Source organism: Microbacterium sp. 4-7, from assembly GCF_014332665.1.
Classification (GTDB): domain Bacteria; phylum Actinomycetota; class Actinomycetes; order Actinomycetales; family Microbacteriaceae; genus Microbacterium.
In genome coordinates this window covers 222,666-276,723 of record NZ_MCRH01000007.1, presented here as the reverse complement: position 1 = coordinate 276,723, position 54,058 = coordinate 222,666, and the positions used below count along the sequence as shown (strand labels likewise).

The 54,058-nt window shown below is 69.0% G+C and carries 60 protein-coding genes, 2 tRNA genes and 1 riboswitch (2 of these 63 only partly in view); of the genes, 35 read left to right on the top strand and 27 right to left on the bottom strand.

Annotated elements, in window-relative coordinates; all coding sequences use genetic code 11:
• Together BEP68_RS15945 and BEP68_RS15940 are read left to right on the top strand one after the other, a co-directional pair.
• Window positions 1-166, top strand: the final stretch of a protein-coding gene (locus tag BEP68_RS15945) for an HNH endonuclease (protein WP_053099198.1). Its footprint begins 332 nt before the window's first position; the window shows 166 of its 498 coding nt (coding positions 333-498); the start codon falls outside the window, past its left edge; the stop codon is at window positions 164-166.
• A 41-nt stretch (window positions 167-207) separates the two neighbouring features.
• Window positions 208-281: transfer RNA gene (locus BEP68_RS15940), tRNA-Arg, on the top strand.
• Window positions 282-285: 4 nt separating this feature from the next.
• Here the strand turns inward: BEP68_RS15940 and BEP68_RS15935 are convergent.
• Genes BEP68_RS15935 through idi form a run of 8 tightly spaced genes read right to left on the bottom strand, consistent with a single transcriptional unit; the run spans window position 286 to window position 8,191 of the window.
• Window positions 286-2,472, bottom strand: coding sequence for an MMPL family transporter (locus BEP68_RS15935; protein WP_053097235.1), 2,187 nt, complete (start codon window positions 2,470-2,472; stop codon window positions 286-288).
• Window positions 2,473-2,509: 37 nt separating this feature from the next.
• Entirely contained in the window at window positions 2,510-3,397 is an 888-nt protein-coding gene (locus BEP68_RS15930) for a prenyltransferase (protein WP_056279918.1), read from the bottom strand.
• Entirely contained in the window at window positions 3,394-3,738 is a 345-nt protein-coding gene (locus BEP68_RS15925) for a lycopene cyclase domain-containing protein (protein WP_053097231.1), read from the bottom strand. Before BEP68_RS15925 ends, BEP68_RS15930 begins: the two co-directional genes overlap by 4 nt.
• Entirely contained in the window at window positions 3,735-4,076 is a 342-nt protein-coding gene (locus BEP68_RS15920; protein WP_222839460.1) for a lycopene cyclase domain-containing protein, read from the bottom strand. Before BEP68_RS15920 ends, BEP68_RS15925 begins: the two co-directional genes overlap by 4 nt.
• On the bottom strand, window positions 4,076-5,677 hold the full coding sequence (crtI, locus tag BEP68_RS15915; protein WP_187250552.1) for a phytoene desaturase family protein: 1,602 nt from the start codon (window positions 5,675-5,677) through the stop codon (window positions 4,076-4,078). Before crtI ends, BEP68_RS15920 begins: the two co-directional genes overlap by 1 nt.
• Window positions 5,674-6,579, bottom strand: coding sequence for a phytoene/squalene synthase family protein (locus BEP68_RS15910; protein WP_187250551.1), 906 nt, complete (start codon window positions 6,577-6,579; stop codon window positions 5,674-5,676). Before BEP68_RS15910 ends, crtI begins: the two co-directional genes overlap by 4 nt.
• A complete protein-coding gene (locus tag BEP68_RS15905) occupies window positions 6,576-7,667 on the bottom strand; it encodes a polyprenyl synthetase family protein (protein ID WP_187250550.1) in 1,092 nt (363 codons plus the stop codon). The genes BEP68_RS15910 and BEP68_RS15905 overlap by 4 nt, the downstream gene beginning before the upstream one ends.
• Before the next feature lie 2 nt (window positions 7,668-7,669).
• A complete protein-coding gene (gene idi / locus BEP68_RS15900) occupies window positions 7,670-8,191 on the bottom strand; it encodes an isopentenyl-diphosphate Delta-isomerase (RefSeq protein ID WP_056279923.1) in 522 nt (173 codons plus the stop codon).
• Between the two features lie 76 nt (window positions 8,192-8,267).
• On the opposite strand from idi, the gene BEP68_RS15895 reads away from it, so the two are divergent.
• The gene (locus tag BEP68_RS15895; RefSeq protein WP_082297860.1) at window positions 8,268-8,912 is read left to right on the top strand and encodes a MarR family winged helix-turn-helix transcriptional regulator; all 645 of its coding nucleotides are present in this window, start codon (window positions 8,268-8,270) and stop codon (window positions 8,910-8,912) included.
• Window position 8,913: 1 nt separating this feature from the next.
• On the opposite strand, the gene BEP68_RS15890 is transcribed toward BEP68_RS15895, so the two are convergent.
• From BEP68_RS15890 to BEP68_RS15880, 3 genes are all read right to left on the bottom strand, one after another.
• Window positions 8,914-9,258, bottom strand: a complete 345-nt coding sequence (locus BEP68_RS15890; protein ID WP_187250549.1) for a histone-like nucleoid-structuring protein Lsr2 — start codon at window positions 9,256-9,258, stop codon at window positions 8,914-8,916.
• Window positions 9,259-9,295: 37 nt separating this feature from the next.
• A complete protein-coding gene (locus tag BEP68_RS15885) occupies window positions 9,296-9,622 on the bottom strand; it encodes a DMT family transporter (protein WP_053097219.1) in 327 nt (108 codons plus the stop codon).
• 10 nt (window positions 9,623-9,632) lie between these two features.
• Window positions 9,633-9,700, bottom strand: a riboswitch (guanidine-III (ykkC-III) riboswitch).
• A 66-nt stretch (window positions 9,701-9,766) separates the two neighbouring features.
• Window positions 9,767-10,624, bottom strand: a complete 858-nt coding sequence (locus BEP68_RS15880) for a LuxR C-terminal-related transcriptional regulator (protein ID WP_053097217.1) — start codon at window positions 10,622-10,624, stop codon at window positions 9,767-9,769.
• Between the two features lie 110 nt (window positions 10,625-10,734).
• Between BEP68_RS15880 and BEP68_RS15875 the strand changes: the two genes are divergently transcribed.
• Together BEP68_RS15875 and BEP68_RS15870 are read left to right on the top strand one after the other, a co-directional pair.
• Window positions 10,735-11,082 (top strand): DUF485 domain-containing protein, encoded by a 348-nt coding sequence (locus BEP68_RS15875; protein WP_053097216.1) that lies wholly within the window; start codon window positions 10,735-10,737, stop codon window positions 11,080-11,082.
• Window positions 11,079-12,716, top strand: coding sequence for a cation acetate symporter (locus BEP68_RS15870; protein ID WP_056279927.1), 1,638 nt, complete (start codon window positions 11,079-11,081; stop codon window positions 12,714-12,716). The genes BEP68_RS15875 and BEP68_RS15870 overlap by 4 nt, the downstream gene beginning before the upstream one ends.
• A 58-nt stretch (window positions 12,717-12,774) precedes the next feature.
• Here the strand turns inward: BEP68_RS15870 and BEP68_RS15865 are convergent, their stop codons facing one another.
• Window positions 12,775-13,290 (bottom strand): methylated-DNA--[protein]-cysteine S-methyltransferase, encoded by a 516-nt coding sequence (locus BEP68_RS15865; protein WP_053097213.1) that lies wholly within the window; start codon window positions 13,288-13,290, stop codon window positions 12,775-12,777.
• A gap of 190 nt (window positions 13,291-13,480) precedes the next feature.
• Here BEP68_RS15865 and BEP68_RS15860 point away from each other — a divergent pair, with 190 nt between their 5' ends.
• Together BEP68_RS15860 and BEP68_RS15855 are read left to right on the top strand one after the other, a co-directional pair.
• Window positions 13,481-17,200, top strand: a complete 3,720-nt coding sequence (locus BEP68_RS15860; RefSeq protein WP_187250548.1) for an ATP-binding protein — start codon at window positions 13,481-13,483, stop codon at window positions 17,198-17,200.
• Window positions 17,193-17,387, top strand: coding sequence for a hypothetical protein (locus tag BEP68_RS15855; RefSeq protein ID WP_053097209.1), 195 nt, complete (start codon window positions 17,193-17,195; stop codon window positions 17,385-17,387). The genes BEP68_RS15860 and BEP68_RS15855 overlap by 8 nt, the downstream gene beginning before the upstream one ends.
• Before the next feature lie 83 nt (window positions 17,388-17,470).
• Here BEP68_RS15855 and mscL read toward each other — a convergent pair whose 3' ends face one another.
• From mscL to BEP68_RS15840, 3 genes are read right to left on the bottom strand one after another with little or no spacing between them, the layout of a single operon-like run.
• Complete coding sequence (gene mscL, locus BEP68_RS15850; protein WP_053097207.1) at window positions 17,471-17,896, bottom strand: large conductance mechanosensitive channel protein MscL; 426 nt, start codon at window positions 17,894-17,896, stop codon at window positions 17,471-17,473.
• A gap of 26 nt (window positions 17,897-17,922) precedes the next feature.
• On the bottom strand, window positions 17,923-18,198 hold the full coding sequence (locus BEP68_RS15845; RefSeq protein ID WP_053097205.1) for an FmdB family zinc ribbon protein: 276 nt from the start codon (window positions 18,196-18,198) through the stop codon (window positions 17,923-17,925).
• A gap of 15 nt (window positions 18,199-18,213) precedes the next feature.
• Window positions 18,214-18,810, bottom strand: coding sequence for a 5-formyltetrahydrofolate cyclo-ligase (locus BEP68_RS15840; RefSeq protein ID WP_053097203.1), 597 nt, complete (start codon window positions 18,808-18,810; stop codon window positions 18,214-18,216).
• A gap of 40 nt (window positions 18,811-18,850) precedes the next feature.
• On the opposite strand from BEP68_RS15840, the gene galU reads away from it, so the two are divergent.
• From galU to BEP68_RS15820, 4 genes are all read left to right on the top strand, one after another.
• Complete coding sequence (gene galU / locus BEP68_RS15835; protein WP_187250547.1) at window positions 18,851-19,738, top strand: UTP--glucose-1-phosphate uridylyltransferase GalU; 888 nt, start codon at window positions 18,851-18,853, stop codon at window positions 19,736-19,738.
• Between the two features lie 46 nt (window positions 19,739-19,784).
• On the top strand, window positions 19,785-20,396 hold the full coding sequence (locus BEP68_RS15830) for a GNAT family N-acetyltransferase (protein ID WP_053099195.1): 612 nt from the start codon (window positions 19,785-19,787) through the stop codon (window positions 20,394-20,396).
• Window positions 20,397-20,478: 82 nt separating this feature from the next.
• Window positions 20,479-21,336, top strand: coding sequence for a hypothetical protein (locus BEP68_RS15825; protein WP_187250546.1), 858 nt, complete (start codon window positions 20,479-20,481; stop codon window positions 21,334-21,336).
• A 49-nt stretch (window positions 21,337-21,385) separates the two neighbouring features.
• Window positions 21,386-21,458: transfer RNA gene (locus BEP68_RS15820), tRNA-Ala, on the top strand.
• Between the two features lie 46 nt (window positions 21,459-21,504).
• On the opposite strand, the gene BEP68_RS15815 is transcribed toward BEP68_RS15820, so the two are convergent.
• The gene (locus BEP68_RS15815) at window positions 21,505-21,921 is read right to left on the bottom strand and encodes a DUF2809 domain-containing protein (protein WP_187250545.1); all 417 of its coding nucleotides are present in this window, start codon (window positions 21,919-21,921) and stop codon (window positions 21,505-21,507) included.
• A gap of 21 nt (window positions 21,922-21,942) precedes the next feature.
• Window positions 21,943-23,622 carry a glucose-6-phosphate isomerase gene (pgi, locus tag BEP68_RS15810; RefSeq protein ID WP_187250544.1) on the bottom strand — a complete coding sequence of 560 codons (1,680 nt, stop codon included), beginning with the start codon at window positions 23,620-23,622 and terminating at the stop codon, window positions 21,943-21,945.
• A gap of 72 nt (window positions 23,623-23,694) precedes the next feature.
• On the opposite strand from pgi, the gene BEP68_RS15805 reads away from it, so the two are divergent.
• Window positions 23,695-24,738 carry a hypothetical protein gene (locus BEP68_RS15805; RefSeq protein ID WP_187250543.1) on the top strand — a complete coding sequence of 348 codons (1,044 nt, stop codon included), beginning with the start codon at window positions 23,695-23,697 and terminating at the stop codon, window positions 24,736-24,738.
• Between the two features lie 27 nt (window positions 24,739-24,765).
• A complete protein-coding gene (locus tag BEP68_RS15800; protein ID WP_053097194.1) occupies window positions 24,766-25,098 on the top strand; it encodes a hypothetical protein in 333 nt (110 codons plus the stop codon).
• Between the two features lies 1 nt (window position 25,099).
• On the opposite strand, the gene BEP68_RS15795 is transcribed toward BEP68_RS15800, so the two are convergent.
• Complete coding sequence (locus BEP68_RS15795) at window positions 25,100-25,711, bottom strand: flavodoxin family protein (protein WP_187250542.1); 612 nt, start codon at window positions 25,709-25,711, stop codon at window positions 25,100-25,102.
• Window positions 25,712-25,816: 105 nt separating this feature from the next.
• On the opposite strand from BEP68_RS15795, the gene BEP68_RS15790 reads away from it, so the two are divergent.
• On the top strand, window positions 25,817-26,020 hold the full coding sequence (locus tag BEP68_RS15790; RefSeq protein WP_053097189.1) for a hypothetical protein: 204 nt from the start codon (window positions 25,817-25,819) through the stop codon (window positions 26,018-26,020).
• Here BEP68_RS15790 and BEP68_RS15785 read toward each other — a convergent pair whose 3' ends face one another.
• From BEP68_RS15785 to BEP68_RS15775, 3 genes are read right to left on the bottom strand one after another with little or no spacing between them, the layout of a single operon-like run.
• Window positions 26,021-26,623 carry a GNAT family N-acetyltransferase gene (locus BEP68_RS15785; protein ID WP_053097187.1) on the bottom strand — a complete coding sequence of 201 codons (603 nt, stop codon included), beginning with the start codon at window positions 26,621-26,623 and terminating at the stop codon, window positions 26,021-26,023.
• 34 nt (window positions 26,624-26,657) lie between these two features.
• Window positions 26,658-27,098 (bottom strand): ImmA/IrrE family metallo-endopeptidase, encoded by a 441-nt coding sequence (locus BEP68_RS15780; protein WP_072591589.1) that lies wholly within the window; start codon window positions 27,096-27,098, stop codon window positions 26,658-26,660.
• Between the two features lie 22 nt (window positions 27,099-27,120).
• Entirely contained in the window at window positions 27,121-27,498 is a 378-nt protein-coding gene (locus tag BEP68_RS15775; RefSeq protein ID WP_232224461.1) for a helix-turn-helix domain-containing protein, read from the bottom strand.
• 94 nt (window positions 27,499-27,592) lie between these two features.
• On the opposite strand from BEP68_RS15775, the gene BEP68_RS15770 reads away from it, so the two are divergent.
• From BEP68_RS15770 to BEP68_RS15760, 3 genes are read left to right on the top strand one after another with little or no spacing between them, the layout of a single operon-like run.
• Window positions 27,593-27,802, top strand: a complete 210-nt coding sequence (locus BEP68_RS15770) for a helix-turn-helix domain-containing protein (RefSeq protein ID WP_053097185.1) — start codon at window positions 27,593-27,595, stop codon at window positions 27,800-27,802.
• Between the two features lie 18 nt (window positions 27,803-27,820).
• Window positions 27,821-28,750, top strand: a complete 930-nt coding sequence (locus BEP68_RS15765; RefSeq protein WP_187250541.1) for an aldo/keto reductase family oxidoreductase — start codon at window positions 27,821-27,823, stop codon at window positions 28,748-28,750.
• A 38-nt stretch (window positions 28,751-28,788) separates the two neighbouring features.
• Entirely contained in the window at window positions 28,789-29,187 is a 399-nt protein-coding gene (locus BEP68_RS15760) for a PLDc N-terminal domain-containing protein (RefSeq protein WP_053097181.1), read from the top strand.
• Here BEP68_RS15760 and BEP68_RS15755 read toward each other — a convergent pair.
• From BEP68_RS15755 to BEP68_RS15745, 3 genes are read right to left on the bottom strand one after another with little or no spacing between them, the layout of a single operon-like run.
• A complete protein-coding gene (locus BEP68_RS15755) occupies window positions 29,184-30,158 on the bottom strand; it encodes an epimerase (RefSeq protein WP_053099193.1) in 975 nt (324 codons plus the stop codon). The two genes, BEP68_RS15760 and BEP68_RS15755, sit on opposite strands and share 4 nt — an antisense overlap.
• An 8-nt stretch (window positions 30,159-30,166) precedes the next feature.
• Window positions 30,167-30,796, bottom strand: a complete 630-nt coding sequence (locus tag BEP68_RS15750; RefSeq protein ID WP_187250540.1) for a DUF4166 domain-containing protein — start codon at window positions 30,794-30,796, stop codon at window positions 30,167-30,169.
• Window positions 30,797-30,805: 9 nt separating this feature from the next.
• Window positions 30,806-31,417, bottom strand: coding sequence for a TetR/AcrR family transcriptional regulator (locus BEP68_RS15745; protein ID WP_056279948.1), 612 nt, complete (start codon window positions 31,415-31,417; stop codon window positions 30,806-30,808).
• 109 nt (window positions 31,418-31,526) lie between these two features.
• Between BEP68_RS15745 and BEP68_RS15740 the strand changes: the two genes are divergently transcribed.
• On the top strand, window positions 31,527-32,333 hold the full coding sequence (locus tag BEP68_RS15740; RefSeq protein WP_187250539.1) for a sugar phosphate isomerase/epimerase family protein: 807 nt from the start codon (window positions 31,527-31,529) through the stop codon (window positions 32,331-32,333).
• Entirely contained in the window at window positions 32,333-33,472 is a 1,140-nt protein-coding gene (locus BEP68_RS15735) for a Gfo/Idh/MocA family protein (protein WP_053097175.1), read from the top strand. The genes BEP68_RS15740 and BEP68_RS15735 overlap by 1 nt, the downstream gene beginning before the upstream one ends.
• A 29-nt stretch (window positions 33,473-33,501) precedes the next feature.
• On the opposite strand, the gene BEP68_RS15730 is transcribed toward BEP68_RS15735, so the two are convergent.
• On the bottom strand, window positions 33,502-34,698 hold the full coding sequence (locus BEP68_RS15730; RefSeq protein ID WP_187250538.1) for an ROK family transcriptional regulator: 1,197 nt from the start codon (window positions 34,696-34,698) through the stop codon (window positions 33,502-33,504).
• A gap of 112 nt (window positions 34,699-34,810) precedes the next feature.
• Here BEP68_RS15730 and BEP68_RS15725 point away from each other — a divergent pair, with 112 nt between their 5' ends.
• The 8 genes from BEP68_RS15725 to BEP68_RS15690 all read left to right on the top strand — a co-directional run bounded on the left by BEP68_RS15725 (window position 34,811) and on the right by BEP68_RS15690 (window position 43,039).
• Window positions 34,811-35,920, top strand: a complete 1,110-nt coding sequence (locus BEP68_RS15725; RefSeq protein ID WP_187250537.1) for a Gfo/Idh/MocA family protein — start codon at window positions 34,811-34,813, stop codon at window positions 35,918-35,920.
• The gene (locus tag BEP68_RS15720) at window positions 35,917-37,425 is read left to right on the top strand and encodes a sugar ABC transporter ATP-binding protein (RefSeq protein ID WP_187250536.1); all 1,509 of its coding nucleotides are present in this window, start codon (window positions 35,917-35,919) and stop codon (window positions 37,423-37,425) included. Before BEP68_RS15725 ends, BEP68_RS15720 begins: the two co-directional genes overlap by 4 nt.
• Window positions 37,422-38,504, top strand: a complete 1,083-nt coding sequence (locus BEP68_RS15715) for an ABC transporter permease (RefSeq protein WP_187250535.1) — start codon at window positions 37,422-37,424, stop codon at window positions 38,502-38,504. The genes BEP68_RS15720 and BEP68_RS15715 overlap by 4 nt, the downstream gene beginning before the upstream one ends.
• Complete coding sequence (locus tag BEP68_RS15710; protein ID WP_056279958.1) at window positions 38,501-39,550, top strand: ABC transporter permease; 1,050 nt, start codon at window positions 38,501-38,503, stop codon at window positions 39,548-39,550. Before BEP68_RS15715 ends, BEP68_RS15710 begins: the two co-directional genes overlap by 4 nt.
• Before the next feature lie 14 nt (window positions 39,551-39,564).
• Window positions 39,565-40,761 (top strand): substrate-binding domain-containing protein, encoded by a 1,197-nt coding sequence (locus tag BEP68_RS15705; RefSeq protein ID WP_372984213.1) that lies wholly within the window; start codon window positions 39,565-39,567, stop codon window positions 40,759-40,761.
• 83 nt (window positions 40,762-40,844) lie between these two features.
• Window positions 40,845-41,696: a sugar phosphate isomerase/epimerase family protein gene (locus BEP68_RS15700; RefSeq protein WP_187250534.1), complete on the top strand. Its 852-nt coding sequence runs from the start codon at window positions 40,845-40,847 to the stop codon at window positions 41,694-41,696.
• A 27-nt stretch (window positions 41,697-41,723) separates the two neighbouring features.
• Window positions 41,724-42,749 (top strand): sugar phosphate isomerase/epimerase family protein, encoded by a 1,026-nt coding sequence (locus BEP68_RS15695; RefSeq protein ID WP_187250533.1) that lies wholly within the window; start codon window positions 41,724-41,726, stop codon window positions 42,747-42,749.
• Window positions 42,746-43,039: a Dabb family protein gene (locus tag BEP68_RS15690; protein WP_053097158.1), complete on the top strand. Its 294-nt coding sequence runs from the start codon at window positions 42,746-42,748 to the stop codon at window positions 43,037-43,039. The genes BEP68_RS15695 and BEP68_RS15690 overlap by 4 nt, the downstream gene beginning before the upstream one ends.
• Window positions 43,040-43,060: 21 nt before the next feature.
• Here BEP68_RS15690 and BEP68_RS15685 read toward each other — a convergent pair whose 3' ends face one another.
• Both BEP68_RS15685 and BEP68_RS15680 read right to left on the bottom strand, forming a co-directional pair.
• Complete coding sequence (locus tag BEP68_RS15685; protein WP_053097157.1) at window positions 43,061-44,071, bottom strand: NYN domain-containing protein; 1,011 nt, start codon at window positions 44,069-44,071, stop codon at window positions 43,061-43,063.
• Window positions 44,064-45,059, bottom strand: a complete 996-nt coding sequence (locus BEP68_RS15680) for a Gfo/Idh/MocA family protein (protein ID WP_056279965.1) — start codon at window positions 45,057-45,059, stop codon at window positions 44,064-44,066. Before BEP68_RS15680 ends, BEP68_RS15685 begins: the two co-directional genes overlap by 8 nt.
• 340 nt (window positions 45,060-45,399) lie before the next feature.
• Here BEP68_RS15680 and BEP68_RS15675 point away from each other — a divergent pair, with 340 nt between their 5' ends.
• The 8 genes from BEP68_RS15675 to BEP68_RS15640 form a co-directional block, all read left to right on the top strand.
• Window positions 45,400-46,824 carry an NtaA/DmoA family FMN-dependent monooxygenase gene (locus tag BEP68_RS15675; protein WP_187250532.1) on the top strand — a complete coding sequence of 475 codons (1,425 nt, stop codon included), beginning with the start codon at window positions 45,400-45,402 and terminating at the stop codon, window positions 46,822-46,824.
• A gap of 164 nt (window positions 46,825-46,988) precedes the next feature.
• Complete coding sequence (locus BEP68_RS15670; protein WP_187250531.1) at window positions 46,989-48,623, top strand: TIGR04028 family ABC transporter substrate-binding protein; 1,635 nt, start codon at window positions 46,989-46,991, stop codon at window positions 48,621-48,623.
• A gap of 22 nt (window positions 48,624-48,645) precedes the next feature.
• Entirely contained in the window at window positions 48,646-49,593 is a 948-nt protein-coding gene (locus BEP68_RS15665) for an ABC transporter permease (RefSeq protein ID WP_053097150.1), read from the top strand.
• Window positions 49,590-50,486: an ABC transporter permease gene (locus tag BEP68_RS15660; RefSeq protein WP_187250530.1), complete on the top strand. Its 897-nt coding sequence runs from the start codon at window positions 49,590-49,592 to the stop codon at window positions 50,484-50,486. The genes BEP68_RS15665 and BEP68_RS15660 overlap by 4 nt, the downstream gene beginning before the upstream one ends.
• Complete coding sequence (locus BEP68_RS15655; protein WP_187250529.1) at window positions 50,483-52,111, top strand: dipeptide ABC transporter ATP-binding protein; 1,629 nt, start codon at window positions 50,483-50,485, stop codon at window positions 52,109-52,111. The genes BEP68_RS15660 and BEP68_RS15655 overlap by 4 nt, the downstream gene beginning before the upstream one ends.
• Window positions 52,108-53,127, top strand: a complete 1,020-nt coding sequence (locus BEP68_RS15650) for a putative FMN-dependent luciferase-like monooxygenase (protein ID WP_187250528.1) — start codon at window positions 52,108-52,110, stop codon at window positions 53,125-53,127. The genes BEP68_RS15655 and BEP68_RS15650 overlap by 4 nt, the downstream gene beginning before the upstream one ends.
• On the top strand, window positions 53,124-53,744 hold the full coding sequence (locus tag BEP68_RS15645; RefSeq protein ID WP_187250527.1) for a CMD domain protein: 621 nt from the start codon (window positions 53,124-53,126) through the stop codon (window positions 53,742-53,744). Before BEP68_RS15650 ends, BEP68_RS15645 begins: the two co-directional genes overlap by 4 nt.
• Window positions 53,741-54,058, top strand: the 5' portion of a protein-coding gene (locus tag BEP68_RS15640) for an alkylhydroperoxidase domain protein (RefSeq protein ID WP_072591572.1). It continues 279 nt past the right edge of the window; only the first 318 of its 597 coding nucleotides appear in the window; it begins with the start codon at window positions 53,741-53,743; its stop codon lies beyond the right edge, outside the window. Before BEP68_RS15645 ends, BEP68_RS15640 begins: the two co-directional genes overlap by 4 nt.

Here is a 54,058-nt window from a genome sequence, read left to right as displayed (position 1 = left end):
CGCGTGCTGCCTGCGCTGCAACAACACCAAGAGCGACCGCACGCCGCAGGAGATGCGCTGGGAACTGAGGTTCGCACCGCGTCCTCCGCACGGGACGGCGTGGACGGTCCGCGGCACGGAGCGGAGCGACCCGCGATGGGAGCCGTACCTGGCACTCGCCGCGTGAACGGAAGGCGGGGGCGGGGCTTCCTCTAGAATGGAATCCTCGCCCCCGTAGCTCAGCAGGATAGAGCAGCCCTCTCCTAAAGGGCAGGTCGCTGGTTCGAATCCAGTCGAGGGCACATCTCAGTCACGGCCGTTGCGCCACAGCTTCGATGGCCACCAGATCACTCGACCCAGGTCGTAGGCGAGTGCCGGCACGAGCAGCGAGCGCACCACGAAGGTGTCGAGCAGCACTCCGAACGCGACGATGAACGCGAGCTGCGCGAGGAACAGGATCGGGATCACCGACAGGGCGGCGAAGGTCGCTGCGAGTACGAGACCCGCGGACGTGATCACGCCGCCGGTGATCGAGAGTCCGCGAAGCACGCCTTCGCGCGTGCCGTGCTCGAGCGACTCCTCGCGCACCCTCGTCATCAGGAAGATGTTGTAGTCGATGCCGAGTGCCACGAGGAACACGAATCCGTAGAGCGGAACCGCAGGATCGGCACCGGGGAAGTCGAACACTCCGTTGAAGACCAGTGCCGAGACGCCCATCGCCGTGCCGAACGACAGCACCGTGGTGATGATGAGCAGCACCGGCGCGAGGATCGACCGCAGCAGCAGCATCAGGATCAGCATGATCACGACCAGGACGACCGGGATGATCAGGTTGCGGTCGTGGATCGAGGCGTCGTTCGTGTCGATCGCGGTCGCCGTCACTCCGCCGACCAGAGCATCGAGCTCGTCCAGCTGGGTGCGCAGGTCCCGCACCGTCGCGGCAGCCGCGTCAGAGTCGGCCGCGTCGGTCAGAGTGCCCTGAAGAAGAACGTCTCCGTCGACGACGGTGGGCTCGGGCACCGGGGTCCCGGGAGGGCCGACGGCGACCAGGCCGTCTTCCGTGACCGGCGCCGAACCGCTCGGCGAGTCAGCGGCCGTGACAGAGACCCCGTCGATTCCATCGTCGGCCAGCAGCACGTCGGCGGCATCCTGCAGCTCGTCCTCCGCGACGACCACGTACACGGGACTGCCGGAGCCGCCGGGGAAGTGCTCGCCCAGAGCCACCTGACCGTCGCGCGCCTCGGACGCGCCGAGCACGAGATCGGACTGGGGCACGCCGACGGCGTTCAGCTGCAGGACGCCCGAAGCGCCGGCGAGCAGCACCAGGGTCGTCACGATCCAGATGACGCGAGGGCGGCGGGTGATGAGGTTCGCGAGCCGTGCCCACAGGCCCGTCTTGCGCATGCCGTGCTCGTCAGCGACGACCTCGGGCTCGAACTTCGGGCGACGGGGCCAGAACACCGCGCGGCCGAACAACAGCAGGAGAGCCGGCAGCAGTGTGAGCGCGGCGAGCATCGCGAACACGATGCCGATGGCGGCCACCGGACCGAGGGTGCTGTTCGACTTGAGGTCGCTGAGCAGCAGACAGAGCAGTCCGGCGATGACAGTCCCGCCGGAGGCCACGATCGGCTCGAAGGAGCCCTTCCAGGCCGCCAGCACGGCGGCCCCCTTGTCTCGGGTGACGCGCAGCTCTTCGCGGAACCGCGCCACGAAGAGCAGCGCGTAGTCGGTGGCCGCTCCGATGACCAGGATGAAGAGGATGCCCTGGGTCTGGCCGCTGAGCAGCAGCACCTCGAACTTCGCCAGCCACCAGACCACGAGGAGCGCGACGCAGAGTGCGAAGAGGCTCGTCGAGAGCACGACGATCGGCAGCAGGAACGAGCGGTAGACCAGCACGAGGATGACGAGCACCGCGAGCAGGGCCACGCCCAGGAGGAGGCCGTCGATGCCGGCGAACCCGGCGACGAGGTCGGCGCTGAATCCTGCGGGACCCGTGATGTAGACGGTGACGCCGTCAGGCGCGGCATCCCGCAGCTGAGTGCCGAGTGCATCGATCGCGTCGGCGAGTTCCGCGTCGCCCTCGATCGGGATGAACGCCTGGACGGCCTTGCCGTCGTCCGACGTCAGAGCGGGAGAGACGTCTTCGCTCACGCCCTCGACGGAGGGCGCGTCGGCCACCGCATCCGAGATGGTCTGGAGGTCTGACTCCGACAGCTCGTCATCGGCGACGAACACCGCGATCGCCGGAATGGCATCGCTGTCGTTGAACTCGCCGAGGAGCTTCTGCACCTGCGTCGCATCGGCCGACTCAGGCAGGTAGCTCGTCTGATCGTTCGATGAGACCTCGTCGACCTTGCCGAACAGCGGGCCGCCGAGCCCTGCGCCCACCAGCCAGATGAGGATGAGGGCGACGGGGATGAAGACGCGCGCCCAGGAGTGCCGACGCGTGCGCTCTCGGGTCGGCGGGGTGGGCGCGTGCTCAGGGGTGGACATCAGATTCCTCTCGGAAGGTGCAGGGGATCGGGGTGCGTCAGGAGACCCAGGCGAGGATGAGGATCATCGTCGCGAGGAACCCGGCGAAGTAGTTGAGGAAGATGAAGCGTCGCCACGCGCGGTTGGTCCCCGCCGATGTGTCGTCGGTGACGTTCCACCAGGGTGCGGCGTTGACGATGTACGGCAGCGCGAGTGCGGCGCCCAAGGGTGCCGGCCAGGACGTGAACAGCATGGCGATGCCGGCGAGTGCCCACAGCGCGATCGACAGCCGTACGGTCGCCCGTGCTCCGATCACGGTCGCGATCGAGCCGATGCCCCCTTCGCGGTCGGGCGCGATGTCCTGCACCGCTCCGAAGGCGTGCGCGGCCATGCCCCACAGGAAGAACGCGAGCAGCACGATGACCGCTGTCGAGGTGACGGCGCCCTCGGCAAGGGTCAGCCCCACGATCGCCGGAGTGACGAAGTGCAGGCTCGAGGTCGTCGAATCCAGGAACGGCCGCTCTTTGAACCGGAGCCCGGGTGCGGAGTAGGCGATCACCGCGAACACGCTGATCGCGAGCCAGAGCCAGGATGCGGGATTCCCGACCGCCACGAGGTAGACCAGGAACGGGACGTTCGTCACGACCGCCGCCCACAGGGTCGCGCGGTGTATGCGGGGGGCGAGAAGCGCGCCCTCGATCCCGCCCTTGCGCGGGTTGGCGAGGTCGGACGCGTAATCGAACACGTCGTTGATGCCGTACATGGCCAGGTTGTACGGCACGAGGAAGTAGAGGGTGCCGATGATCAGCGTCAGGTCGATCTCGCGCGTGCTGAGGAGGTAGGCGGCCGCGAAGGGGAATGCCGTGTTGATCCAGCTGATGGGGCGGGAGGAGAGGACGATCTGCCGGGCGTCGCGACCGGTGGATCCGCGGGTCGAGGAGCTCACGAGGGATCCTCCTCGGCGCCTCGGAGGCCGGCGCGCGCGCGTCGACGTGCGCGCAGCGCTGCCCACAGGGTCGGCAGCAGCACGGCCCCTGCGAGCGGATAGGCGAAGTCCTCGAGCGGTGCGAGACCGATGTGCACCCCGAGGAGGTGATCGGGGGAGTAGTGGAACAGTCCGGTGGCGATCATGACGGTGTCGAAGACGGCGGTGAGGAGGAAGAGCACGACGACGGTCGCGGCGATCGCGCCGAGATGGGCTCTGTTCCGACCAGCGACCACGGAGAGAACGGCGGCCGCCACGACGGCGACGCCGACGAACCATGCGGAGAGCTCGATGTAGGTCACGATGCGACCTCCGCCGGGCGTCGGCGCAGTCGGGTGAGGATCCGCACAGCCCCGGTGTAGACGACCATGGTGCAGACGACGAGGAAGAGCAGGAAGACAGGCTCTTCGATGGGGAGCTCGGGGGCGAGGACGATCCCCGTCGCGACGGCGGCCTCGCCCCGGAAGAAGATCCCTCCGACGATGCCGGCGACGTCCCACGCGAGGAAGAAGGCGAATCCGATCGCCGTGACGATCGCCGCGGTCACCGCGTCGCTCCAGAAGAAGAGCCGGAACCGCCGGTCGAGCAGCAGCATGCAGCCGAGCGTGATGAGCAGGAGCGCGAGATACAGGAAGCCCATCAGGATTCCCCGCGGGTGGACCCTGCCGGGGTCGCGACATCGAGAGGGCCGCTGGAATGGTCGCCGCGGATGCGCTTGAGAACGATCTCCGCGCTGATGAGGCACATCGGCACCCCCACGCCCGGCGCGGTCGTGGCACCCGCGTAGTACAGGCCCGACACCTGGCGCGACTCGTTCTGAGCACGGAACATCGCGCTCTGGGACAGGATGTGCGCCGGCCCCAGCATCCCGCCGCGCCACGAGTTGTAGTCCTCGAGGAAGTCCGCGGGGCCCTTGGTCTCGCGCACCACGATGCGCTCACGCAGGTCGTGGATGCCGGCCCAGCTCGCGATCTGGTCGATCGCCGCATCCGCGGCCTCCTCGATCGCGGCGGAGCCGGCACCGTCGGAGCCGCCCGCTCCCAACGCCGTGTCGGCGGGGATCGGCACGAGCACGAAGAGGTTCTCGTGGCCCTCGGGGGCCACGGTGCGGTCGGTCGCGCTCGGGCGGCAGACATAGATCGATGCGGGTGAGGGGATCTCGGGGTCGTCGCCGAAGATCGCGTCGAAGTTCGCATCCCAGTCCTCCGTGAAGAACAGGGAATGATGCGGCAGCTCGGGCACGGAACCACGGATGCCGAGCATCACCAGCACGGCGCCGGGACCGCTCGTGCGCTGCTGCCACCAGGAATCGGGGTAGGTGCGCAGGTGCGGCGGCAGCAGCGCCGTCTCGGTGTGGTGAAGATCGGCGCCGGACACCACGATGTCCGCTTCGGCCCGGTGCGCGATTCCGTCGGCGTCGCGCCACTCGATGCCCGTGACGGTCGGAGCACCCGACCGGACGCCGGTGCTGATCGCCGTGACATCGGCATCCAGCACGATCTCGGCTCCGGCCGCCTCCGCGAGCTCCGCGATGCGCTCGACGACGCGCCAGAATCCGCCCTGGGGGTAGCTGACGCCCTCATCGAGGTCGAGAGCGCTCATGAGGTGGTACATCGCCGGTGCGGTGCGGGGGTCCGTGCCGAGGAACACGGCGGGGTACCCGAGCAGCTGCCGGATGACCGGGTCACGGAAACGCCGCGCCGCGAACGACTGCAGGCGCGTGCCCAGCAGGCTGAAGAGACGGGGGAGTGCGCGCAGCACCTCCGGTGTCATCAGCGTGCGCAGCCTCGTGAACGGGTTGTAGAGGAAATAGCGCTCGGCCATCACACGGGCGTCGTGCGCCGAGTCGAGGTAGACATCCAGGGCCTGTGCGGCGCCGGGCTCGCGCGACTCGAAGAGGCGCGAGACCGCGTCACGACCGGTGGGAACCGTGACGGACGGCGCCGTGCGCCCGTCCGCGAGCGGCGCCCGGAATACGCGATACCCGGGATCGAGGAGGGTCAGATCGAGCTGCTCCTGGGTCGAGGTGCCCATCATCTCGAAGAAGTGATCGAACACCTCGGGCATGAGGTACCACGAGGGCCCGGAGTCGAAGCGGAAGCCGTCGCGTTCGATGGTGCCTGCACGACCACCGACACGGCCGTTCTTCTCGTAGACGGTCACATCGTGGCCGTCACGGGCGAGCAGGCCGGCGACGGCGAGACCGGCGACGCCTGCGCCGATGACCGCTACCCGGCTCATCGGCTCCGCTCCATCGCGGTCACGAGCACCGAGCGCGCGGCCAGCATCGCCTTCACCGGATCGGGTACGCGCACCCGCTGCTCGTAGAGACTCGAGGCCGGAGTCTTCGCGACCCGGCGCGTGAGAGCCGCGAACAGCGCGAGTGCGCTGCGGACCGCGGCGCGAGAGTCCTTGGGCAGCAGCGGGATCGAGCGCGCCGCATCATCGAGCTGCGCCGTGATCGTGCGCACCCACTCGTCCCGATCGCCGTCGGTGAGGCGGCCGCCGTCGCCGAGGTAACCGCGCTGCAGTCGATCCGTGTCATCCGCGAGGTCGCGCAGGAAGTTCACGTTCTGAAATGCCGCACCGAGCTGCCGTGCTCCGTGCGTCAGGGTCTCGAGCTCTCTGTCGGTGCGCCGCTCGTCCCGCAGGAAGACACGCAGGCACATCAAGCCGACCACCTCGGCAGAGCCGTAGACGTAGCGCTCATGAGCCGCCGCGTCGTAGGACGTGAAGTGCGACTCCGCGGCGATGTCGGCGGCCATCGAGTCGAAGAACGGCTGCGTGAGATCTTCGCCGATCCCGCACTCCCTCGCCGTTCGCGCGAAGGCGTGCAGGACGAGGTCCGTGCTGTACCCCACGCGCATCGCCCGGTGCGTCTCCGAGACGTACGACGCGAGCGCTCCGCTCTGCGCCGACTCGTCGAGCCCCGCCTGGGCGGCGACTCCGTCGACGATCTCGTCTGCGATGCGCACCATCGCGTAGATGTTGCGCACGTGCTGACGGTATCTCTCGCCGAGCAGGCGCGTCGCGAGTCCGAAGGATGTCGAATATGTGCGGATGACCTCGGTGGATGCGGTGTCGGCGGCGCGGTTGAACCGCCCCAGACTCGCACCCGATGCGTCGTGAGGGTTCGGGGTCATGCGTGACGCCCTTCGAGGCGGGAGGTGGAGACGAGGATCGACCGTGCGGCATCCGAGCTGATCTCGCCGGCGAGCTCCGCCTCGGACAGCAGCGCGTAGACCGCGTCGAGCTGATCGCCGATGAGGCCGATCACGAATCGCTCCGCTCCGCACTCGCGCAGCAGATCGCGCATCGAGGTGGCGTCCTGCAGGCTGAGGTCCGCCGAACCGAACCGCGGTTCGATGTCGTGCCAGGCGCTCGTCGACCGCGCGAAGGCGATGATGGCCGTCTCCTTGCCCTCTCTCAGGTCGGAGAAGGGGTCCTTGCCGTGTGTCCGGTGGTCGCCGAAGACGCAGAGCAGGTCGTCCTGAAGCTGGTAGGCGAGACCCAGGTGGCGGCCGACGGCCTGCAGCGTCTCCTCGGCCGAGGTGGAGGAGTCGGCGAGGAGCGCCGCGGCGCGCAGCGGGAGCGAGAACGAATAGGTGGCCGTCTTGTAGACGCTCATCGACAGGACGGTGTCGACGTCGGAGGCGATGATCCCGTGGCTCAATGCGACGTCGGTGTGCTCGCCGGCCACCGTCTCGAGGATCGTCTGCTCGACCAGGTCGAGGAGGCGTCCTCGTGTGTGCGCCGGCACATCCGCCCGGGCGAAGCCCATGATCGCGGCCGAGAGCATCAGATCGCCCATCAGGATCGCGCTGGACCTGGCCCAGTGCAGCGCGTCCTGCTCGGAGGCGCCGGGTGTGCCGGCGGCGAGCTGCCCGATCAGGTTGGGTCGCTTGCGGCGGGTCAGGTCTCCGTCGATGACGTCGTCGTGAAGGAGGAAGGCATAGTGAAGGAGCTCGATATGGGTCGCTATGTCGACAGCCCCGATCATCGCGTCCTCGCCTGCGGTCGGGACGAGCGCGCGGTGGATGTCGAGCAGCAGCCGCGGGCGCACGAGCTTGCCGCCGAGAGCGTGGTCGGCGGTCGCGCGCCAGAGGGCGGCGAACTCGGCTCCGTACACCTCGGCGTTCTCGCAGTGAATGGCGAAGCGCTGTCGGAGCACCTCTTCGACACGGGTGCTCATGTCCTCTCGCGGCGCGGTCTGCGTCACGGTCGCGGTCATGATCACACCACCCCGAGGTCGCGCAGCCGGGGCAGCTGCTCCACGAGCCAGGGGCTGTACGCGAAGGGGGCGCCGATGACGGCGTCGGCGAACTCGGCGGGATCGACCCAGGCCCACTCGGCGACCTCGTCGGGATCGGGGGAGAGGGGGCCGTCTGCGATGGCGACGTGCACGGGGCAGATCTCGTTCTCGACGATCCCGCTCGCGTCGACTGCGCGATAGCGGTAGTCAGGCAGCACCAGGGAGATGTCGGTGAGACGGAGTCCGAGCTCGTCCTGCGCGCGTCGATGCACTGCCTGTGTCATGTCCTCGCCCGGGCGGGGGTGACCGCAGAAGCTGTTGGTCCAGACGCCGGGCCAGGTGCGCTTCGTCAGCGCTCGCCGCGTGACGAGAAGACGCCCCTGCCGGTCGAAGACATGGCAGGAGAAGGCCAGGTGAAGAGGAGTATCGGTGGTGTGCACCGCGTCTTTCGCGAACACGCCTATCGCGACTCCGTCTGCAGAGAGGAGGGTGACCTCATCCAACGGGGAACCTCCTCGATTTTCGCTAGCTTAGCTAATAATCAACATAACACGAAACAATCGTGTGTAGCATGATGGCATGCACGACGGACCCGACGCCACCCCCCGCGGAAGCGGTGCGTCCGATGTGCTGTCTCGCAAGGACCCGATCTCTCCGGATGGCCTCGCGCACGCGGCGATCTACGACGTCGAGTCGGCGGATCCGCGGAGCACTCTGATCGATCGATCAGGTGTCGACCCCGAGGACCTGCGCCAGATCGCGCTCGTCATGGGCGCCCTCGGTGAGCTCCGCGACGCGGAGCAGAAGCTGTCACTCGCCTCACGGCGCTACATGCGCCTGAACGACACGGACATGCGCGCACTGCATTACCTGATCGTGTGCGCGAACCGCGGGGCCACGGCCACTCCCGGGGGGATCGCGACGCACCTCGGCATATCGACGGCGTCGACGACGAAGCTGCTCGACCGCCTCGAGAAGGGCGGACATATCCGGCGGGCGCCGCATCCGACGGACCGGCGCGCTCTCGCGATCACCATCACGCCGGAGACGCGGCAGGCGGCCATGGAGACGGTGGGTCGTCAGCAGGCCAAGCGCTTCTACTCGGCGGCGCGACTCACTCCGGACGAGCGTGACGTCGTCATCCGGTTCCTGTCCGACATGGCCCAGGAGATCACGCTCCGGGATGAGCCGTGGGCTCAACCCGGAGTCGCTACCTCAGACTGAGTCAGTGCGCGGCGTTGTACGCCTCGACGACCGGGGCGGGAATGCGGCCCCGCTCTGAGAGCGTGTAGCCGTTGTCGTTCGCCCAGGCACGGATCGCCGCGACCTCGGGATTGCGACCCGCGCGCTTCCGGGGTGCTGCCGACCGCGACGAGACCGCCGAGCCGGCCCGTCGTCCAGCCGAGATATACGGTTCCAATGCCGCGCGCAGTTCTTCTGCGTGCGCGGAATTCAGATCGATCTCGTAAGAAGTGCCATTCAGCGAGAAATGGACCGTTTCGCCTTCGCCCACTTCCAGGATGCTTCCGTCGATGTCGTCAACCAGCTGGTGCACAATTCTTCTTGCCATGGGAATACAGTACTGCCGAATATCCGAGCCCGCAGTGCTATTCGTGACCAGGGTCGATCAATTTCAGGCCGACGATGCAGCCGACGAGGCCGAGGAGCAGCAGAATCCGCGGCCAGGAGATGTCGCTGTCGCCGGTGATCATCGCCCACACCACTGTCAGAGTCGCGCCGATGCCGACCCACACCGCATAGGCGGTGCCGGTGGCGATATCACGCATGGCGAATGCGAGCCCGAGCATCGAGAGGATCAGACCGCCCGCGAATATGATGCTCGGCCACAGCTTGGTGAATCCCTCGGATTTGCCGAGCGCAGTCGCCCACACAGCTTCGAGGACTCCGGAGACGATAAGCACGATCCACGACATGACGGTCCTTTCGGACCAGTCTTTTCGCTCACCGGGTACTGGTCTGCCTCGTCCGGGGCCGGGGTTCACCGACCAGTATCCACGATAGCCGTGAGCGCTGGGCAGGGCCTGTGCAGCGCTGTGCCGCGGAGTGCCGCGCGTGACTCAGGGGAGCAGCCCGGCCCGCCGCGCCTTGGCCACGGCGGCGTGGCGGGTCGAGGCGTCGAGCTTGGACATCGCCGTGCCGAGATACGCCTTGACGGTGCCCTCGCGAAGGCCGAGCTGCCCGCCGATCTCCGCATTCGTCGCGCCGAGGGCGGCGCAGGCGAGCACATCGGTCTCGCGGCGGGAGAGATGAACCGTCGGGATCGGCCCGGTGCCGGTGGAGACCGCGTCGTCCGCGAGCATCACGAGGCGCTGCTCCACCTGTGCGATGCGCGCCCGAAGATCCGCATCATCAACGGATGCCGCGATGCTGCGAAGCTCGGCGAAGCTCTCCCGCAGCTCTTCGCGATGGCGCGGGGGGACGGATGCGGACGACGGCGTGACCGAGCGAAGGCGACGTTCCACCTCGTCGCGAACTCGGAGCTCCTCTGCGACGGACTGTGCGACCTGCATCGCCGGCGCCGTGGTCACGCCGCCGACGGGTGTCCGGTCCCAGGCCCCCGCGTACAGGACTCCTCGGGGACGGCCGCTCACGACGATCGGCAGGGCCAGCAGAGTCCTGAGGCCCTCGCCGAGCACGAACACGTCGTAGTCGTGCGTGATCTGCTGCGATGACCCGTAGTCGCTCGTCATGCGAGGGCGCAGCTCCATCATCGCCCGTCCGCCGAGACCGCGTTCGGGTCTGACGCGCAACCCGTCGAGGCTGTGCGTGCGGTTTCCGACGATGCTGGTGACGCTGACCACGCCCTCGTCGATCAGGCCGCCGAAGGCGACCGGGAACCGGGTGCGCTGCGCGAGCTCGCGCACTGCTCTGGCGACGAGCTCGGTCTCTGATTCCATCTCGGTCGATGTGCTCACGACTACCTACTTTCGGGGGTGACGGCGCTGTGTCCCCGTTTCGTAGCGTCGACCCTATCATTCGCCTGGCACTGCGGGGCGAGCCGCAGAACATGAGGCAAGGAGGCCCCATGACCGACCATCCGACGGCAGATTCGCCGGGAGCGATCGACTACATCGCTGTCGAGGAATCACCACGATTCCGCGAACTGAAGAAGACGCAGCGCTCATTCATCTTCCCGCTCGCGGCATTCTTCCTCATCTGGTATTTCGTCTACGTCCTGCTCGCCGCCTTCGCGACCGAATTCATGTCGCAGAGAGTGTGGGGAGATATCACCGTCGGGCTGCTCATGGGGTTGGGACAATTCGTCACCACCTTCGCGATCACGATGGGGTACGTCGCATTCGCGAACCGGAGACTCGATCCGATAGCGACCGAGATCCGCGAAGAGCTCGAGAAGGCGCAGGCTGACGCATGAACCGCATTCACGCCGCCGCGGGGGAGATCGCGGTGGAGAGCAATCCTGTTCTCAACATCTCGATCTTCGTCGCCTTCGTGGCGGTGACACTGTTCATCGTCATCCGTGCGAGCCGGAACAACAAGACGGCGGCGGACTACTACGCCGCGGGCCGCTCGTTCACGGGGCCGCAGAACGGTTTCGCGATCGCCGGCGACTATCTGTCTGCGGCATCCTTCCTCGGGATCTGCGGTGCGATCGCGATCAACGGCTACGACGGATTCCTGTATTCGATCGGATTCCTCGTCGCCTGGCTCGTCGCACTGCTTCTCGTCGCCGAGCTGATGCGCAACACCGGCAAGTTCACGATGGCCGACGTCCTGTCGTTCCGACTGAAGCAGCGGCCAGTGCGCATGGCGGCCGCGATCACCACGCTCGCAGTGTGCTTCTTCTACCTGCTCGCGCAGATGGCGGGAGCCGGCGGGCTGGTCTCCCTGCTGCTCGGAATCGACGGCCGACTCGGTCAGTCGATCGTGATCGCCGTCGTCGGCGTGCTGATGATCGTCTACGTCCTCATCGGCGGCATGAAGGGCACGACCTGGGTGCAGATCGTCAAGGCGTTCCTGCTCATCGGCGGTGCGATCGCGATGACGATCTGGGTGCTGGCGATCAACGGATTCAGCCTCAACACGCTGCTCGAGGCGGCTGTGGCGAATTCCGACAAGGGCGACGCGATCCTCGCGCCGGGACTGCAGTACGGAGCTAACCCCTGGGACTTCGTCTCTCTCGGCATGGCTCTCGTGCTCGGAACGGCGGGGCTCCCGCACGTGCTGATGCGCTTCTACACGGTCCCCACCGCCAAGGAGGCTCGTCGTTCGGTGGTGTGGGCGATCTGGCTGATCGGCGGCTTCTACCTGCTGACGCTGGTACTCGGCTACGGAGCAGGCGCGCTCGTCGGCGCGGACGTGATCGCGGCGGCACCCGGCGGTCCGAACTCGGCGGCGCCGCTGCTCGCCCTGTATCTCGGCGGGCCGGTCCTCCTCGGGTTCATCTCGGCCGTCGCCTTCGCGACCATCCTCGCGGTGGTGGCCGGACTCACGATCACGGCAGCAGCCTCGTTCGCGCACGACATCTACGCGAACGTGATCCAGAAGGGGAAGAAGGACTCGGCCGGAAACCCCGTCGAGCCGGATCCCAACGGCGAGGTGCGCGTCGCACGCCGAACGGTGGTCGTGATCGGCATCCTCGCGATCGTGGGCGGCATCGGTGCGCAGGGGCAGAACATCGCCTTCCTGGTGGCGCTCGCGTTCGCGGTCGCCGCCTCGGCGAATCTGCCGACGATCCTCTACTCGCTGTTCTGGCGACGGTTCAACACCCGCGGTGCGGTCTGGAGCATGTACGGCGGCCTCGCCGCGGCGATCATCCTGATCATCCTGTCGCCGGTGTTCTCCGGGTCGCCGACCTCGATGATCCCCGGGATCGACATCGTGCTGTGGCCGATGAACAATCCGGGAATCGTGTCGATCCCGCTCGGCTTCTTCCTCGGCTGGCTCGGGACGGTCACGAGCCGGACCAAGGAGTCGCCGCTCCTGGCGGCCGAGATGGAAGTGCGCTCGCTCACCGGTTTCGGGGCCGAGAAGGCCGTCGACCACTGAGCGGCCGATGACGCGAACGGGGGACCCCGACGGCCTACTCGTCGGGGTCCCCGTGCGGTCAGCCGTGCGACTCGAGGTCGAGAAGGAACCTCTTGCGCTCGGGATGCGCGCCGTACTGACCCGTCGTGCCATCCGACCGCACCACGCGGTGGACGGGGACGACGATGGAGAAGGGACTGAGACGGCAGGCGGTGCCGACGGCCCGCGCGGCACCGGGGCGCCCGGCCAGCACCGCGACCTCCCCGTAGCTGATCGTCTCTCCCCATTCGATGGTGGTGATGGTCTGCAGCGCCGTGCGCGCGAACCCGTCGATGAGGCGCCAGTCGAGCGCCAGGTGATCGTGGAATCGCACCGGCGATCCACCGAAGTACGCGTCGAGGAGTTCGGTGACCTCGTCTGCCGCACCGGGGTCGGGTTCTGGGACGGCCCGGAGCTGGCTCGCGACGTTCTCGAGGAGCCAGGGAACCGATGGATCATTCGACTCCGAGAGGTCGAATCGGACGAGCCCCTCGTCGGAGAACACCGCGAGGGCGTCGCCGAACGGAGTCGGTGCGAAGTCATAGCGGAAGGTCATGCCTCCATACTGACCGGAGCGGGGGTGCGGGGGTGTCCCCACGAGCGCGACCGGGGGAGACCGCACCGACTCGTCGCTCGGGTGCAGAAGCAGTCCGCAGGGTCGTCGCTCCGCCCTCGAGCGGGCGGAAATACGGTGAAACCCGCCCGGGATACCGCCTGCGGGGCGAGGCGCGCTTAGTGTGTGAGGTGTGTGGCGACGTGAAGGCAAGGCTGCGGATGACGCAGCGACCGATGCCGCAGTGACCCTCGGCGAATCGCACGAGCCGGTCTCCGGTATCGGCATCGCGCATGCGGCAGAGGCCGAGCGCACTCGGCTGCGTGCGGAAGCTGCTGACCTCGGCGGTTCATCGCCGCTCGTGAACTTCCGCGACACGGTCGAATCCAGCATCGACATCTCGAAGGCCCACCCCGGCAGTCTTCCCCAGTTCATCACAGGCAAATCGACCCTGCTGTCGAACCTCTATCGCGACGAGGTCGGTCTGCGCACTGCGAGGCTCGCCGCCGAGCGGATCACGGCGAAGAACACCGAGCTGCGCACCGTTCGCGGCATCGAGGCGGTGCACCTCGCAGTCGGCGTCGCCGGCTGGCGCATCGGCGGGGCGGATTTCTCGGCGCCCGTGCTGCTTCGCCCCCTCGCCATCCGTCGGCACCACTCCGACTTCGAACTCAAGCTGCAGGGCGCGTTCGAGGTGAACCCCGAGCTCGTGCGCATCGCGCGTGAGCACTTCGGCATCACGATCGACGCCGCGGCTCTCGCCTCCCTCGCCTACGACGGCGGGATCTTCAAGCCGCAGCCGGTGATCGACAGCCTTCGGGCCACGACGCGGTCGATCGACACCTTCACGGTGCTGCCGCGGCTCGTGGTCTCGACCTTCGCCGATGTCGGCGGTGCCATGTCCCGCGACGGCGGGAGTCTGGACCACGTCGTGCTCAACGCTCTGGCCGGTCACGTCGGTGACCGCGAGCAGGTCTCGGCCCGCCGACCCGCGCCGCACCACACCGGACCGGACGACCGGGCGCCGGCATCCGACAATCTGCTGCTCGATGCGGATGCCGAGCAGGAGGCGCTCCTCGCCAGGATCGCGGCCGGACATTCGCTGACCGTCGCGACGCTCCCCGGCACAGGCGGCACACAGACCGTGATCAACGCGCTCGGCGAACTCGTGCGGGCCGGCAAGAGGGTGCTCGTCGTCTCGGCGCGACGGTCGACCCTCGACGGCGTGCGGCACCGTCTTGCGGGCATCGGCCTCGACAGCCTGGCGGTATCGCCCGCGAGCGTGCGTCGGGACCTCGTCCGCGCGATCGGCCGGAACGAGAAGGCGACGGCTCCGAAGGTCAGCGACGTCGATGACGCACTCGTGCGTCTCCGCACGGTGCTCAGGGATTATCGCAGCGCTCTCACCGCTCCGGTCGCGGGGACGAACTCGTCGGTGCTCGACGCCACCAGGCATCTCACGAGGCTCGCCTCCCTGCCCACCCCGCCGTCGACCACGGCGCGACTCAGCGCCGAGACTCTCCGCCGTCTCGCTGACGATCGCTCGTCGGCGGCAGCGGCGCTCGCGCAGGCCGCGCGCCTCGGCGAGTTCCGCTTCGGACCCGACGACTCGCCCTGGTACGGAGTCACGTTCTCGAGCACCGAGGCGGCGAAGTCGGCGCACCAGCTGGCAGCGCGTCTGCACTCCGACAGCGTGCCGGCACTCCTCGAGCGCGGGTATGCCCTCATCGCCCAGACGCATATGCGCCCGTTCTCGACGATCGACGAGCTCGGTGAGTACCTGCGGCTGCTGCAGGGCATCCGCGACTCTCTCGATCGGTTCAGCCCCACCGTCTTCGAGCGTCCGCTGGGCGAGCTCATCCAGGCTCACGGATCGCGCCGCGATGCGCCCGCGATGTCCGGGGCGAACCGGCGTCGGCTGCGTCGCCTCGCCAAGGAGTACGTGCGCCCGGGCGTCCATGTCACCGAGATGCACGAGTCGCTGCTGCGCATCCAGGCGCAGCGCACCCAGTGGCAGCGGTTCGTGGAAGCCGGAGTGGCGCCCGAGGTTCCACTCGGGCTCGCCGACGTCCACTCCTCGTGGCAGCGCGTCACGGCTGAGCTCGCCGAGCTCGATGTCGCGCTCGGCCGCAGGGAACCGCTGTCGACGCTCCCCGTCGCCCGCCTCGTGCGCACTCTCGCCGGTCTCGCGGCGAAGTCCGACGTCTTCGACAACCTCGTGGAGCGCGCGCAGCTGCGCGATAGGCTGGCCGACCTCGGTCTCGAGCCGCTGCTCGCGGAGCTGTCCGTTCGCCACGTCGCCGAGTCGCGTGTGGGCGACGAGCTGGAGTTCGCCTGGTGGCAGACACTGCTGGAACGGGCTCTGCAGGAGGATCGAGCGCTGCTCGGTGCGAACACGGCGGTGGTCGACCGGCTCGAGCGGGACTTCCGTCTCGTCGACGAGGCGCACGCCGCGATGGCCGGTCCGTTGCTCGCCTGGCAGCTCGCGAACCAGTGGAAGATCGCCATCGTCGATGAACCGCAGGAGTCGCAGAACCTCAGGCGCGCACTGAAGCAGCCGGCGACGACGACAGCCGAGATCGTGAGCTCCGCGCCCACCCTCGTCGGCGTGCTCGCGCCGGTCTGGATCTCGTCTCCCTACCTCGTGCCGCAGATCCCCGACTCCGTCGAGTTCGACACGGTGCTCCTCGTCGATGCGGCCGCGATCAACCTCGCCGAAGCGGCCCCGGCGATCCGCCGTGCCCGTCAGGTCGTCGCTTTCGGCGATCCGGTCACTCAGCTTCCGACAGCGTTCCACGTCGCCGTGGACCCCGGCCCCGAATGGGAGCACGAGGTGCCCTTCGACTCCGTGTCGGTGTTCGAGCGCCTGTCCGAACTGCTTCCCGTGATGACCCTCACGCGCAGCTACCGCGCGGGCGGCGAGGACCTCGCAGAGCTCATCAACGACGCGTTCTACGGCGGCGAGATCGTCTCGCTGCCCTGGGCGGGCTCGTACCTGGGTCGCGGCAGCCTCACCGTCGACTACGTCGAAGGCGGCACCGGGGCGCCCGACCCCGTGTCGGGTGCGGTGGAGAGCCCCGAGGCAGAGGTCGCACGCGTCGTCACGCTGGTCGTGGAGCACGCCGTGCATCGCCCGGACGAGTCGCTCATGGTGGTCACCGCGAGCAGGCGTCACGCCGAGCGCGTGCGGGCCGCCGTCACCTCGGCATTCGCCGGGCGCTCCGACGTCGCCGACTTCGTCGGTCGCGACACGGCCGAGCCCTTCGCGGTGCTCACCCTCGAGGAGTCCGTGGCTGAGAGCCGCGACCGGGTGATCTTCTCACTCGGCTACGGCCTGACCAAGCACGGCCGAGTGCTCAGCGACTTCGGCGACCTGTCCACGCCGGATGGGGAGCGGCTGCTGACGGTCGGGATGACCCGCGCCCGCCGGTCCATGGTGATCGTCTCGTCGATCCGGCCCTCGTCGTTCGACGACGGCCGCCTCGAGTTCGGCGCCGCCACCCTGATGTCGATCCTCGGCGGCCTCGCCACCCGGGGACGCGACGCACGCCTGGAGGATCTCGCCGACCCGCTGACGCTCGCCCTCGCACGAGAGCTTCGCCGTCTCGGCGCAGCGGTCGACGTCGACTACCGCGGTCTGCTGCCGCTCGTCGCACAGCACAACGGCAAGGCCGTCGTCATCGAGTCCGACCCGGAGTCTCGTGGCGAGTCACTGCGCGAGGCCCTGCGGCTGCGCCCGAACGTGCTTCGCCGCCTCGGGTGGCATTACGTGCGCGTGCACGCCTTCGACCTCTACAGCGACCCCGTCACGGCGGCCACGCGCATCGCGGGAGTCTTGGGAATCTCGGCATCCGCGGCTCGAGCCGACAACGACACGCAGCCGATCGATCTCACCGACCCGCAGAATGACTGATCAGCCGGACTCCGGTGCCCCGCGGCAGAAGGTCGTGCGGGTCGCCGGATCGCGGCGTGCCCGGCTGACTCCCGTGCCGGGCACCGACACGGACCCGGATCGGGTCGTCCGGGAACCTCAGCGGACGACGGGCCCGAAGGGGCCCAACGACGACCGCCTGATGCAGGACGTGCCCCCGCACTACTGAGCACCGGCGGCTCAGGCGTGTTCGGGAGACGACGAAGCGCACGGCCCGAATCGGACCGTGCGCTTCGCGGTGCGGACTGCGAGTCAGCTGCGCGGCTTGTTCCCGGCGAGCAGGTCGCGGATCTCGACGAGCAGCTCCGCCTCGGTGGCGGCCGCCGGCTCTTCTTCCGGCTGCTCGGCCGCGGTGCCCTTGCGCGCCTCGACGTGGGCCTTGAACGTGTTCATCGGCAGCACGAACACGAAGTACACCACCAGAGCGACCGAGAGGAAGCTGATGATCGCCGAGATGAGATCGCCGATGGGGAACGTGACGGTATCTCCGTAGATGCTCTGCACCTGCGGTCCGAAGTTGCCCGTCGCATCCGCCTTGAAGAACAGCGAGACGAGCGGGGTGATGATGCTGTTCACCACGGCGGTGACGATCGCCGTGAACGCGGTGCCGATGACGACCGCGACCGCGAGGTCGATCACGTTGCCGCGGAGGATGAAGTCCTTGAAACCTTTGAGCATGGATGCCTCCGGGGAGTCGATAGGGGTCAGGAAGAAGAGGTGCTGGTCGACGCGGGGGCCGGGGTCGTGGTCTTGGCCGGCTCCGCCTTCGATGATGCCGGGGCGGATGCGGAAGAGCCGGAGCCCGCTCGCGAGTCGGTGCGATAGAAGCCGGATCCGTTGAAGGTCACGCCGATGGATCCGTACTGCTTGCGCAGCTCGCCGCCGCATTCGGGGCAGACGGTGAGTGCGTCGTCGGAGAAGCTCTGCACGGCGTCGAAGGCGTGACCGCACGAACGGCAGGCATAGGCATAGGTGGGCATTGCGATCCTCGCGGGTCAGCGTCGCGTGGGCGACAGGTGGAGGGTCTGCGTGGGAGTCACGACGCCGGTGACCGGCTGGTCGTGAACCTCCCTCGGCAGGAAGTCGAGTACCTCGGAATCATAGATGACTGCGTAGACGGGAGGGCACTTCTCCATCGATCCGATGGTCTTGTCGAAGTAGCCACGCCCCCAGCCCATGCGCATCCCGGTGCGGTCGACGGCCGCGGCGGGGATCACCATCAGATCGACGTCGTTGACGGCGATCGGACCGAGCACCTCGCCGGTCGGCTCGGGAAGCCCGAAGAGGCCTTCCGCGACGTCGTCGTCATCGGTCGCCACGGCCCAGTCGAGAAGGCCGTCGGCCCGTGTCACAGGAAGCAGGACCCGGATGCCGCGGCGCACCGCGCCGGTGACGAACTCCCGGGTGCCCGGCTCGGTCGTGGTCGAGAGGAAGCATGAGATCGACCGGGCGCCGAGCGCGTCGACCAGCTCGTCGAGGCGCTGCGTGATGGCGGATGCCGCGGCCTCCCGCTGCGAGTCGCTCAGCAGCTGGCGGCGTTCGCGGAGCTCGGCGCGAAGCGCGCGCTTCTCATGCTCTACGTCGTGGGACATGGCTCCGAGTCTACGGCGGCATCCCCACTAGGCTGGGTGGATGGGTATACGGAAGATGAAGGCTGTCATTCCTGCTGCCGGTCTGGGAACGCGTTTCCTGCCGGCGACGAAGGCGATGCCGAAGGAGATGCTGCCGGTCGTCGACAAGCCGGCGATCCAGTACGTCGTCGAAGAGGCCGCCAGCGCCGGGATCGATGACATCCTCGTCATCATCGGCCGCAACAAGAACGCGATCTCCAACCACTTCGACTCGGTCCCCGAGCTCGAGGTCAAGCTGATGGAGAAGGGCGACACGGGGCGTCTCGAGCGCGTCATCCATTCGAGCGACCTCGCCGACATCCACTTCGTCCGTCAGGGTGAGCCCAAGGGACTCGGTCACGCGGTGCTGCGTGCCCGCACGCACGTCGGCGACAGCTCCTTCGCCGTGCTCCTCGGCGACGACCTCATCGACGAGCGCGACCAGCTGCTCACCGAGATGATCGCCGAGCACGAGCGCAGCGGCGCCGCGGTGATCGCCCTCATGGAGGTCGACCCCGCGAGCATCCACATGTACGGCGCCGCCGCCGTCGAGGACATCGAGGGATCGGAGGCCGTGCGCGTCACCGACCTCGTCGAGAAGCCCGCACCCGAGGACGCGCCGTCGAACCTGGCGATCATCGGCCGTTACGTCCTGCCCGCCTCGATCTTCGAGGTGCTCGAGCGCACCGAACCCGGCAAGGGCGGCGAGATCCAGCTGACCGACGCGCTGCAGGAGCTGGCCACCAGCGCCGACGGCCCCGGTGTGGTGGGCGTCATCTTCCGTGGACGCCGGTACGACACCGGCGACCGCGTCGACTACATCAAGGCGATCGTCCAGCTCGCCTCCGACCGCGACGACCTCGGCCCCGAGCTGCGGCCGTGGCTCAAGGAGTTCGCGGAACGCCTCTAGGCGTCGACGCGGCGTCGGGAGCGCGCGGATGGATCAGGCGACGGGGATGCGGCATGGTCCCATCGAGCTGCGCCTCGTGCGCTCTCGGGATGCGAGGGCTCTTCAGCACGAGCTGTTGAGCAATCGCTCCTGGCTGCAGCCGTGGGAGGCCACCGTCCCGTACGGATCGGTCTCGTTCGACATGCGACTCAGCATCCGCCGTCTGCTGCAGCAGTACCGCGACGGCGCGGGCTATCCGTTCGTCATGGAGTACGAGGGTGAGATCGCCGGGCAGCTCAACGTGTGGGGAGTCGCCAGGGGGTCGTTGTGCTCGGCGACCATCGGGTACTGGGTGAGCGAGCGCTTCGCCGGCAAGGGCATCACGCCCACAGCCGTGGCGCTCGCGACCGATGCCTGCTTCACGGAGTATGCGCTGCACCGCATGGAGATCTGCATCCGGCCCGAGAACGTCGCGAGCCTGAGGGTCGTGCAGAAGCTCGGCTTCCGCTACGAAGGGCTGCGTCGCCGTTACATCCACATCGACGGCGACTGGCGGGATCACTACGCGTTCGCCCTCACTCGCGAGGATGTGCCGCAGGGCGTGCTGGCCCGGTGGCTGAACGGCGAGGTGCCTCCGGACGCCGCGACGATCCCGCCGTCGGACCGTTTCGCGCTCTGACAGGCCGCTGACTTCAGAACTCCTCGCGACACACGCTCCGACTGAGCGTCGTGACCAGCGATGTTCCCGTACCGTTGTCGACATGGACGGGCCGGTGCTGAGCGGGGGAGTGATAGTCCTCGTCGCTGTGCTCCTGTGGATGCTCTACCTGCTGCCCTCCTGGCGTGGGCGCTTCCAGTACGACGCCGCGGAGCGCAACGCCGTCAGACTGAACCAGGCCCTTCGGGTGCTGGCCGAGACCAGCGAGACCCCCGGCGAGGTCCGCCTCGAACTCAACGCGCGGACCGCCCTCGCGCAGCAGAAGCTCGCGAAGCGCCTGCAGTCCGAGAAGGAAGCCGCGGAGCTCATGAAGCTCCGCGAAGAGCTGGCTGCCACGAGGGCTGATCCCGTCATTCGACAGGCCCGCGCGCGTCGCCGTGTGCGCATCGTCGCCACCTCGACCCTGCTTCTCGGTCTCGTCGTCACCGGGCTCGGCGTGTGGCAGCTGATCGCGCTTCAGGCGCAGCTGCTGCTCTGGGTCGGCGGGTCGATCATCGTCGTCGCCGGCTTCGCCCTGCAGCGCATGTCGGCTGTCGCCGCCCGCGCCGCCCGGCGTTCGGTGCGCGTCGTCGAGCAGCCCGTGCAGAGGGCAGAGCCCGAACTGCACGATCAGGGCCCGGCGACATGGACCCCGCGTCCGCTGCCCGAGCCGCTGGTGTCGGTCGCAGGCTCGCGCGCGCAGGTGGCGAGAGCGGAGCTGGATGCGCAGGAGAAGCGCCGCGCTGCGGCTCGTCTCGCCGAGCTTCGTGAGCGAGCGGAGCGCATGGCGCCCGCCGCACCCGTGCAGATTCCGGCGGCCGCGCAGGCCGCTGCGTCTCCGTTCGCGAAGATGGGATACGTCGACGACGCGGAGATCGAGGCGCATGTGCGCGACCTCCTCGCGAAGCGTGCAGCGGGCTGATCCTCGCGGCACGAGAGGGTCTTCGAGCGTGATAGCGTAGAAGACGTCAGGGCCTATGGCGCAGTTGGTAGCGCGCCTCGTTCGCATCGAGGAGGTCAGGGGTTCGAATCCCCTTAGGTCCACCGACGAGAAAGACCCCCGAGCATCGCTCGGGGGTCTTTCTTCTGTCTACTGTGCGCGTGCGCGGAGACGGCGACCGATCGCGTGGTCGCAGAGGGCGGCGGCGCCCGCGCCCACCGCGTAGGCGACGAGGTCGCGCGCATCGAATCCGACGCCCAGGACGAGTCGCACCGGCCAGAAGGCCTCGGACCAGATCGCCGGAAGACCGGTGAGCTGGAAGCACTCGATCAGCATGCACAGCGCCGCGGCGCTCGCACCCACGATCCAGACCGGGGCTCGTGGGAGCACGATCGCGATGACGACGTAGATCATCCCCGCATAGAGGGCGTCGCCGAGTGCGTCCGCGATCGGACCACGACCGACGACGTGTGTGACGAGACCGGCCGCGACCACCAGGACGGCGATGACGAGCAGTGCCCGGCGACGCGCACTGACGTGCGCGTCGCCGCGTGTGACCGACTGCATTCGCCGCTCCCGCTGTCTCGCCTACTTCCGGTTCGCGCGGTAGTAGGAGAGCAGCGCCTTCGTTGAGGCGTCCTGCGCGTCGATGGCCGCCTCGTCCCCGCCGATGGCCGGAGCGATCTGCATCGCGAGCTGCTTGCCCAGCTCGACGCCCCACTGGTCGAACGAGTTGATGCCCCAGATCGTGCCCTGCGTGAACGTGATGTGCTCGTACAGGGCGATCAGCTGACCGAGCACCTGCGGTGTCAGCGCGGGTGCGAAGATCGAGGTCGTCGGGCGGTTGCCGGCGAACGTGCGTGCCGCGACGAGCGCTCCGGTGGTTCCCTCGGCCTCGACCTCAGCGGCGGTCTTGCCGAAGGCCAGAGCCTTCGTCTGCGCGAGGAAGTTCGCCAGGAACAGCTCGTGCACGTCCTGCCCGCCGTCGGTCAGAGGGTAGGCCGGGTTCACGAACGCGATGAAGTCGGCCGGAATCAGCCGGGTGCCCTGATGGATGAGCTGGTAGAACGCGTGCTGGCCGTTGGTTCCGGGCTCTCCCCAGAACACCTCGCCGGTGTCGGTGGTGACCGGGGTGCCGTCCCAGCGGACCGACTTGCCGTTGGACTCCATCGTCAGCTGCTGCAGGTAGGCCGGGAACCGGCTCAGCTGCTGCGCATAGGGCAGCACCGCATGCGACTGCGCGCCGTGGAAGTTGACGTACCAGACGTTGAGCAGGCCCATCAGCACCGGGACGTTGCGCTCGAGAGGCGTAGTGCGCACGTGCTTGTCGACCGCATGGAAGCCGGCCAGCAGATCGCGGAAGGTGTCGGGTCCGAGCGCGATCGCGAGCGACAGGCCGATCGCGGAGTCGACCGAGTAGCGGCCGCCGACCCAGTCCCAGAATCCGAAGGCGTTCGCCGGATCGATCCCGAAGGCCGCGACCTTGTCGAGCGCGGTCGACACCGCCACGAAGTGGTGCGCGACGGCGTCGGTGCGGGCGTCCTCGTCGTCGGAGATGGCTCCCGAGGCCTGGAGTCCGGCCCACAGCCAATCGCGCGCCAGGCGCGCGTTGGTGAGCGTCTCGAGGGTGGTGAAGGTCTTGGACGCGACGATGAAGAGGGTCGTCTCGGGGTCGAGGTCCGCGGTCTTCTGCGCGAGGTCGGTGGGATCGATGTTCGACACGAACCGCGCCTCGATCCCGGCATCCGCATAGGGCTTGAGCGCCTCGTAAACCATGACGGGCCCGAGGTCGGAGCCGCCGATGCCGATATTGACGACGTGGGTGACGCGCTTTCCGGTGATGCCGAGCCACTCTCCGGAGCGAACTCTGGTGGCGAAAGTGCTGAGTGCGTCGAGCACGGCCTGCACGTCGGCATCCACGTCCTGTCCGTCGACGACGAGCGCGGGGGAGGAGTCGGCCGGTCGACGCAGTGCCGTGTGCAGCACGGCGCGGTCCTCGGACGTGTTGAGGTGGCTTCCCTGGAGCATCGCGGCGTATCGCTCGGCGACTCCCGTCTGCTCGGCGAGGCGCAGAAGCGCTGCGAGAACGTCGTCGGTGACGAGGTTCTTCGACAGGTCGACGTGGAGGTCTGCGAGCGGGAACGAGAATCGCTCCGCACGGTCGGCATCGGCGGCGAACCAGCCTCGCAGATCGGCGGTGATCGACTCGCGCAGCGCGGCGAGTTCGGACCAGGCGGGAGTGAGTGTCGGATCAACAGGAGCGGTCATGGATCCACGGTACTGCCGCACGCGACGTCGTGACCCCGTGATGACGTCCGCCCTCGCTCTAGGATGGGGGCGATGACCGACACGGCGCCCACGACGACCTCGGAGCGGAGGCTGCGACGCGAGATCGGCCGCCGGCTCGTGCGGGCTCCGCTCGCGGGGGGAGTGCTCCTGCTGGTGGCCGCGACGGTGTGGACGATCGCGGGCGACGACCTGAGCTTCTTCCCGTTCCTGCTCATGCTGCTCGGCGGCTGGAGCATCGCCTTCTCCTTCGTCAACGCGACGATGGACATGCGCCCGGTGCGCGCCGGCGTCGCCGTGCACCTGGGTGTCGCCGTGGTGCTGACGGCTGTGATGATCGTCGTGATCGACGCCGGGAGCGAGCTGCTCGCCGGCCTGCCCGAACCCGTGCGGGCGGTCATCGTCGTGCTGCAGATCGCCGCCGGTCCCGCCGCGGGATGGATCTGGCTGGGCCTTCTGTCGCGCGTCACAGACCGCATCGGACGGCGTGATGCCCTCAGGCGCCCGCCTCCTGTCGCACCCGAATGGGAGCGTGACGAGAACGGCGACGGATCCCACGTCCAGTTCTCCGCCCTCGACCTGCGCATGCGGGCGCTGACGGTCGCCATCGTGGCGGTGGTCCTCGTCGTCGGCACCGCGGGCACCGTGCTGCTCATCGCATTCGACGACGCGGTGATGCACATGGGCGCCCGCCTCGCGATCATCCTCACGGGCGCGGTCGTCGGACTGCCGGTCTATCTGACGCTCCGCGCCGTGCTGAGGCGACGGACGCTGTCCTGCAGCGTCGCGTTCGGCGATGACGATCTGCGCATCCGCGCCGGAAACGCGACCCACCGCATCCCCTTCCGGCAGCTGCAGCACCTCGTCTGGCGGACGCGATCGGACTACGCCCGCATCGAGGTGCGCGGCGCGGGCGTCGATCTCTCGCTGATCACCGGGCTCGCGAAGCCGCCGTCGGGCCGCACGGCCGAACTGCCCGCGCTTCCGCGTCGGGTCTTCCGACGACTCGAGCTCGCAGGGCTCGACGTGGAGCGTTCGCGCCGTGATGAGGTTGTGACGTTCTCGCCGCGCCAGAGCGCGCACGCGAGTACACGATGACACGCGCGTCGGGGTACGGTTTCCTTCATGGGAAGACTGCGATATGACGGCACTTCGGAGCCGATCCTCATCGACGACGAGACGCTCGCTCATCTGAAGGTCATCGTCGGCACGAAGCTCCGTCGCCAGGAGAGCTTCATGATGACCTGGCATCCTCGCGAAGGCGGCGACCCCGGCCGTCTCACCGTCTGGATGCACCCGGCGATCCCGCTGCAGTTCCTCTTCACCTCTCCGGACCCGCACAACATCGAGAAGGCGCGCATCGAAGAGATGATGCGCGCTCTCAACGCGACGGGCGAGCTCGTGATCGACGACTACGTGCAGCCGAAGGCTGACAGCGGGAGCGCGCCGAAGTCCTGAACTACTCCGCGGGGTATCCGTCTGCCTGGAGACTGCGGGCCAGGTGCACGGCATTGCGCACTGCCGTCGCCGTGGCCTGCGCGACCTTCTCAGGGGTCGTGGAGAGATCCTTGTAGTCGACGGTCTGCATCGCCTCGCCGTTCCAGTAGATCGACGACTGGGCGGGCAGCGAGTACCCGACGTCGTTCAGCGCCTGGAACAGGATCGCGGCGATGTGGTGGGCTCCATCCTCGTTGCCGACGATTCCGGCGATCGCGACCTTGTCGAACAGGATCGGTCGACCCGCATCGTCGGTCTCGCTCAGTTCGGCGTCGAGGCGTTCCAGCACCCGCTGCGCGACACTCGAGTGCTGGCCCATCCAGGTGGGGGTCAGGAACACGAGGATGTCGGCCGCCAGCACCTGCTCGCGCAGAGTCGGCCATTCATCGCCTTCGCCCATGTCGGTCTCGACGCCGGGACTGATCGAGTGATCGACGGCGCGCACCAGCTGGCCGGCGACTCCGTGCTCCGCGAGAGCTTGCAGGATCTGGGACCCCAGGAGGTCGCTGCTCGATTCCGCGGGAGACGGCTTGAGGGTGCAGGAGATGGCGAGGGCAGTCAGTCGTGTGCTCATCCCTGCACGCAATCACTCTCGCGGGCGATCGCCCAGGGGGTTCCGTCGCTGCCGCGTGTGCGCTAGGCGGTATCCTGGATGACGGCCGCTACGACAGGAGATCCCGTGATCCTCAGCTTCATCTTCTTCATGATCCTCTTCCTCGGAGGCATCTGGCTCATGGGGCTCGCGCAGTCGCTCGAGGACTTCCAGGCGATCGTCTTCATCGCCGGCCTGCTCATCGTGAGTCTGTCGCTCGCGTTCGTGATGCGCGCCAGCGGCTCGGCCACCCGTCGCAAGGACAACTGGTCGGGCAACGCCACCGAGTAGTCAGGCGCGTCTGGCCAGCCTCGCCTCGAGGTTGGCCTTCACCGCGGGCCACTCGGGCTCGATGATCGAGAACTCGACGCTGTCGCGCAGCGCGCCGTTGCGGTATCGGCTCATCGCGCGCATGACACCGTCCTGCTTCGCTCCCAGACGTTCGATCGCCGCCCGCGACTGGAAGTTGACCCACTGCGTCGTCAGGCCCACACGGAACACGCCGAGGTCCTCGAACGCGTGCCGGAGCAGCAGCAGCTTCGACTCGGCGTTGGTGCCGGTGCCGTGGGCCGACGGGCGATTCCAGGTGTAGCCGATGTGCAGCCGGGGGACGTCGGCCTCCAGGTCGTAATAGGACGTGAGGCCGAGGATCCGTCCTTCGGCGTCGAACGCGGTGAACGGGATCATCCCACCGGTCTCGATCAGGCCGATGCGACGGTCGATCTCGGCGGCGAGCCCGTCGGGGGAGGGCACCGAGGTGTACCACGCCTGCTTCCACAGCTCACCCTCGAGCAGCGCATCGAGGAGGCCGTCGTGATGAGACGTCTCCAGAGGTCGGAGTTCGACGAGGCGGCCGGTGAGGGTGATCGGGGCCGGAGCGGTGCGGAAGGTCATGCAGCCATTCAATCAGCGCCGCGCCGGCGTCATGTCACGCGATCGGGACGCGATGCTCCCATTGGCCCCGCCCCATCCTCGCGCCGACGTACGTGGTGTCCCCGACGCGACGCAGCAGCCGTCGATAGGCGGTCACGAGCTCGACGGTCACTCCCAGCTCGAAGGCGAGGCTGGCGGGGTGGGTGCCTCGCGCTCTCTCGGCCTCGGCGTACGCGTCGGCGTCGATCAGCAGTCGGGCCGCCCACTCATCTGCTCGGCGCTCCTGTCGCGCGCGGATCGACGAATCCGCGGTGGGGGTGTGACCGAGCATCGCGTGCCCGAGCTCGTGCGCGATCACGCTGGATGTGGCCCTCGCGCTGAGACCGGGGGTGACCCGGATGGTCGCGGTGTGCGGTTCGTAGCCGCCGGGGCGCCGACCTCGACGTTCGATGAGGTGCAGCCCGTTCTCTTCGAGCAGGCGAAGGAGGGCCTCCATGATCCTCCTCGCCGGGTGGTCGTCAGTCGTAGAGATCGTCGGTGTCGTCAGCGTGCGCGAGAGGGGACTCGAACGCGACTTCGGATTCATCCTGGCGTCGACCACGGACATCGGTGCGGGGGTGCAGGGCGGTGATCGTGGCGCCGCCGCGGAAGCCCTCGGAACGGAGCCGCTCTTCGGCACGCGTGATCACCACGTGCGGTGCGATGTCGAGGGCCGCGCTGACCGCGTACAGGATGGGAACCGGGATCGAGCGCTTGCCCGTGACGTAGTTGTCGAGAGCGCTCCTCGCGATGCCGACCTCGCGCGCCATCGCGGCGATGCTGCTTCCGGCGGCGGCGATCTCGGCGCGGAGCTGGCGGCCTACCGCCGCATTGAACTGCTCGCCCGGTGTCTTCACGTGAGTCACGATAGCACCGGCATGAAGCCAGGATGCCGTCATACTGGTGCGCTGAACGCTTGTCGCACCCCGTATGCGGCGATACTGTCTATGAATGACGACAGATGTGCGACGTGCGGTGGCGAATGCGATCGAAGAAGAACTGCGTCGCGGGGGTCGGGACACACCCTGGCTCTCCGATCGAGCGGGAATCGCCCGCGCAGCGCTCCGCAGGAAGCTCGCGGGTGAGGCCGACTTCACCGTGGCCGATCTGGCCGACATCGCGCAGGCGCTCGACATATCGGTCGCACGGCTCACGCCCTGACCGCACTAGCGTGGGGGTATGAAGACCATCCCCTTCGGATCCGCCACAGCCCCCGCCGTCGTCGCCGGAATGATGCGCATCGATGACAAGGATGATGCGCAGATCCGCGAACTGTACGACACCGCCCGCAATGCCGGCATCGACTTCTTCGATCATGCCGACATCTACGGCGGCAGCATGCACTTCTGCGAAAGCCGCTTCGCCGATGCGCTGGACCTCACGGCCGCCGAGCGCGACGAGATCGTGCTGCAGACCAAGTGCGGCATCCACCCAGCCGAGGGCACGTTCGACTTCTCATACGAGCACATCGTCCGCCAGGTCGAGGGGTCGCTCGCGGCGCTTCGCACAGACCACATCGACGTTCTCCTGCTGCACCGCCCCGACGCGCTGGTCGAGCCCGAGGAGGTCGCCAGGGCGTTCGACGAGCTCGAGGCCGCAGGCAAGGTCCGCTCGTTCGGCGTCTCGAACCACACGCCGCGGCAGATCGACCTCCTGCGCACCGCGGTCACTCAGCCCCTGGTCGCCAATCAGCTGCAGCTGTCGATCACGCACGCGCCGATCCTCGCGCAGCCGGTCGCCGCGAACATGGCAGGCGAGGACCAGAGCATCGTCCGCGACGGCGGAGGCATCGTCGAGTACTGCCGCATCAACGGCATCACGATCCAGGCATGGTCGCCCTTCCAGGGCGGCTTCTTCACGGGGGTGTTCCTCGGCAACCCCGAGTATGCCGAGCTCAACGCCGTGATCGATCGGCTGGCTGCGTCGTACGCGGTCGCACCGATCGCGATCGCGACGGCGTGGATCACGCGTCACCCCGCGAAGATGCAGGTCGTGCTCGGAACCACGACCCCGCAGCGGGTGCAGGATGCCGCTGCCGGCGCCGACATCGAGCTCACGCGCGCCGAGTGGTACGAGCTCTTCCGCGCGGCGGGTCACCTGCTCCCGTAGCAGGCGCGCGAGACGCGGGCGTCGTCTACCCTGAACACATGCCGTTCCTGTTCTCGCTCCTCGTCATCGCGCTGATGATCGGCGCGCTGGTCGACATCATCCGCCGAGACGACGCGCAGGTGAGATTCCTGCCGAAGATGGCGTGGATCATCATCGTGATCCTCCTGCCGCTGATCGGCGGTCTGCTGTGGTTCGCGATCGGCAGGGAGTACTCGGAGGCGGGTCTGCGGCTGCCCCGGATGCGGCCGGCTGCGCGCCCCGCGACCCGCCGACCCGAGCCACGCCAGGCCCCGCCGGTCGACGCTCGCAGCACGGAGCAGCAGATCGCGGATCTCGATCGTGAGATCGAGGAGTGGCGGCTGCGTCAGGAGATCGAGAAGCGCCGGCGAGACGAGGGCGACGCGTCGTCGAGCGGGGCCGCGGACACGTCGAGCTAGCCGACGCGCTCGAGATCGAAGGACTCCCGCAGGGCGTCTTCGAGGTGGGGATACGCGAACTCGAACCCGGCGAGCGTCAGCTTCTCGGGGATGACCCACCGGCTCTTGAGGATCAGCTCGGTCTCGGTGCGGATGCCGATGGCGCCGAGCTCGAGCATCCACCGAGGCATCGGCGGACCGACGCGCACCTCCAGCAACCGCCGCACGGTGGCCATGAAGTCGGCGTTGTCGGTCGGATTCGGAGATGCGGCGTTCACGGGCCCGTCGAGGGTCGGCGTGACCTCGAGGAAATCGATGATGCGGGCGACGTCCTCGACGTGCACCCAGCTGAACCGCTGTCGTCCGCGGCGTGCGCCGGGGCGGTGGCCCGTGCCCGCGGCGCGGCGTGCGCGGCTGATCGGCCAGCGCCCGTCGTGCTGCGCCCCTCCGAGGCCGAGTCGTGCCAGGTTCTTCAGCGGGCCGAGCACGCCGCCGTGGCCGAGCACGATCGCACTGCGCAGGGCCACCCGCCGCGTCCGGGGGAGGTCGTCCGCGAACAGCGCGCGCTCCCACGCCTTGGCCACCTCGACGGAGAACCCCGTGCCGATCTCGCCCGACGACTCGGTCATCGGACGCTCTTCGGCATGACGGTAGATGGTCGCCGTCGAGGAGTTGACCCACAGTGGGGGAGGATTCGCGGCCTTCGCGATGGCGGAGCTCAGCGACGAGGTCGTGTCGAGCCGCGAGCGGAAGATCGCGGCGCGGTTCTCGGGCGTATAGCGGCAGTTCACGCTCTTGCCCGCCAGGCCGATCACGAGCGACGCACCGTCGACGGCCCGATCGATCGCCGCTTGGTCTCCCCAGGAGATGTCGGCGCCGGATCGCGAGACGGTGATCACCTCCCGCCCCGCTGACCGCAGACGGGGGATCAGGTACTGCCCCATGAAGCCGGTCGATCCGCCGATCACGACGGGTCCTGCGGAGCGGGGCATCGGATCCGTCACGGGGTCTCGCTCTCGATCGCGTACTCGAAGAATCCCGTGTACTCGTAGACGCGGCCGAGCAGCGGGGCGTCGATGGTCATGTTCACGTGGTGCCGCTCGCGCTGTTCGTCCCAGCGCTCGACGAGACCGATGCGCGGACTCAGGAAGCGCGGAGCGGTGATGCGCAGCCGCCCGAACCGCATCCCGACCCGGCGGATGGTCAGCACGACGGCACCGTCACGCACGTCGATGTCGAAGGTCGTGACGACCGTGCGACGGGGGCCGATCTCGTTGCGGAGGATGCGGTTCGCGCCGAGGGAGACGACGTCGGGCATGACCCAGGTGCGTCCTGGGAGATCGAAGTGCCTGACTGCCAGCGCCTCGGCCGCGACCGTGCGGTTCTCGATGCGGAACGGGACGTCGTGTTCCCATCCGGCGAACGCGACTCCGAGGGATTCCGCGATGCGGAACACCGGCCACAACCAGCGATGGCGCGAGCCCGCGCTCGTGAACACGCCCGTGCCGACTCCGACATGCCCGTCGGGGATGGTGCGGAAGTACCAGGCGGTCTTCGGGTGGAGTTCCGAGATGCGCTCGCCGAGCGCGCGCTCGTAGGGCGACCGTCGATCAGTGCCGGGTGCTGTCACACCCTCACCCTAGCGAGAGGTCGGACGCAGCAGTCGATCGAGCAGAGCGAGTGCCTCATGCTGCGGCGCGGTGTCGTCGAGGAGCCACTGCGTCTGCAGGCCGTCGGAGGCGGCCACGACCAGGGCGGCGACGGCCTCGGCATCGACGTCCTCGCGTATGAGACCCGTGTCCTGCTGTTCTCGCACGAGCGCGGCCATGTCCGTGCGCAACCGCGCGAAGCGCGTCGTCGCGAACTCGCGGGCAGCCGGGTGCCCTTCTTCGAGTGCGGTCGCGACGAGCATGGAGTAGAGCTGGACGAGCCCGGGGACCTCGCGGTTGGTGCGCGCGGACTCGATCATCCGCTCGACCGGGGTCGCCTCGGCCGGGAGGGCGTCGGGCTGCTGGCGACCGGGCGCCGTGCTCTCCTGGTAGACCGCGACGAGCAGCTCCTCCAGCGACCCGAAGTAGTGGGTGAGGGCCGCGTGAGTGACGCCGACGGCACTGGCGATGGAGCGGAGGCTCGTGCGGTCGGCTCCGCGTGCGGCGAAGACCTCGATGGCGCGATCGAGGATTTCCTGGCGACGGGCGATGCCCTTCGCGTAGGCACCGCGCTGCCGCGGGCGATCCTGATCCTGACTCATGAGGCGAGTCTACAGATTGAAAACTTCCGCGCGGAGGTATTTGGTGATAGCGTGCTCGGACAGACGGGTGAAGGCAGCCCGCACGTCACCGACGACCGAAGGAGACCCCGTGGCGATTCAGACTTCCATCCAGCTGTTCACGATCAAGGATCAGCTCGAGACCGACCTCGAAGGCTCGCTGAAAGAGGTGGCCGCCAGAGGCTTCACCGCCGTCGAGCCCTACGACTTCGTGCGCCGGGCTCAGCCGCTCGCCGACGCCCTGTCTGCGGCGGGCCTGACCGCTCCCTCCGGCCACGCGTTCCTCGCCTCCGAGTCGTTCGTCAACCCGGACGGCAGCGGAACCACTCTTCCGGTGCCGTCGCCCGCCGAGGTGTTCGCCGCGGCGAAGGTGCTCGGCATGGGCACCGTCATCGACCCCTACACGGAGCCCGCGCGCTGGGAGTCGATCGAGCAGATCGAGGAGACCGCGCGCCTGCTCAACGAGGCGGCCGCCGTCGGCGCGACCGTCGACGTGCGCGTCGGCTACCACAACCACGCCCATGAGCTCGAGGCCGTCTTCGACGGCGTCACCGGGCTCGAGGTGCTCGCCGGCCTGCTCGACGAGCGTGTCGTGCTCGAGGTCGACCTCTACTGGGTCGCACGCGGCGGGGTCGACCCGGTCGCCCTGCTGCAGCGCCTCGGGGACCGCGTGATCGCGGTGCATGCCAAGGACGGCACGTTCGATCCCGCGCTCCTGAGCGCCTACCCGCCCGCCGATCAGGTGGCAGCCGGCGAGGGCACCGTGCCGCTCATCGAGGCCATCGCGGCCGCCCCCGCTCTCGAGCTCGCGATCGTCGAGTTCGACCACTTCGACGGCGACCTCTGGGATGCGGTCGAGCGCAGCCGCGTCTACCTCGACGAGAAGGTCGCCGGCTGATGGCGATCGGCAACGGACCCGTCGGCGTCGGGATCATCGGCGCGGGCAACATCAGCGACCAGTACCTGTCGAACCTCACGACCTTCCCCGACGTGCGCGTGATCGCCGTCGGCGATCTGCTCGAGGACCGCGCGAAGGCGCAGGCCGAGAAGTACGGCGTTCCGCGCGCGGGCGGTGTCGAGCTCGTGCTGAACGACCCCGAGATCGACATCGTCGTGAACCTGACGATCCCCGCCGTGCACGTCGAGGTGTCGGAGGCGATCCTCGCCGCCGGCAAGCACGTGTGGACGGAGAAGCCGATCGGCGTCAGCCGCGACGAGTCGCAGCGCCTGCTGCAGAGGGCGGAGGCCGCCGGTCTCCGTGTCGGCGTCGCCCCCGACACCGTGCTCGGACCCGGCGTGCAGACCGCGAAGCGCGCGATCGCCCGCGGCGACATCGGTCGTCCCCTCTTCGCCCAGACCACGTTCCAGTGGCAGGGGCCGGAGATCTTCCATCCGAACCCCGCGTTCCTGTATGCCAAGGGTGCGGGTCCGCTGCTCGACATGGGGCCGTACTACGTCTCGGCGCTCGTGCACGTGTTCGGTCCGGTGGCGGCCGTCGCAGCCCTCGGACTCCAGGGTGCTCCGACGCGCACGGTGCAGGTGGGAGAGCTCGCCGGACAGGAGTTCCCGGTCGAGATCCCGTCGACGCTGAGCGTGCTGATGGACTTCGAGCAGGGCGGACAGGCGCAGAGCCTCTACAGCACCGACTCGCCTCTGCTGCGCCAGGGCATCGTCGAGATCACGGGCACCGAGGGCACGATCGTGATCCCCGACCCCAACACGTTCGGCGGACCGATCACGATCACGCGACCGCTGTCCCGCGTGTTCGTGCCGCCGGAGCCGACCGTGCAGGACGTCGTCGACGTCGAGCAGGAGGGCGTGCTCTCGGGACGCGGCGTCGGTCTGCTGGACATGGCGCGGTCGATCGCCGCCGGCCGGACGCATGTCGCCACGGGGGAATTCGGCTATCACGTGCTCGACACGCTGCTGTCGATCGAAGAGGCCGCCGAATCGCGCAGCTTCGTGCAGGTCGAGAGCACGATCGACGAGGTGGGCTCGCTGGATGCCGACTTCGATCCCTTCGAGGCGACTCTCTGAGGTCAGCCGGTGTGGCGGCGGCGGTGCGGTCAGCGCGCCTTCGTCGCCACATAGCGGTCGACGTTCGCGGGTGAGAGCACCTCGCGGGCGACCATGATCGCGGCGCCCAGCACGGCGGCCCGGTCACCCGCCTGCGACTGCACGATGGCGAGGTGCTGGGTCGCCAGGGGGATGGATCGTCGATAGACGACCTCGCGCACCCCGGCGAGAAGGTGCTCGCCGGCGCGGGCGATGCTGCCGCCCAGCACGATGATCGACGGGTTGAGCAGATTGACGACGGTCGCGAGCACCTCGCCGACATCTCGGCCGGCCTGACGGGTCGCCTCGATCGCAGCGGCATTGCCCGAGCGGACGAGGTCGACCACATCTGCGGGACTGTGCGCCGCAAGCCCGGCCTCCCGCAGAGCTGCGGCCAGCGCCGACCCGCTCGCGAGCGCTTCGAGGTCGCGCTCGTCGCCGGGCTCCCTCGTCGAGCCTGCGCCGCTCGGCACCTGGACGTGCCCCAGATCGCCGGCCGATCCCTGCGCGCCGCGCTGCAGCTGTCCGCCGGCGATGATGCCGGACCCGATGCCGGTCGAGACCTTGACGAACACGAGGTCGTCGACGTGCGGCCACGTGGTGGCGTGCTCGCCGAGCGCGAGGATGTTCACGTCGTTGTCGACGAGCACCGGCACGTCGAACGTGCGCTGCACGTAGGCGGGGATGTCGAAGCGGTCCCAGCCGGGCATGATCGGCGGGTTGGTCGGTCGCCCGGTCGAATGCTCGACGGGACCCGGCACGCCGATGCCCACCCCGAGCAGCGGGATGCCGGCAGCGCGGGAGGCCTCGAGGAGAGCGCCCGCATCGTCGAGGATCAGATCGAGGAGGCTCTCGGGCCCGTCGCCGATGTCGATCGTGCGGGTGCGCGAGTCGAGGATCACGCCGGCGAGATCGGCGACGGCACTGGTGGCGTGAGTGGCACCGAGGTCGACGGCGAGCACGACTCCGGCACGGGAGTTGAAGGCGAGTCGCGCAGGCGGTCGGCCGCCCGTCGAGACCGCTTCGCCTGCCGGTCGCAGGAGGTCGGCGGCGAGCAGGGCATCGACCCGCAGCGCGACGGTCGACCGCGCGAGACCCGTGATGGTCGCGAGCTCGGCTTTGGTGCGGGCGGTGCCGTCGCGAAGGATCTGGAAGATCTCGCCCGCCCCGGGATTCGCTGCCGCGGCGGTGCGGAGTGCGTCGACCATTGCGTCAGTAAACCACAGACTTGCGCCATCGCTCGGTCGACTTCCGATTCGTTACAAAGAACTTTTGACGAATACCTAGCAAAAGTCGAGGAGCCGTGTCAGACTCACCGCCATGACAACGGATGTCACAGACACCGGTCTCGGGACGATCCGAGTCGGCATCCTCGGCGGGGGATTCATGGCTCGCGTGCATCGCACTGCGGCCAGGGACGCGGGAGGCGAGTTCCGCGCCGTCGCCACCGGCTCCGTCGCGGGCGGGCGTCAGGCCGCAGGCGAACTCGGTGCCGGGCGCGCTGAGGCCGATGCCGCCGCTCTCCTCGCGTCCGATGACATCGACGTCGTCCACATCTGCACCCCCAACGCCACGCACGCCGGCCTTGCGCTGCGCGCACTCGAATCCGGCAAGCATGTCATCTGCGAGAAGCCCCTCGCCACGAACGCGGCGGACGCCCGTGAACTCGCACGGGTCGCCGGATCTCTCGGCCGCGTCACCGCGGTTCCCTTCGTCTACCGCTACCACCCGATGGTGCGGGAGGCGCGGGCCCGCGTCGCCCTGGGCGGCATCGGGGAGCTCCTCACCCTCGACTGCTCGTATCTGCAGGACTGGATGCTCCTCTCCACGGACGATGACTGGCGGGTGCGGTCGGCATCCGGCGGGGCATCCCGGGCGTTCGCCGACATCGGCTCGCACCTCTGCGACCTCATCGAGTTCGTGACGGGCCAGCGGATCCGGTCGCTGAGCGCCCGCACCCGCCGGGTGTTCGCCGAGCGAGCCGGACGGGCGGTCGACACGGAGGACATCGTCGCGATCCTCGTCGAGACCGAGTCCGGTGCCCTGGGCACCCTGCTCGTCTCGCAGATGGCCGCCGGACGCAAGAACGCCCTGACTCTCGAACTCCACGGGACCAGGCAGACCCTGCGCTTCGAGCAGGAGCGCCCGGAGGAGCTGTGGATCGGCATGAGAGAGGAGTCCCGGCTGCTCCTGCGGGACCCCTCCACCGCATCGCCCGACTCGGCTCGTCTGCAGCGGGTGCCCTCGGGGCATGCAATGGGCTATCAGGACGCGTTCAACGGCTTCATCGCCGACGTGTATGCGGCGATCGGCGGCGCGACCCCCGACGGGCTGCCCACGTTCGAGGACGGTGTCCGCTCGGCGGTGCTCACCGAGGCGGTCCTCGCCTCGGCGGCCGCGGACGGACGATGGACGGAGGTGGCGGCATGACCGCGACGATCACACAGCCGGTGCTCGAGGTCTCGGGCATCCGCAAGTCGTTCTTCGGAGTGGAGGTGCTGAAGGGCATCGACTTCGATGTGCGTCCCGGGGAGGTGCACGGACTCGTCGGCGAGAACGGCGCGGGCAAGTCCACGCTCATGAAGATCATCGCCGGGGTGCAGCCCGCCGACGACGGCGTGGTGCGCTACCGCGGCGCGGAGGTGCGGCACGCGCACCCGCGGCAGGCGATGGATGACGGCATCGTGACCGTCTTCCAGGAGTTCACGCTGCTGCCCGAGCGCACGGTCGCGCAGAACGTGTATCTCGGACGTGAGCCCCGACGCGGCGGCTTCGTCGATCAGAAGGCGATGATCCGCCGCACCGGCGAGCTCCTCGCCGACCTCGGCGTCTCGTTCATCGACCCGCAGGCCCGGGTCGGTTCGCTGACCGTCGCCGAGCAGCAGATCGTCGAGATCGTCAAGGCGCTGTCGTTCGAGGCGCAGGTCATCTCGATGGACGAGCCCACCGCCGCGCTGAGCGACCGCGAGGTCGAGCTGCTGTACGCGATCATCCGCCGGCTCACGTCTCGCGGGGTGGCGGTGATCTACGTCTCGCACCGGCTCAAGGAGATCTTCGACCTGTGCGACCGCATCACGATCCTCAAAGACGGCGCTCTGGTCTCGACCGATGAGACGAGCGCCCTGACGACCGACGAACTCGTGCGCCGAATGGTCGGCCGATCCATCCAGTCGTACTACCCGGATGCCGTGGCCGGCACCGTCGTCGGCGAGCCGCGGCTCGAGCTCGACGGCTGCGGCAACGCCTTCGTCGACGGCGTCTCGCTCACCCTCCGCGCCGGGGAGATCGTCGGGATCGCCGGGCTCCAGGGGTCCGGACGCACCGAACTGGTCGAGGGGATCTTCGGCATCGACCCGTTCGTGCGGGGCTCGATGCGGGTCGACGGCTCATCCACGCGCATCACGAGCGCCAGGGCGGCGGTGCGCGCGGGACTCGCCCTCGTCTCGGAGGATCGCAAGGCCCAGGGACTGGCGCTCGGGCAGTCGGTGCTCGACAACACCCTGCTCGTGATCCGCAGCGTCTTCACCGCTCGCACCGCCTCGTCCCGTCGAGAGGTGCCCGGGGTGCTCAGCTCGCTGGAGATCAGCTCCCGCGGTCTCGACCAGGAGGTGCGCTTCCTCTCGGGCGGCAACCAGCAGAAGGTCGTGCTCGCCAAGTGGCTGCTCACACGGCCGCAGATCGTGCTCTTCGACGAGCCGACCCGCGGCATCGACGTCGGTGCGAAGTACGCGGTGTACCAGCTCATGCGCGACCTCGCGGCGCAGGGCAAGGCGGTGCTGATGGTGTCGAGCGAGCTGCCGGAGGTGATCGGCATGAGCGATCGGATCCTCGTGATGCACGACGGCGAGCTGGTCGCCGAGCTGCCGGCGGGTTCCGCGGAGCACGAGATCCTCGGCGCAGCCACGGGCGCGACGGTCGACGGGGGTGCACGATGAAGAGACTTCGGATCGACTCGACCGTCATCGTGCTCGGGATCCTCATCCTGACGCTCATCGTCGGCGCCATCCTCGTCGGCACCGTCGGTCGCAACTTCTTCAGCCCCGGCAACATCCGTGACATCCTCACCGGCATGAGCGTCCTCGGGCTCGTCGCGATCGGGCAGACCCTCGTGGTGCTGGGCGCGTCGCTCGACCTGTCGGTGACCTATGTCGTGAGTCTGTCGAGCCTCCTGGCGGCGACGATCATGAACGGCAACCCCGGGAACATCCCGGCCGCGGTCTCGATCACTCTGCTCGTCTGCGCCGGGATCGGTCTGGTCAACGGACTCATCGTCACCGTGCTGAAGGTCAACGGGTTCATCGCGACGCTCGGCGTGGGGCTGATCCTGCAGGGGATCCTGAACACCAACTTCGAGGGCTCGGCGGGCAGCGTGCCGTGGGAGTTCCAGCTCATCGGCGCCACCGGAGTCGGGCCCGTGCCGGTGTCGACGATCATCATGATCGCGCTCGCCGTCGTCGTCTGGCTGCTGCTGAACCGCACGCGCACCGGCGCCCACCTGTATGCGGTCGGCGGCGACCCCGAGATCGCGCGCCTGTCGGGGGTGCGCACCCGCCCGCCGCTGATCGCCGCGCACGTGCTGTGCTCCGTCTTCGCGGGCCTCGCCGGCCTGCTGCTCGCCAGCCGTCTCGGCGTCGGCAGTCCCACGGTCGGCCAGCAGGGCGGCTACGCGCTGCTGTCGATCGCAGCCGTCGTGCTCGGAGGCACCCTGCTGCTCGGCGGACGCGGTTCGATCTGGGGTGCCATCGGTGGCGTCGCCATCCTCGCGGTCGTCGACAACGTGATGAGCGTCATGCAGGTCAACCCGTTCCTGAAGGACGTCGTCCGCGGCGTGGTGATCGTCGCCGCGGTGGCCGTCTACAGTCGTCGGTCGATCGTCAGTCGCCGTCCGCGCTTCGGCGCCGGCGGCACGAGAACCGGGGGAGACGACGCCGCCAAGGCGGCCGAGTCCGAGATGGCGGCCGCAGCATCCGAACTCGCCGATACGAGCACCGTTCCGGAAGGAGGCCGGTCGTGAACGCTCTGCGCACACTCGTGAGCCCTCGGGGCGCGGTGTTCCTGCTGCTGGTGATCCTGCTCGTCGCGGTCATGATCCTCAACCCGAGCTTCGCGGAGCCGGGGCAGTTCATGAGGTTCATCCAGCGCGTCGCACCGATCGCCATCGTCGCGATCGGCCAGTACTTCGTCATCATCGCGGGCGAGTTCGACCTGTCGCAGGGCTCGCTGATCACCGCGCAGGTGATCGTCGCCGGCAACCTCGTCGGGCAGGACGACTCCCGCACCGTGCCCGTGCTGCTGCTCATGATCGTCTTCGGGGTGGTCGTCGGACTCGTGAACGGCGTCATCACCACGCTGCTCAAGGTGCCCTCCTTCATCGTCACGCTGGGCATGATGCTCGCCCTTCTCGGCGGCGTCATGTGGTGGACCGGGGGAGCGGCCACGGGCAACCCGGCTGACAGCTTCCGCGAGATCGGCCGTGGCGGCATCCGTGACGTGCCGGTGCTCGAGTTCATCCCCTGGGCGGTGTTCATCCTGATCGGGTGGCTCGCGCTGGGCATCTGGATCACCAAGCGCCCGCTCGGCAAGCTCCTCATCGCGGTCGGCGACAACTCGACCGCGGTCGACTTCGCCGGGGCGCGCAGCGCCTGGGTGACGACACGGGCGTTCGTGATCTCGTCGCTCTCGGCCACGCTCTCCGCCGTGCTGCTCGTCGGGTACGCCGGGGTGCATCCCTCGGTCGGCCGCGGCTACGAGTTCGTCGCCATCACCGCCGTCGTCCTCGGCGGGGTCGTGCTCGGCGGAGGCCGGGGATGGATCGTCGCGGCGGCGGCGGGAGCCTTCGCGCTCGAGGCCCTCTTCATGCTGCTGAACATCGCGGGGGTCCCTTCGACGCTGCGAGACGCCGTGCAGGGCGTGATCATCATCGCCGCAGTGGCGTACTCCGCGGTCGCCTTCCGGGCACGGCGCCGGCGAGGCCCGCAGTCGTCTCCGGACGTTCCGCTCACAGAGACCTCAGAACCCGTAACAACCAGCACCATCCACACAGAAACCAGAGGAGATTAGCAATGCGACGATCGATGAAGATCGCCACCGCAGGGGTGGCTCTCTTCGGCCTCATCGCGCTCGCCGGGTGTACGACAGACCCGTCCGTGGCGCCGGCGGAGTCGGAGAACCCGGAGGAGTCGACCGAGACCACCGAATGGTTCGACCAGGAGCTGTTCGACAAGCAGATGGAGGAGCGGGGTGTCGAGCCCCAGGGGCCGGCGACCGAGCCGTATCTCCAGCACATCAACGCCGAGATGGTCGACACGTCGGAGTTCGCCAGCGAGGGGCCCAAGAAGGCCTGCTTCGCGAACGCCTCGATCTCGAACCCGTGGCGGCAGACGGGCTGGATCACGATGAACGAGCAGCTCAAGTCACTGCAGGAGGCCGGTGCGATCAGCGAGATGGAGACCCGCGACGCGCAGGACTCGGATGACACGCAGATCGCCGACATCGACTACTTCATCTCCGAGGGCGGCTGCGACGTCTTCCTCATCTCGCCCAACAGCACCGCGGCGATGACGCCGGCCGTCGAGCGCGCATGCGAGACCGGCAAGCCGGTGATCGTGTTCGACCGCGGCGTCGACACCGACTGCCCGGTCACGTTCATCCACCCGATCGGCGGATTCGCGTGGGGCATCGACACGGCCGAGTTCCTCATCGACAACCTCGAAGAGGGCGACAAGGTCGTGGCGCTGCGCATCCTCCCCGGAGTCGACGTGCTCGAGCACCGGTGGGCCGCTGCGGAGAAGCTCTTCGACGAGGCGGGGATCGAGGCCGTGGACTACTTCACGGGCGCCGACCCCGCGGAGATCAAGAGCATCATCAGCGACGAGCTCGCCAAGGGCGACGTGCAGGGAATCTGGATGGATGCCGGTGACGGCGCTGTCGCCGCGATCGAAGCCTTCGAGGATGCCGGCGCCGACTACCCGGTGATGACCGGCGAGGACGAGATGAGCTTCCTCCGCAAGTGGAAGGACACGGGTCTCACGGGCCTCGCCCCGGTGTACTCGAACTTCCAGTGGCGCACGCCGCTGCTCGCCGCGCAGATGATCTTCGCCGGCGAAGAGGTTCCGAAGGAGTGGGTGCTCCCGCAGAAGCCGATCACCGAAGCAGAGCTCGACGACTACCTCGCCGCCAACGAGGGAATGCCGGACGGGCACTACGCGAAGTTCGGCGGGGAGAACCTTCCCGGTTACCCGACCGTCTGGCAGGAACGCCAGATCCCGTAACCCGCGGTGATGCTCCCACCCTTCCCCTCTGCGCCTCGCGGATGGGAGGGTGGGAGCACTCGCGTCATCCCCGAAGGAGCAGGATGCCTCGCACGATCGCCGTCAACACGTGGGTGTGGACGTCTCCACTGACCGACGCGACTCTCGAGCCGCTCGCGCGGAAGGCGGCGGGGATGGGGTATCAGGCGCTCGAGCTTCCGCTCGAGAGCGTCGGGGACTGGGATCCGTCGCGAGCCCGCGACGTGCTCGACGACTTCGGCCTCGCTTCGATCGTCGTCGGGGCCATGGGCCCGCGGCGCTCGCTGCTCGCGCAGGCCGGTGATGTCGGGGCCACACAGGACTACCTGCGCTCGTGCATCGCGGCGGCCGCGACGCTCGGCTCCGCGGTGGTCGCCGGTCCCTTCTACGCACCCACCGGGGCTACCTGGCGGATGTCCGTCGAGGACCGTTCGCGAGTGGTGCGCGAGCTGCGCACGAACCTCGAGCCGGTCGCGGCCGAGGCCGCCTCCGCCGGGATCACCCTGGCCGTCGAACCGCTCAACCGCTACGAGACGAGCGTGCTCAACACGGTCGAGCAGAGCCTCGACGCGCTCGCACCGCTGCTCGGCGCAGGCGTCGGGCTCGCGCTCGACACCTACCACCTGAACATCGAGGAGAAGAAGCCCGCGGAGGCCATCCGCGCGGCGGGCTCGGCGATCGCGCACGTGCAGGTGTGCGGCAGCGATCGGGGCGCCGTGGGCGACGACCACACGGACTGGCCGGAGATCCTCCGGGCCCTCGACGATGCGGACTATCGAGGGCCGCTCGGGCTGGAGAGCTTCACGGGCGAGAACGCGACGATAGCCGTCGCCGCATCCGTCTGGCGACCACTCGCGGCGAGCCAGGACGCGCTCGCCGCCCGCAGCATCCAGGCGCTGAGAGCGCTCGGCACCTGACCCGTCACGCGATACGAAGGAGTGTCCATGACCACGCACCCGGTCACCCTGTTCACCGGCCAGTGGGCAGATCTGCCGTTCGAGGAGGTCGCCCGGCTGGCGGCCGAGTGGGGATACGACGGCCTCGAGGTCGCAGCATCCGGCGACCATCTCGACCTGCGGCGAGCCGACGAGGACGACGCCTACGTCGCCTCGCGCCGCGAGATCCTCGACCGGCACGGTCTGCAGATCTTCGCGATCTCGAACCATCTCGCGGGCCAGGCGGTGTGCGACGCCCCCATAGACTTCCGTCACCAGGCGATCCTGCGCGACTACGTGTGGGGCGACGGCGACTCCGAGGGCGTGCGCGCCCGTGCGGCGGACGACATGAAGCGGGCGGCGCGGGTCGCGCGCAAGCTCGACGTCGACACCGTCGTCGGATTCACCGGCTCATCGATCTGGCCCTATGTGGCGATGTTCCCGCCGGTACCGGCATCCGTCATCGAAGGCGGGTTCGAGGACTTCGCCGCGCGCTGGAACCCGATCCTCGACGTGTTCGACGGCGAGGGCGTGCGGTTCGCGCACGAAGTGCACCCCGGTGAGATCGCCTACGACTACTGGTCGTCCGTGCGGGCGCTGGAGGCGATCGACCACCGCGGGGCGTTCGGATTCAACTGGGACCCGTCGCACATGATGTGGCAGAACATCGATCCCGTCGGGTTCATCGTCGACTTCGCCGACCGGATCTACCACGTGGACTGCAAGGACACCCGGATGCGACCGCACAACGGGCGTTCGGGCGTGCTCGGATCGCATCTGCCGTGGGGCGACCCCCGACGCGGGTGGGACTTCGTCTCGACCGGCCACGGCGACGTGCCCTGGGAGGACGCGTTCCGCGCGCTCGAGGCGATCGGATACGACGGCCCCATCTCGATCGAATGGGAGGACGCGGGAATGGACCGCCTGCACGGCGCGCCGGAGGCCCTCGCCTACGTGCGGTCGCTGCTCTGGCCCGCGCCCACCGCCGCGTTCGACGCCGCCTTCAGCAGCCAGCAGACCGGAGATCCCGCATGACCATCCAGCACACCGTCGTCTTCCGCCTCGTGCACGAGGCGGGCAGCCCCGAGGAGCGCGAGTTCCTCGCGACGGGCAGAGCGGTGCTCACGTCGATCCCCGGTGTCGAGGACTTCACGATCCGTCGCCAGGTGAGCCCGAAGAGCGACCTCGAGCATCAGTTCTCGATGGTGTTCCGCGACCGCGATGCGTACCGCTCCTACGACGCGCACCCCGCGCACACCGCGTTCGTCTCGGAACGCTGGGTGCCCGAGGTCGCGGCGTTCCAGGAGTATGACTTCGAGGAGTGACGACGTGACCGGCGGCGCGGATCAGACCGAGTCGCGCAGCTTCACCAGGCGCTCGTGGCCGGTCTCCTCGAGCTCCGCGATGCTCTCGCGCGACTTGAGGAAGTCCGAGAACGAGCGGTAGCCGAGGGCCTTCTCGCTGAACGACGGGTCCATGCGACGCATGTGCGTCTTCACCGCCGAGCTGTGCAGCCACTCGTCGGCATCGGCCTTGTCGTGCCCGAGGCGCAGCGCGCGATGCAGCAGCTCCGTCGCCTCGCCCTGCTCGGTGCCCTCGCCGTGCTCGTCGAGCTTCGCGGACGACGACGGTGCCGCAGCGGTCGCCGCCGCTGCGGCGGCCTTCGCCTTGGCGGCCTTCGTCGGCGGTCGCGATTTGGCCTTCGCGGCGGGCTCGGCGGCCGGCTCGGCCACAGGCTCGACGGCGACCTCGGGAACGGTGACGACGGGCGCGGGCGCGGTCTTGCTCGGGCGCACGACGCCGGGAAGCGAGTCGTACGCCTCGAACTCGTCGCACGCGGCGGCGAGGGACTTCGCGGTGGATCCCGCGACGCCGACGCCGATGACGTAGCGACCCAGACGCTTGCAGCGCTGTGCGAGCGGGACGTAGTCGCTGTCTCCGGCGACGATCACGACGTGCGTGAGGTCGGGCAGACGGAACATGTCCTCGACCGCGTCGACGGCGAGGCGGATGTCCGCGCCGTTCTTCGCGTAGGCGGCGGCCGGGAACAGCTGCACGAGGTCGACGGCGCGGGCCACGAGCTGCGACCGGTAGACCGCGTTCACGGGCGACGACCAGTCGGCGTACGCCCGGGTGAGCACGAGCGTGCCGAAGGAGGCCGCGTAGTCGATGATCGCGCCGACCTCGATCATGGCGCGGGACAGCCGCTCCGTGACCTCCGGATCGGTCGGGTTCTCGGTGATCCGCTGGCGGTCCTTGCCATACGCGTTCCGTCCGTGCACACGGTCGTACCAGGAGATGACGATGTTGTCGAAGTCCAGGTAGACGGCGACGCGGGCGTCGGTGGCCTCAGCCATGGTTCACTCCTTCGCGCGGGTAGCGCACGCCGATCTGCGCGCGGATCTCGTCGAGGGTGCCCATGATCGCGACGCTCTCGGCGATCGGCAGGATGTCGCCCTCGAGCACGCCGTCGCCCACGAGGCGCTCGGCCGCGAGGGCCTGGTACTGCATGCCGCGACCGTCGACCTCCGACACGTACTCCTCGACGACCGTGCCGTCCGGCTGCACGACGCGGAACGTGGTGGGGGTGTACCAGACGCGGTCGAGGTCGATGCGCGCCGTCGTGCCGATGATGCTCGCCGCGTTGGGGCCCGCGGCACGCGACGACGAGAGCGTCGTCGAGATCGCTCCGCCGTCGTGGGTCATGACGGTGGCGACCTCGGCATCCGCTCCGGTCTCGATCAGGCGCCCGACGGCGTGGATGCCGGTCGGGGCGCCGAGGATGTCCCACACGAAGGAGATCGGGTAGATCCCGAGGTCGAGGAGGGCACCGCCGCCGAGCTCGAGGGCGTTGAGGCGGTGCTCGGGGTCGGAGGGGAGCAGCTGGGTGTGGTCGGCGCTCACGGCGCGGATCTCACCGAGGGTCCCGGCGGCGATGATCTCGCGGATGCGGGCCATGTGCGGCAGGTAGCGCGTCCACATCGCCTCCATCGCGAGCAGACCCCGGTCGGCGGCCAGACGCTGCAGGTCCTCCGCCTCCGAGTGGTTGAGGGTGAACGCCTTCTCGACCAGCACGTGCTTGCCGGCTTCGAGCGCGAGACGGGCATTCTCATGATGCATCGGGTGCGGGGTCGAGACGTAGATGATGTCGACCTCGGGGTCGGCGACGAGCGCCTCGTACGAGGGATGCGCGCGCGGGATGTCGAAGCGGGCGGCGAAGGCGTCGGCCGATTCCTGCGAGCGCGAGCCGACCGCCACGAGATCGAGCCCGGCGGTGCGCAGATCGGATGCGAACGCGCCGGCGATGCCGCCGGTCGCGAGGATTCCCCAACGAAGACCAGTCATCATCTCAGCGTAGGGGGTGGAGGCTGAGCACGGGGTGTTCAGACCAGGGCATCCGGGGGCGGCCGGAACGGATGCCGTTCAGACGAGCGCGAGCGCGCGGTCGAGGTCGGCGATCAGATCGCTCGGATCCTCCAGCCCGGCCGACAGGCGCTTCGTGGCGAACTCGGTCATGCGGTCAGCACCGCGGTGCCCAGAGCGCGGGGGAGGAGGTCGTGGTCATGGTCTCATCCTCCGATCGGGCTCCGACACTCGGGGAGGATGTGTCGCCGTGTTGCGCTCCGTTTCGCTGCGCTTCCTCGCCGATTGGCCGGCTCCCGAGCCCGCTCATACTTTCGGGTGCATGACCGAACCCCTCATCATCGGCGCCATGGTGCGCACTCTCGGCGCGTATCCCTCCGGCTGGCGTCAGCCGGGCGCGCATCGCGACCCCTCGGCCGATGCCGAGATCCTCCGTCGCATCGCGCGAGAGGGAGAGGACGCGGGGCTCGACTACCTGTTCTTCGGCGATTGGCTGGCCACCGGGCCGGACCTCGAATTCCGCGACCCGTACCTGCTCGCGCGGATCGATCCGGTGAGCGCCGTGCTGTACCTCGCTGGGGTCACCTCTCGCATCGGCCTCATCGCGACGGTGAACACGACCTACGCCGATCCGTATGCGACGGCGCGCTCGCTCGCATCCCTCGACCTGCTGACGGGCGGTCGCGCCGGCGTCAACCTCGTCACCGGAGCCGAGCCACGAGCCGCGGGCAACCACGGTCGCGAAGCGCACGCCGACAACGAGAGCCGATACGACCGCGCCGAGGAGTTCGTCGTCGCCCTGCGCCGTCTGTGGGACTCGTGGAGCGAGGACGCCTGGATCGCGGATGCCGCACGCGGCGTGCTCATCGACCCGGACCGGCTCCGGGGTGCGGACCTCCGGGGCGAGCACGTGCGCGTCTCGGGGCCGCTGAACGTGGCCCGCCCCCCGCAGGGGCGGATCCCTCTCGTGCACGCGGGCACTTCGCCGCGGTCGCGCGCGCTCGCCGCGACCGAGGCCGATCTCGCGCTCATCGCCGCCCCGAACATCGCCGATGCGATCGCCACACGGCGGCAGCTGCGCGAGATCGCGCTCCGATCAGGCCGCTCGCCCGAGGGGCTGGCGGTGATCGCGCCCGTGCTTCCTGTGGTCGCACCGACGGATGCCGACGCTCACCGCATCGTCGAACGGCTGCTCGCGCTCGTCCCGCTCGACGAGGGGCATCAGTCGTCCCGCACGGCATTCCCCGCGAACAGATCGGTCGCCGCGCTGGCCGACGCCCTGGGCGTCGGTGCCGACGACCCGCTGCGTTCCGCCGGCTTCGACGAGGTCGTGACCCGCGATCAGGCCGCCCGCCTCGGGGAGGCAGGAGCGGCGCTGATCGAGCGCCTGCGACTCATCGCCGGACTCCGCGTCGGGGATGACGGCGAGACGGCGCTGACCTGGCGCCACCTCGTCGCGGCCCATGCCGTGCCCGCCGCATTCGTGGTCGGCGACGCCGCGACGATCGCGGACCACTTCGAGACCTGGCGCGACCAGGGTGCAGCCGACGGGTTCAACGTGCTCTCCGCGTTCCAGCCCGCACAGTTCGAGGCCTTCACCCGCCTCGCCGCGCCCGAACTGCGTCGACGGGGCCTGCTCGGTCGCAGCGACGGAGCGCCCACCCCGCTGCGGGACCGTCTCGGCGTCGGCGTCGGCGTCGAGGTCGGCAGCGAGCAGCGTGCCGCATCATCGCTTCTCGTCCGCTGAACCGCGTCATCCATTACGTCGGATTGCGTCTGGTGACCCGTCATGACGCCTCGTGACAGGCCGGGTCCGCACATGACGACCCCATTCGCGTCACGACCGTGAGAGTCCCTAGCGTGACGTTCACCCGCACACCGAACCACAGCATCCCGTCCAGGAGGACCCGCATGAACCGCCGTCTCATCCGCGCAGCCGCCGTCGCGCTTCCGCTCGTCCTCGCGGCGGGACTCGCCGCCTGCGCGTCCTCGCCGGCCCCGAGCGGCGCCTCCGCCGACGCGGGCGACCCCGTCACCGGGGGAACGCTGACCTATCTGGAGCACCAGACCTTCACGAACCTCTACCCGCCGCAGGCCGGGTTCTACCCGAACGGAGGCGTGGTCAACAACATCGCCGCGCGCCTGACGTGGCAGAACCCCGACTCGCTCGAGATCGAGCCGTGGATCGCCTCGGCCTGGACCGTGAACGACGACGCCACCGAGTACACGTTCGACCTGCGACCCGACGTCACCTTCTCGGACGGGACGCCGCTGGACGCCGCGGCCGTGGCGAAGAACTTCGACACGTACGGCCTCGGCGACCCCGAGCGCGGCCTCACGGTCTCCGAGGCGATCAACAACTACGCCTCGAGCGAGGTCGTCGACGACGACACGGTCACCTTCCGCTTCTCGGCCCCGGCTCCCGGGTTCCTGCAGGCGACGTCGACCATCAACTCCGGCCTGCTCTCGCCCGAGACGCTCGACGGCACCATCGAGGACTTCGGAGCGGGCAACGCCGAGGAGATCATCGGCGCCGGGCCTTTCACCCTCACCGACGAGAAGCTGGGCACAGAGTTCACCCTCACCGCCCGCGAGGACTACGCGTGGGCGCCGGAGAGCGCCGAGAACCAGGGCCGTCCGTACGTCGACGCCGTGCACGTGCTCGTCACCCCCGAGGACTCCGTGCGCATCGGATCGCTGCTCGCGGGTCAGGCCGACTACGTCCGCTACGTGCAGGCCTTCGACGAGGACCGGGTCGAGAGCGCGGGCTTCACGCTGTACGCACCGCAGACCCGTGGCGTGAACAACTCCATCTCGCTGCGTCCCGAGAACCCGCTGCTGAGCGACATCAGGGTGCGTCAGGCGCTCGTCGCCGCGGTCGACGCCCAGGAGGTCGTCGACACCCTGTTCACCGAGAACTACCCCGTTGCGACCTCGGTGCTGTCGCAGGAGGCGCTCGGATACAAGGACGAGTCGGAGCACTACGCATACGACCCCGACAAGGCCGAGAAGCTGCTCGACGAGTCGGGCTGGACGGCCGGGTCCGACGGCATCCGCGAGAAGGACGGCGAGCGCCTCGCGATCACCGTGTACGAGGCCGCACCGCAGCCGCTGTCGAAGCAGACGCTCGAGCTCGTCGCCCAGCAGCTCGCGAAGGTCGGTGTGGAGCTCACGGTCAAGCCGGCGGATGCCGGGTCGTATGCCGAGGACACCCGTGACCCGCTCAAGACGGGCTTCTACCACTCAATGGTCGGCCGCGCCGACTTCGACGTGATCAAGAGCCAGTACTACACGAAGAACCGTGACGCGCTGATCTCGAACGACGCCGAGCTCGACGCCCTGCTCGAGGCGGTCGCCTCGGAGCCGGACACCGAGAAGCGAGCGGCGGCCTCGCAGGCCGTGCAGGACTACATCGCCGAGCAGGCCTACGTCATCCCGCTGTTCGAGGAGCCGCAGGTCTACGGCGCCGCCACCTACGTGCACGGCGTGGACTTCGAGTCGGTCGGTCGCCCCACCTTCTCGGGCGTCTGGCTCGCCGAGCACTGAGCATGACTGAGACGGTGCACCGATGAGCTTCGTCCTCCGACGAGCCGGGCAGGCCGCGATCGTTCTGATCGCGGCCTTCACGGCCACCTTCTTCCTCCTGCAGCTGCTGCCGGGGGATGCGATCCTGATCAAGTTCTCCGACCCCAGCCTCGGGCTGTCGCCGGAGCAGCTCGACGGCATCCGCGCCACCTACGGCACCGATCTGCCGTGGTGGCAGCAGTACGTGCACGCAGGTCTCGGATTCGCGGCCGGCGACTTCGGCTACTCGACGCAGTTCGGCACCCCGGTGCTGGAGATGCTCGCCGAGGCACTGCCGTCGACCGTGCTGCTCGCGTCGCTGGGGCTCGTGGTCGCGCTGCTGATCGCCGTGCTCGTCGCAGGGCTCTCGTCTCTCGCACCGTTCGCGTGGCTGCGCGACGGCATCCGTCAGGTGCCGGGGCTGTTCGTCGCGGTGCCGGTGTTCTGGCTCGGCATCCTGCTGATCCAGGTCTTCTCGTTCGGTCTCGGGTGGGTGCCGATCGTCGGCGCCGACCCTGTCGCCGGGCTCGTCCTCCCCGTGCTGACCCTCGCCGTGCCGATCTCCGCTCCGCTCGCCCAGGTGCTGGTGCGCGCCATCGATCAGGTGCAGGCGCAGCCGTTCATCACCGTCGTCCGGGCCAAGGGCGCGCCGCCGTCGTGGGTGCTCACCCGGTCGGTCGCGCGCAACGCGGCCCTGCCGACGCTCACGATCGCCGGGGTGCTGTTCGGCGAGCTCGTGGGAGGGGCCGTGGTCACCGAGACCGTGTTCGGTCGCACCGGCATCGGCCGCCTCACCGAGCAGGCCGTGTCGAACCAGGACATCCCGGTGCTGCAGGGCGTCGTGCTGCTTTCGGCCCTCGGCTTCGTGCTCATCAGCTTCGCCGTCGACCTCGTCACCCCGCTGATCGATCCGCGCCAGCGCGCCCTCTCGAAGTCAGGAGCATCGGCATGACCGTCGCCGCCGTGGCCGCATCCGTCGACACCCCGCCCGAGACACCGCAGCAGGATGCCGCAACGCTCACCCGATCGCCTCGACGCGCGCGCGGACTGCTCGCTCTGCCGTGGGGGCTCTACCTCGCGATCGCCGTCGTCTCGCTCGCCGTGCTCTGGGCGCTGATCCCCGGGGTCTTCGCACCCGGCGACCCTCTCACCGGCACCCCCGCCGACAAGCTGCTGCCACCGAGCGCGGCGCATCTCTTCGGCACGGACACGCTCGGTCGCGACCTGTTCGGCCGCGTCGTCCACGGCGCCGTGCACTCGCTCTCGGGAGCGCTCATCGCCGTCACCGTGGGCCTCGCGCTCGGGACGATCCTCGGTGCGATCGCCGGCGCGATCGGCGGCGTCGTCGACGACATCCTGATGCGCGTCGTCGACGTGCTGCTCGCCATCCCCGGCCTGCTGCTGTCGCTGTCGGTGATCATCCTCCTCGGCTTCGGCACGGTGAACGCCGCGATCGCCGTGGGCCTCGGCAGCGTCGCCGCCTTCGCCCGCCTGATGCGGTCGGAGGTCGCCAGAGTGCGCCGCAGCGAATACGTCGAGGCGGCGTACGGCAGCGGGGGCACCTTCTTCACGGTGCTCCGTCGCCATGTCCTGCCGAACTCGCTCACGCCGATCGTCGCGCTCGCCGCCCTGCAGTTCGGCACCGCGATCCTCGCGATCTCGACCCTCGGATTCCTCGGTTACGGTGCTCCGCCACCCACCCCCGAATGGGGGCTGCTGATCGCCGAGGGACGCAACTACATCGCGACCGCCTGGTGGCTCACGGCACTGCCAGGACTCATCGTGGTCGTCGTCGTGCTCAGCGCCAACCGCATCTCGCACAGCATCGGAAGGAACCCGCGATGAGCGTGCTCACCGTCGACGGCCTCGCTGTCTCGTACGCCACCCGAGCCGGTCGCCGGGAGGTGGTGCATGGGGTCTCCTTCGAGATCGCCGAGGGAGAGGCACTCGCGCTCGTGGGCGAATCGGGATCGGGCAAGTCCACCACCGCGCACGCCCTGCTCGGCCTGCTGCCCGAGGGCGGCAGAGTCGACGGCGGCACGGTGCGCCTCGGCGAGCTCGACATCTCGGGCTGGACGGATCGCGCACTGCGCGGCATCCGGGGTCCGGAGATCGGACTCGTGCCGCAGGACCCGGTGACCTCGCTCGATCCCGTGCGCCCGATCGGCGCCCAGGTCGAAGAGGTGCTGAAGCTGCACGGCCACCGCGATCGTCGCTCGCGGCGCGTGCGGGCGATCGAGCTCCTCGACCGGGTCGGCATCGATGACCCGGACCTCCGAGCGCGGCAGTACCCGCACGAGCTCTCGGGCGGTATGCGCCAGCGTGTGCTGATCGCCTCGGCCATCGCGCTGCGGCCACGGCTGCTGATCGCCGACGAGCCCACGAGTGCTTTGGACGCGACCGTGCAGCGCAAGGTGCTCGATCTGCTCGACGAGCTGCGTCGAGAGGAAGGCACGAGCATCCTGCTGGTCACCCACGACCTCGGCGTCGCGGCCGATCGCGCCCAACGGCTCGTCGTGCTGAAGGACGGCCGCATCGTCGAGCAGGGAGCGAGCGCCCAGGTGCTCGCGGCACCCTCGGACGGATACACGAAGCAGCTCCTCGCCGACGCCCCGGCGTTCACGACGGGGTTCCGCCGCCCCGAGGTTCCGCCCTTCCTGCGGGATGCCGCGGCGGTCGCGGCCGAGAACCCGTTCGCGATCACCGCGAGCGGTCTCGTCAAGGAGTTCAGGGTCGCGGGGCGTGAGCGATTCCGGGCCGTCGACGACGTGTCGTTCCGGGTGCGCCGGGGCACGACGCACGCGCTGGTCGGCGAGTCCGGATCGGGCAAGACGACCACCGCGCGCCTCATCACGCGCTTCCATGAGCCGGATGCCGGGGCCATCGAGATCGACGGCGAAGACGTGACCGGTCTGTCGGGCCAGCGGTTGCGCGCGCTGCGCCGGCGCATCCAGCTCGTGTACCAGAACCCCTTCGCATCGCTGGATCCGCGGCAGCAGGTCGTCGACATCATCGCCGAGCCGCTGCAGAACTTCGGGGTGGGCACGCGCTCCGACCGCAGGGATCGGGCGCTCGCCCTGATCGACAGGGTGTCGCTGCCGAGCGACCTCGCGCAGCGCACACCGCGTGAGCTCTCGGGTGGGCAGCGACAGCGGGTCGCGATCGCCAGGGCCCTCGCGATCGACCCCGAGATCGTCGTGCTCGACGAGGCGGTGTCGGCCCTCGACGTCACGGTGCAGGCGCGCATCCTCGAACTGCTCACCTCGCTGCAGGCCGAACTCGGTCTCACCTACCTCTTCATCTCGCACGACCTCGCCGTGGTGCGCAGGATCAGTCACACCGTCTCGGTGATGCGCCGCGGGCGGATCGTCGAGGAAGGCGTCACCGAGGAGCTCTTCCACGACCCCCAGCACGACTACACCCGGGAGCTGCTCGCGGCCGTCCCCGGACGAACGGAGCAGCCCGCATGACCGCACCCACGATCGCCTTCTTCACCCGGCTGCTCGACGACGCGTCGCCCGCCGAGCGCTACGCGCTGGCCACCGAGCAGATCCGGCACGCCGAACGGCACGGCGTCGGTCGCGCCTGGGTCGCACAGCACCACTTCCGCGCCGCGGAGGGCGGCCTGCCCTCGCCACTCGTCTATCTCGCCAACGTGGCCGCGCAGACCTCGCGCATCCGTCTCGGCACCGGGGTCGTCACGCTGCCGCTCGAAGATGCGGTGCGTGTCGCCGAAGACGCGGTGGTCGCCGACCTGCTCTCGGGCGGACGCATCGACCTGGGGCTCGGCAGCGGCGGAACCCCCTCGTCCTTCGTGCCGTTCGGTGAGGACGTGCGCGAGAAGGCGCCGACCTACGACCGCAAGCTGCGACTGCTGCTCGACGCGCTCGCGGGGCGGGACATCGGCGCCGACAACACCCTCTATCCGGATGCCGGCACTCTCGGCGACCGCATCTGGCAGGCGACCTTCTCGGCCCCCGGCGGCCATCGCGCCGGCATCCACGGGCATGGCCTCCTGCTCTCGCGCACTCAGCCGCGGTCGACGGACGCGCTGCACGCCCCGCTCTCGGCGCTGCAGGATCCGATCATCGACGCGTACCTCGAGGCTCTCCCCGACGGCGTCGCCCCGCGTATCACCGCCTCGCGCACCGTGTTCGTCGCGGATGATCGCGCGGATGCCCTGCGCTTCGCTGAGGTCGGGCTGCGTCGTGCCGCCGAGGGGTTCCGCCGACAGGGCCAGACGATCCCCGGCGACACCCTCGATGAGCTGATCGTGGCCCTCGACACGCACCTCGGCACCCCGGAGGAGGTCGCCGAGTCCCTCGCCGCAGACGCCACCCTCGACAGGGCGACCGAGGTCGCGTTCCAGGTGCACTCGGTCGACGCCCCGCACGAGCACGTGCTGCGCTCGATCGAGCTCTTCGCCGAGCAGGTCGCCCCCGCTCTCGGCTACACCCTCACCGACACCATCAAGGAGAAGGCATGACCACCGACATCGTCGATCAGATCGTAGGGGTGACGCCCGAGCTCGATGCGCTGCGGCGCCGCCGCCCCGTCACCAGGGAGCAGCTGCAGGCGAGCTTCGACGCGCTCTTCGCGCCGGTGTCGACGGAGGAGGTGTCGCAGGCCGAGCGCGAGCTGATCGCCGCGTTCGCCACGCGCCTCGCCGGCGACGCGGATGCGACGGCCGAGTTCTACGCAGACCGGGCCCTGGCTGTGGACCCGCAGCGCGCCACCGTCGTGATCGCCGAGGCCACGAACGCTGCGGTGACCGGGCCCTTCGGCTCGTACACCGAAGCGGGACTGCAGGGCGAGAACACCGAGGGCGAGCGCTACGCGCCGTCGCCCGAGGTCGCGGAGGCGCTCGGCGGGCGGGTCGCCGCCGCCCTCGCGCACACGCACCTGCTCGTGTTCCGGCCGCGCGAATCCGCGGCCGTCGACATCCAGCGGCTGGTGGATGCGGGATGGTCGGCCGACGGCATCGTCACCCTCTCGCAGCTCGTCTCGTTCCTCGCGTTCCAGCAGCGCGTCATCACGGGCCTGAGGGTTCTCTCCGCCGCCGGCATCGCCGCGGCATCCGACTCCGAGGAGGAGGCAGCATGACCGAGCTTCTGCGCGATGACGCACCGCACCCCGAGGCGTTCACGCGAGCCGAGGTGGGGTGGACCCCGCATCTGCCGCCGCTCGCGGAGGAGGAGCTCACCGAGCGCCACTACGACGGTCTGGTCGACGCCTCTCGGGCGAAGAACGACTACTTCCGGCTGCTGGCGCGCGACCCCGAGGTGCTCAAGGCGCGCACGCTCGTCGACAAGGACATCTTCTACAACGCCAAGGAGGGTCTTCCCCGGGCCGAGCGCGAGCTCTCGGCGACCGCGGCTTCGCGTCGCAACGGCTGCGTGTTCTGCGCCTCGGTGCAC

Coding starts and splice junctions, on each gene's coding strand:
- BEP68_RS15935 (WP_053097235.1), bottom strand. CDS start 2,472: ATGTCCACCCCTGAGCACGCGCCCACCCCGCCGACCCGAGAGCGCACG.
- BEP68_RS15920 (WP_222839460.1), bottom strand. CDS start 4,076: ATGGGCTTCCTGTATCTCGCGCTCCTGCTCATCACGCTCGGCTGCATG.
- crtI (WP_187250552.1), bottom strand. CDS start 5,677: ATGAGCCGGGTAGCGGTCATCGGCGCAGGCGTCGCCGGTCTCGCCGTC.
- BEP68_RS15910 (WP_187250551.1), bottom strand. CDS start 6,579: ATGACCCCGAACCCTCACGACGCATCGGGTGCGAGTCTGGGGCGGTTC.
- BEP68_RS15905 (WP_187250550.1), bottom strand. CDS start 7,667: ATGACCGCGACCGTGACGCAGACCGCGCCGCGAGAGGACATGAGCACC.
- BEP68_RS15895 (WP_082297860.1), top strand. CDS start 8,268: ATGCACGACGGACCCGACGCCACCCCCCGCGGAAGCGGTGCGTCCGAT.
- BEP68_RS15890 (WP_187250549.1), bottom strand. CDS start 9,258: ATGGCAAGAAGAATTGTGCACCAGCTGGTTGACGACATCGACGGAAGC.
- BEP68_RS15885 (WP_053097219.1), bottom strand. CDS start 9,622: ATGTCGTGGATCGTGCTTATCGTCTCCGGAGTCCTCGAAGCTGTGTGG.
- BEP68_RS15875 (WP_053097216.1), top strand. CDS start 10,735: ATGACCGACCATCCGACGGCAGATTCGCCGGGAGCGATCGACTACATC.
- BEP68_RS15870 (WP_056279927.1), top strand. CDS start 11,079: ATGAACCGCATTCACGCCGCCGCGGGGGAGATCGCGGTGGAGAGCAAT.
- BEP68_RS15865 (WP_053097213.1), bottom strand. CDS start 13,290: ATGACCTTCCGCTATGACTTCGCACCGACTCCGTTCGGCGACGCCCTC.
- BEP68_RS15855 (WP_053097209.1), top strand. CDS start 17,193: ATGACTGATCAGCCGGACTCCGGTGCCCCGCGGCAGAAGGTCGTGCGG.
- mscL (WP_053097207.1), bottom strand. CDS start 17,896: ATGCTCAAAGGTTTCAAGGACTTCATCCTCCGCGGCAACGTGATCGAC.
- BEP68_RS15845 (WP_053097205.1), bottom strand. CDS start 18,198: ATGCCCACCTATGCCTATGCCTGCCGTTCGTGCGGTCACGCCTTCGAC.
- BEP68_RS15840 (WP_053097203.1), bottom strand. CDS start 18,810: ATGTCCCACGACGTAGAGCATGAGAAGCGCGCGCTTCGCGCCGAGCTC.
- galU (WP_187250547.1), top strand. CDS start 18,851: ATGGGTATACGGAAGATGAAGGCTGTCATTCCTGCTGCCGGTCTGGGA.
- BEP68_RS15830 (WP_053099195.1), top strand. CDS start 19,785: ATGCGGCATGGTCCCATCGAGCTGCGCCTCGTGCGCTCTCGGGATGCG.
- BEP68_RS15825 (WP_187250546.1), top strand. CDS start 20,479: ATGGACGGGCCGGTGCTGAGCGGGGGAGTGATAGTCCTCGTCGCTGTG.
- BEP68_RS15815 (WP_187250545.1), bottom strand. CDS start 21,921: ATGCAGTCGGTCACACGCGGCGACGCGCACGTCAGTGCGCGTCGCCGG.
- pgi (WP_187250544.1), bottom strand. CDS start 23,622: ATGACCGCTCCTGTTGATCCGACACTCACTCCCGCCTGGTCCGAACTC.
- BEP68_RS15805 (WP_187250543.1), top strand. CDS start 23,695: ATGACCGACACGGCGCCCACGACGACCTCGGAGCGGAGGCTGCGACGC.
- BEP68_RS15800 (WP_053097194.1), top strand. CDS start 24,766: ATGGGAAGACTGCGATATGACGGCACTTCGGAGCCGATCCTCATCGAC.
- BEP68_RS15795 (WP_187250542.1), bottom strand. CDS start 25,711: ATGAGCACACGACTGACTGCCCTCGCCATCTCCTGCACCCTCAAGCCG.
- BEP68_RS15785 (WP_053097187.1), bottom strand. CDS start 26,623: ATGACCTTCCGCACCGCTCCGGCCCCGATCACCCTCACCGGCCGCCTC.
- BEP68_RS15780 (WP_072591589.1), bottom strand. CDS start 27,098: ATGGAGGCCCTCCTTCGCCTGCTCGAAGAGAACGGGCTGCACCTCATC.
- BEP68_RS15770 (WP_053097185.1), top strand. CDS start 27,593: ATGACGACAGATGTGCGACGTGCGGTGGCGAATGCGATCGAAGAAGAA.
- BEP68_RS15765 (WP_187250541.1), top strand. CDS start 27,821: ATGAAGACCATCCCCTTCGGATCCGCCACAGCCCCCGCCGTCGTCGCC.
- BEP68_RS15760 (WP_053097181.1), top strand. CDS start 28,789: ATGCCGTTCCTGTTCTCGCTCCTCGTCATCGCGCTGATGATCGGCGCG.
- BEP68_RS15755 (WP_053099193.1), bottom strand. CDS start 30,158: ATGCCCCGCTCCGCAGGACCCGTCGTGATCGGCGGATCGACCGGCTTC.
- BEP68_RS15745 (WP_056279948.1), bottom strand. CDS start 31,417: ATGAGTCAGGATCAGGATCGCCCGCGGCAGCGCGGTGCCTACGCGAAG.
- BEP68_RS15735 (WP_053097175.1), top strand. CDS start 32,333: ATGGCGATCGGCAACGGACCCGTCGGCGTCGGGATCATCGGCGCGGGC.
- BEP68_RS15730 (WP_187250538.1), bottom strand. CDS start 34,698: ATGGTCGACGCACTCCGCACCGCCGCGGCAGCGAATCCCGGGGCGGGC.
- BEP68_RS15725 (WP_187250537.1), top strand. CDS start 34,811: ATGACAACGGATGTCACAGACACCGGTCTCGGGACGATCCGAGTCGGC.
- BEP68_RS15720 (WP_187250536.1), top strand. CDS start 35,917: ATGACCGCGACGATCACACAGCCGGTGCTCGAGGTCTCGGGCATCCGC.
- BEP68_RS15715 (WP_187250535.1), top strand. CDS start 37,422: ATGAAGAGACTTCGGATCGACTCGACCGTCATCGTGCTCGGGATCCTC.
- BEP68_RS15705 (WP_372984213.1), top strand. CDS start 39,565: ATGAAGATCGCCACCGCAGGGGTGGCTCTCTTCGGCCTCATCGCGCTC.
- BEP68_RS15700 (WP_187250534.1), top strand. CDS start 40,845: ATGCCTCGCACGATCGCCGTCAACACGTGGGTGTGGACGTCTCCACTG.
- BEP68_RS15695 (WP_187250533.1), top strand. CDS start 41,724: ATGACCACGCACCCGGTCACCCTGTTCACCGGCCAGTGGGCAGATCTG.
- BEP68_RS15690 (WP_053097158.1), top strand. CDS start 42,746: ATGACCATCCAGCACACCGTCGTCTTCCGCCTCGTGCACGAGGCGGGC.
- BEP68_RS15685 (WP_053097157.1), bottom strand. CDS start 44,071: ATGGCTGAGGCCACCGACGCCCGCGTCGCCGTCTACCTGGACTTCGAC.
- BEP68_RS15680 (WP_056279965.1), bottom strand. CDS start 45,059: ATGACTGGTCTTCGTTGGGGAATCCTCGCGACCGGCGGCATCGCCGGC.
- BEP68_RS15675 (WP_187250532.1), top strand. CDS start 45,400: ATGACCGAACCCCTCATCATCGGCGCCATGGTGCGCACTCTCGGCGCG.
- BEP68_RS15670 (WP_187250531.1), top strand. CDS start 46,989: ATGAACCGCCGTCTCATCCGCGCAGCCGCCGTCGCGCTTCCGCTCGTC.
- BEP68_RS15665 (WP_053097150.1), top strand. CDS start 48,646: ATGAGCTTCGTCCTCCGACGAGCCGGGCAGGCCGCGATCGTTCTGATC.
- BEP68_RS15660 (WP_187250530.1), top strand. CDS start 49,590: ATGACCGTCGCCGCCGTGGCCGCATCCGTCGACACCCCGCCCGAGACA.
- BEP68_RS15655 (WP_187250529.1), top strand. CDS start 50,483: ATGAGCGTGCTCACCGTCGACGGCCTCGCTGTCTCGTACGCCACCCGA.
- BEP68_RS15650 (WP_187250528.1), top strand. CDS start 52,108: ATGACCGCACCCACGATCGCCTTCTTCACCCGGCTGCTCGACGACGCG.
- BEP68_RS15645 (WP_187250527.1), top strand. CDS start 53,124: ATGACCACCGACATCGTCGATCAGATCGTAGGGGTGACGCCCGAGCTC.